Genomic DNA, 56,224 nt, shown 5'->3' with positions numbered 1-56,224 from the left:
GAGGCCGACCGCTCGGTCGAGGAGACGCTGCGCGGCGTGCTGTCCCGCGCCCGGCCGCGCGACGCCGTGATCGGCGAGGAGTACGGCAAGACCGGCGTCAGCCACCGGGTGTGGGTCCTGGACCCCATCGACGGCACCAAGAACTACGTGCGGGGCGTCCCGGTGTGGGCGACCCTGATCGCGCTGCTCGAAGGCGACCGCCCCGTCATGGGCGTGGTCTCGGCGCCCGCGCTGACCCGCCGCTGGTGGGCGTCGCGCGGCGGGGGCACCTGGACCGGCCGCAGCCTGACCAAGGCCACGCGCTGCCGGGTCTCGGGCGTCTCGGCGCTGGAGGACGCCTCCCTGTCGTTCTCGGAGCTGGCGGAGTGGGAGGCCCAGCAGCGGCTGGACACCTTCCTCAACCTCACCCGCTCGGTGTGGCGCACCCGGGCCTACGGCGACTTCTGGTCGCACGTGATGGTCGCCGAGGGCGCGGTGGACATCTCCGCCGAGCCCGAGCTGTCGCTGTGGGACGCCGCTCCCCTGTCGGTGATCCTGGAGGAGGCGGGCGGGCGCGCCACCGACCTGCGCGGGCAGGACTTCGCCGACGGCGGTGCGCTGGTGTGCACCAACGGCGTCCTGCACGACCAGGTCCTGACCTGGCTCAACGGCGGCCCCACCCCCGGCGGCGGGCCGGCTCCGCTGCGCCTGACCTGAGCGCGGGCCGCCGCACCGGTGCGCGGGGCGGCCGGGACCCGCGATACCGGTCCGAACGGGCGCGAACGCGTAGTAGTCTGCCGCTCGTGCCCCAACACCTCCCTCGTGTGCCCCTTCGCCGTGTCCTGCTCCCCTTTGCCCTGGCCGGCTGCCTGGCGCTCAGCGCGTGCGGCTCCGAGCCGGGGCCGACCATGGAGGAGCTGGAGACGATGATCGCCCCCAGCAGCGGCTCCTCGGGTCCGGCCGCCGACCCCTCGGCACTGGCCGAGCTGCGCTTCAACGCCGAGTCCATGGCCTGCGAGCCGCGGCTGAGCGGCAACGCACCCGGCGCGTGGGAGACCTCGGCGCCGCGCGCCAAGGCCGAGCAGGGCGCCGAGATCGGCGTGCGCGACACCGAGGGCGACGGCGAGGTCCCCGTGACCGCCCGGGTGACCGCACCCGACGACCAGGCCTACGAGGCCACCGCCACCGCCTCGGGCACCGAATGGGCGCGGATCACGTTCCCCGGCGACTTCCCCGAACCTCCGGAATCGGCGCCCGGCGGCGTCTACACGGTCGTGTGGACCACCGACGACGGCGCGTTCATCGCCTGCGACGGGTTCCGGCTCAAGTAGCGGCCGGGCCGCCGCGCCGCCCGGTGCGGTGCGGCGGCGCCCGCCGCCTCCGGCGGGCGCGGCCGCCCTCGCGGGCCGCCGCCGCAGCCCGCGCCGCGGGGGAATCCGGACCGGCGCCGAAACGCGGTGAGCCCGCACGGAAAGCGCGGCGGGCACGGAAGGCACGCAAGCGCGAAAAAGGGCGCGGCCGCCGTGCGGCGGTAATCCCGGAAAACGCCGCGGCGGCAGAACCCCGAACCGGCGGAAACGCGAAGTCGCCCGGCGCTCAGATGAGCACCGGGCGTCTTTTCGCTGGTAGCGGGGACAGGATTTGAACCTGCGACCTCTGGGTTATGAGCCCAGCGAGCTACCGAACTGCTCCACCCCGCGTTGGTGTGTCTTTACTTTATCGCCTGCGCGCCGCAACACCAAATCGAATACCAAAGGCCCGGGCAGCGCAACGCGATGCGGCCCGGACCGTGTGATCCGGGCCGCATCGGCGTGGTAGCGGGGACAGGATTTGAACCTGCGACCTCTGGGTTATGAGCCCAGCGAGCTACCGAACTGCTCCACCCCGCGTTGCGATGGCTTCACACTATCGTTTCCGCACGCCAACGCCAAATCGAAAACCCGGCGGCCGAACGGGGAAGGCCCCCCGCCCGGCCGCCGGGCTCGCGCCGGCGCCGGATCACTCCTGGCCGGCGGCCTCCTCGGCGCGCTCCAGGGCCTCGGCGAGGCGGTCGTTGGCCTCGTCGTAGGCGGTGAAGTCGCCGTCCTGCAGCGCCTCCTGGCCCTCCTCGTAGGCCTGCGAGGCGTCCTCGAGGGCCGCGGCGAGGTCGCCGTCGCCGCCTCCGCCGCCGCCCTCGCCGGTGTCGCCCTCGGGCTGGGGCTCCTCCTCCAGCGGGCCGCCCTCCTCGAAGAGGTTGTTCAGCGCCTCCTGGAGGTTGTTGCCGATGGCCACCTGCTCGCCGAAGCCCACCATGACCTTCTGCAGCAGCGGGTAGGAGGTCTGGCTGCCCTCGGCCTGGACGTACAGCGGCTCGACGTAGAGCAGGCCGTCGGCGAAGGGCAGGGTGAGCAGGTTGCCGTAGATGATCCGCGACTGGTCGCTCTGCTGCAGCGGCAGCAGCTCGTCGCGGATCGCGTCGTCGGCGGCGAACTGGGCCTGCACCTGACCCGGACCCATGACCACGGTGTCCTGCGGCAGGCTCAGGATGCGCAGCGACCCGTAGTCGTCGGACGTGGCGTCGCTGTTGACCGAGAGGAACCCGGCGAGGTTCTCGCGGCCGCGCGGCACGAACGTCGAGGTGACCGAGAACGTGGGCTCCTCCTGGCCGGGGAACCCGATGGTCTGCCGGTAGGGCGGCTCGGGGCTGGCGCCCTCGCCCTCGGCGGTGGGGTCGGAGGGCACGTTCCAGAAGTCCTGGCCGCCGTAGAAGGCGTCGGGGTCGGTGATGTGGTAGCGGCGCAGCATCTCGCGCTGCACCTTGACGAGGTCGTCGGGGTAGCGCAGGTGCTCCATCAGCTCGTCGTCGATCTCGTCGCGGTCGGTGATGACACCGGGGAACGCGTTGGACCAGGTCTGCAGGACCGGGTCGTCCTCGTCCCAGCCGTAGAGGGTCACCGTGCCGTCGTAGGCGTCGACCGTGGCCTTGACCGAGTTGCGGATGTAGTTCACCTGGTGGCCCGGCAGCGCGTTGACGGTGTCGGTGCTCTGGGTGAACGTGTCCTCGGTGGCGTCGGCGAGGTCGATCCGCTCCGAGTAGGGGTACATGTTGGAGGTCGTGTAGGCGTCCACGATCCACAGCACCCGGCCGTCGACGATCGCCGGGTAGGGCTTGCCGTCGGCGGTCAGGAACGGCGCCACCTGCTCCACGCGGTCGGCGGGGTCGCGCTCGTAGATGATCTGGGAGTCGCCGGTGATCGCGTTGTTCAGCAGGATGTCGGGCTCCTGGTAGCGCAGCGCGTACAGGATCCGGACGAAGAAGTTGCTGAGCTGGACGCCGCCCTCGCCGTCGTAGCGGTTGGTGGCCTGGCTGCTCTCGGGGTCCTGGGAGCCGCCGCCGCCCTCCTGGTCGGCGGCCGGGGACTCCTCGGCGCCCTCGGTGGCGCCGCCCTCGGGCGACTCCTCGGGGGACTCCTCCGCGCCGCCCTGGTCGCCCTGCGCGTCGGCCTGGGCCGGGGCGTTGGCGTTGTCGGGCGAGGGGTCGCCCTCGGGGGTGCCGGCGTCCTCGGTGGTGGGGACGTCCTCACCGCCGCCGCCGAGCGGGTAGTCGTACTCGGGCTCGGCGTTGACGATGACGTACTCGGCGCCCTCGCGCCCGAAGTAGATGCGCGGCTCGTACTCGCCCACGACGTCGGACAGCTCGCCCTCGGGCGGGATGTTGTACTCGGTGAAGACCGGGCGGCCCTGGTCGTCGACCTGGTTGCCGGCGGCGGCCACGATCCCGAACCCGTGGGTGTAGACGGTGTGGCGGGTCAGCCAGTTGTCCTGGTCGGAGGGCGGGCCCTCCAGCTCGCGGGCGGCGATGATGGTGTCGACGCTGTTGCCCTCGGAGTCGGTGTAGCGGTCGACGTCGAGGACCTCGGGGAACCGGTAGAAGCCGCGGACCTGCTGCATCTGCTGGAAGGTCTGGGAGACCACCGAGGGGTCGATCAGCCGCACACTGGGGATGGTCGCCGCCTCGGCCGACAGCTCCTCGGGGGTCAGCTCGGTCTGCGCGTCGTAGTCGATGACCTCGGCGTCGTCGATGCCGTAGGCGGCGCGGGTGGCGTCGATGGTGCGCTCGATGAACGGGCGCTCGGCGCGCTGCTCGTTGGGGCTGACCTGGAACTGCTGGACGATGGCGGGGTAGATGCCGCCGATGAGGATGGCCGACAGCACCAGCAGGCCGAGGCTGGCCACCGGCATCATCACGTTGCGCACGTAGATGTTGGCGAAGAACAGCAGGGCGCAGACCACCGAGATCACCGACAGGATGATCACGGCGTAGAGCACCGCGTTGACGTCGGTGTAGGAGGCGCCGAAGGTGTAGCCGCGGTCGGAGAACACCAGGCCGTACTGGTCCAGCCAGTAGGCCGCGGCCCGCAGCAGCACGAAGACGCCCAGCAGCACCGACAGGTGCACCCGCGCGGCCGGGGTGGCCCGCTGGCCCTGGCTCTGCAGCCGCACGCCGCCGTAGAGGTAGTGCACCACCACCGCGGCGATGAACGCCAGCACCACGGCGGCGAAGGCGTAGGCCAGCAGCACCCGCAGGAACGGGTAGACGAAGGTGTAGAACGAGATGTCGCGGTCGAACTGGGGGTCGGTGACCCCGAAGCTCTGGCTGTTGGCGAACTGCAGGTAGGTGCCCCACTCACCGCTGGCCGAGGCCCCGGTCAGCAGCGCCAGGCCCGCCACGATCACCCAGAAGAACACCCGCCGGCGCGGGTCCACGGACATCCGGTAGCGGGCCAGGCCCTGCTGCTCGGGGCTCAGCGGCGGCGCCAGGGGGCGCGTGCGGTAGGCGACGTACATGCTCACGCCCACCGCCACGCCCATCAGCACCGCCCCGGCGGCGAACAGCAGCGCGCGGGTGCGGAGTTCGGTGAGGTAGACGGACGTGTACCCGACGGAGTCGAACCACAGGTAGTCGGTCCAGAAGTTCGCGGCGGTCAGCAGTCCCGCGGCGATGACGACCACGGCCACCGCGACAGGCGCGAGCAACCGAGATCGTCGAGGCATACGCGCAGACGGTGCGCCGGGCGATCGGAAGGTCACGCCTCCCCCTCTTGATTGGCACGTTGAGTGGCACTGCGTTCGGACGCGGAACGGACGTCCCTCGGTATCGGCAACTTAGTGGGCGGGTCCGGGGTTCCCGAAGCCGCCCGCCGAAGCGATGACAACATGACATCAACCGGGATTCGGCCCCGCATCGGACGCGCTGGTGTCCGACTTTACTCCTGGGGAACCGCTGGTTCCGGTCGGTTCCGCTTCGGCGCTGCGCCACCATGGAGAGGTGCCTTTCAACATTCGCGACGCCGTCATGGAGCTGGAGCGCCACGCCGCCGGGCAGGGCTGGGACCAGCCGATCCGCGTCTACGCGCTGGTGGCCACCACCGTCCTGCTGGAGCGCGAGCCCGCGCTGGCCGAGATGCTGGGCCTGAGCGGGGCGGTCGACGCCGACGACCTCACCCCGGTGGAGCAGGAGCCGCTGCCGCCCGACATCCCGCTGGAGGAGGCGCTGGGCCGCATGGCCTGGCCCGAGGCGGTCACCGGGTGCGCGCTGGTGATGGAGCGCCTGGTGCTCAAGGGCTCCGACGTCACGCTGGAGCCGCCGCGCGGCGCCGACGCCGCGCAGTGGGCCGGCGCCCAGGAGGGCGCCGAGGAGATCCGCATGGTCGCGGGCGTGCTGCGCGACGGCAGCCGCCACTCCGCGCTGCGCATGCGCAGCCACGACTCCGACGACCAGGTGCTCAACGGCCAGGACCTGGTGCCGGCGCTGACCTCGGCGCTGGCGCTGACGCTGGAGGACGACGACTAGCAGACCGGGCGCCGGGCCCTGCCGCAAAGCCGCGGGTGCCTACCGCGGGGCGCAGCGCGGCAGGTCGTCCAGGTTCTCGCCGGAGCGGATGGTCTCCAGGGCGTCGACCGCGTCCTGCAGGTCGGCCACCCGCACCACCTCGATCTCGCCGGCGGCGGCGGAGTCGAAGGTCTGCGGGCAGCTGTCCTCGGCCACCAGGAAGTACTCCGCGCCCAGCCGCTCGGCGCTGACCATCTTCTGCGCCACGCCGCTGACACCGCCCACCTCGCCCTCGGGGGTGATGGTGCCGGTGCCGGCGATGTCGTGCCCGCCGGTCAGGCCCTCCTGGCTGAGGCGGTCCATGATCCCCAGGGCGAACATCATGCCGGCGCTGGGCCCGCCGATCTCGCCCACGCTGATGTCGACCTCGATGGGGAAGTCCATCCGGTCGGCGATGAGCACCCCGACCACGGGGTCGCCCTCCTCGTTGCGGGTGGTCTCCAGCTCGGTGCGCACGGTCCGGCCGTCGCGCCGCAGGGTCAGCCGCACCGGGTCGCCGGGCTCGCGGTCGCCGACCAGCTCCACCGCCTCGTCCTTGTCGCCGACCGCCTCGCCGTCGACCTCGGTGATGACGTCGCCCTCGCGCAGCTCGCCGTGGGCCGGCATGTCCTCGACCACCCGGGCCACGTAGGCGCGGGTCTCGTAGTCGATGTTCAGCTGGTTGAGCGCCGCCGCCGTGGCGTTCATCTGGGAGTCGTTCATCTCCAGGGTCTGGGACTCGGTGATCTCCTCGATGGTCTGGTCCGGCGGGAACAGCGCCTCCTCGGGCAGCACCGCCTGGCTGGGCGACAGCCACGCGCCCAGCACCGTGAACAGGTCCATGCGCGTGCCCGGCCCGCCGGCGTACTGCACCGTGACCATGGACAGCTCGCCGTCGTGCTCGTAGCTGCGGGTGCCGTCGATCCGGATGACCGGCTCGCCGTCGGCCTCGCCCAGGGTGTCCAGCGCCACACCCGGCGAGGCCACGAGGTAGGGCACGGGGAGGAAGGCCCCCGCCACACCGAAGCCGGTCAACAGCACGACCGCGGCGATCAGGGTCATAGCGCGACGGAACATGCTGCACAGCCTAAAGGTGCCCGGTGGGGCCGGTCTCACCGCCCGCCCGCGGGCCGCGGCGGCCGCACGGGGGCTACTCGGCGCCCACCCACTCGGCGCCGCCGTCGGAGAACTCCTGGTGCTTCCAGATCGGGACCTCGGCCTTGATGTCGTCGATGAGGCGGCGGCAGGCCGCGAACGCCTCGTCGCGGTGGCCGGCGGCGGCCGCGACCACCACGGCGGTGTCGCCGATGCGGAGTTCGCCGACGCGGTGCAGCGCCGCCACCCGGCAGACCGGGCGGCTGTGGCCGGCGGTGTCGGCGACGACCTTCTCCATCACGCGCCGCATCTCCGACTCGGCGCTGGGATGGGCGGAGTAGGACAGCCGCACCACGTCGCGGCCGTGGTCGTGGTCGCGGACGGTCCCGACGAAGAACGCCGTGCCGCCCGCGCGGGGGTCGCCCACCGCCGAGACGACCTCGTCGATGGAGAGGGGGGTTTCGCGCAGTCCTACCAGGGTGATTGCATCCACGGTTTCGACCGTATCAACCCGGCTCGTCCCCGCGCCGGTCCCGCGGGGCCGGTGTCGGCCGCGCCCGCCGCGCGGGCCGCGGGGCCCGGCCGCCCGCCGCGCCCGGCGGCGGGGCCCGGGCGGGGTCACCGGGAGCGGCGTTTGCGCAGGTGGTGGACTGCCGCGGCGGTGCCGATGGCGGCCGCCGCGGCACCGGCCGCGCTCGCCGCGGTAATGGTGACCTCCTTGCGGCCCACGTGGCGCCCCACGAGTGCCGCCCTGCCGTCGCGCGCCTCCAGAAGCGCCCGCAGCGCCGCCTCGTTGTCGTAGGAGGGCCGCCAGCCGGCCTCGCGCAGAGTGGTGCAGTCGACCACACAGGGGTAGACCAGGAACTTGACCTCCTGCGCCGAGGCCGGGGTGAACCCGACCTGGTGCAGCCGGTGGGTGGCGCCGAAGACCACGTTGGCGGGGAGTTCGAACCGGCGCAGCCCGGCGGTCTCCTCGGCCGCGCGCTGGGGCAGGGCGCCCTCGCAGCCCACCGCCAGCGCGCCGCCCTTGCCCTCCACGCCGTGCGCGACCACGAAGGCCAGCGCGTCGGCGAGGTCCTCGACGTGGCAGAACTGCCAGCTCTGCTCGTGGCCGCGCACCGTGAGCAGGCGCGGCGCCGCGAAGTGCCGGGTGAGCGCGGTGTCGAGGCCCGGGCCGACCAGGGGCGCGGGGCGCACCACGGTCACCGACAGGCCCGGGTGGGCCCGGCGCGCGCGCTGGGCGAGGTCCTCGATCTCGACGAGGTCGCCCACCAGCCCGGCGCCGGTCTCGGTGCCGACCTCGCTGTCCTCGGGCATGGGCACCGGGTTGGCGGGGTCGGCGCCGTGCACCATGGTGCCGGTGACCAGCACCGCCCGGGGCACCCGCAGCGCCGCCGCGGCGGTGAGCACGGTCTGGGCGGCGCGGATGTTGCCGGCCCGCCGCTTCTTCCCGGGGGTCTCCAGGGAGCGGTCCACGTCGGTGTGCACCAGGACGTCGACGCCGGCCAGGCACTCGGCGAGCGCGGGGCTGCGGACGTCGGCGGTGCGCCAGGTGAGGCCGGGGACGGCCGGTGCGGCGCCGCCGTCCTCGACCGCCGATCGGGCGGTGATGGCGACGATTTCCCGGACCTGCCCGGAACCCATTGCCGTGACCAGGCGTTCCACCAGCAAGCGGCCGACGCCCCAGTCAGCGCCGGTGACCGCCACCACGGGAGCGCCGTGACTGGTGGTGTGCTGTGGGCGAACCTGGCTGTTTTCGGTATTCACTCCGGGCGGCTCCCAGCTAACGTGACAGTGGAGACAAACCTAATCCTGCCTGAGGTCTAATCGTGAGCGACCTTCCCTTTGGTTTCAGCATGCCGAACGACCCCGACGACGAGTCCGGGCGCCGGTCGGGCGACTCCGGCTCGGGTGCCGGCAGCGGCGGCCCAGGCGGTGGCGTCCCGGGTGGCGGCGACCCCGGAATGCCAGGGGGCTTTCCCTTCGGCGACCCCCAGCAGATGGCGCAGATGCTGCGCCAGTTCGCCGACATGATGGCCGCCCAGTCCTCCCCCTCGGGGCAGCAGGCCGAGTCCGGCTCGGTCAACTGGGACACGGCCAAGAACATCGCCCGGCACACCGTCTCCCAGAAGGGCGATGCCAGTGTCGGGGCGCACGACTACGCCAAGGTGCAGGAGGCCCTGCAGCTGGCCGACCTGTGGACCAACGAGGCCACGGTGCTGCCCTCGGGCGTGCACACCACGCAGGCGTGGAGCCGCGCGGAGTGGGTCGAGAAGACCATGCCCACCTGGTCGCGGCTGTGCGCTCCGCTGACCGCGCGGCTGGTGGAGTCCATGGGCCAGAACCTCCCCGGCGAGGTCCAGTCCATGGCCGGGCCGCTGGTGGGCATGGTCCGCCAGATGGGCGGCATGCTGGTGGGCCAGCAGGCGGGCCAGGCCATCGGCGAACTCGCCGGCGAGGTCGTGGGCTCCACCGACGTCGGGGTGCCGCTGGCCGGCGAGGGCACGGCGGCGCTGCTGCCCGACGGCGTGCGCGCCTTCGGCGAGGGCCTGGGCATCCCCCAGGACGAGATCCGGCTCTACCTGGCGGCGCGCGAGGTCGCGCTGCACCGCCTCTTCGGGCACGTGCCGTGGCTGCGCGCGCACGTCTTCAGCCTCGTCGAGGAGTACGCCAACGGCATGTCCTTCGACATGAGCGCGCTGGAGGAGCGGCTGGGCTCGGTCGACCTCGGCAACCCCGAGGCGCTGCAGGAGGCGCTGTCCGGCGCCGACGGCGAGGGCCTGTTCCAGCCGCAGGACACCCCGCAGCAGAAGGCGTCGCTGGCGCGGCTGGAGACCACGCTGGCGCTGGTCGAGGGCTGGCTGTCGGTGGTCGTCGACGACTCCGTCAACGGCCGGCTGCCGCACGCGGCGGCGCTGGGCGAGGCCATCCGGCGGCGCCGCGCCACGGGCGGCCCGGCCGAGCACACCTTCGCCACGCTGGTGGGCCTGGAGCTGCGGCCCCGGCGGTTGCGCGAGGCCGCGGCGCTGTGGCGGGCGCTGACCGACGCGCGCGGGGCCCAGGGCCGCGACGCCGTGTGGGAGCACCCCGACCTCATGCCCGGCAGCGACGACCTCGACAACCCCGAGCCGTTCGTCCAGGGCCGCTCCGACTCCGATGTCGGCGAACTCGACATCAGCCGCTTCACCGAGTCCGCCGAGGCCGATGAGGCCGCCGAGGCCGGGGAGCGGGCCGAGGACACCGGTCCCGAGGGCGGCGCCGGGCCCGACGGCGAGGACGGCGGCGAGGGCCCCGACCCCCGTGGCAAGGGCACCGGCCCCGACGGCGAGGGCGCCGCGTGAGCCTGGCGGCGCTGCACGGCGACGCCCGCTCCGTCCTGACCGCCTGGCGGGCGCCCGATCCCGCCCAGGAGCGGCTGCGCCTGGCCTACCTGGACCACCTCGGCCGCCACCCCGACGCCATGTCGCGCGACTGCCTGGCCGGGCACCTCACCGCCAGCGCCGCCATCGTCGACCCCGAGGGCACGCGGGCGGTGCTGACCCTGCACCGCAAGATCGGCAAGTGGCTGCAGACCGGCGGGCACTGCGAGGACGGCGACCCCTCGCTGAGCGCCGCCGCGCTGCGCGAGGCCGCCGAGGAGTCCGGTATCACCGGGCTGCGCCTGCTGCCGGGTCCGGTGCGGCTGGACCGGCACTGGGTGGGCTGCGGCGGCGGGACCTGGCACCTGGACGTGCAGTACGCGGTGGTGGCCGAGGCGGGCGACGCCCCGCTGGCGCTCGACGCCGAGGAGTCCGCCGACCTCGGCTGGTTCCCCGTGGACGCCGTGCCCGAGCCCAGCGACGACGCCTGCCGCAGCCTGGTGCGGGCGGCGGCGCGCGCGGTGCGCGCCGCGCGGGCCTGACCCGCCGCGACCTGGGGTCGGCTCAGGTGCCGCCCATGCCGACCCCGTCGACCGGGCGGGCGTCGGCGCCGCCGGGGCCGAGGTCGGCGCTGTCGTCGGGGTGCAGGTCCTCGACGTCGTCGTCCATCTCGCCGCCCTCGGCGCCGCCGGCCTCGGTGCGCGCGGCGGCGCTCACACCTTCGAGGTAGCCCCGGGCGCGCTCGGCCTTGGGGTAGCGGTGCACGAGTTCCCAGAACTCCGCGCCGTGGTGCGGGATGAGCAGGTGCACGAGTTCGTGCACGAGGACGTAGTCGACCACCCACGCGGGCATGCCGGCCAGGCGCTTGGACAGCCGGATGGACCGGTTCTCGGGGGTGCAGGAGCCCCATCGGGCCCGCTGGTTGTCGACCCAGCGCACGCTGTCGGGGCGGGCGCGGCCGTCGAGGTAGCGGTCGGCGAGGTCGCGGGCGCGGGCGTGCAGGGCGTCGTCGTCGGGGCGGCGGCGCTCCTCGCGTGCCTCCAGCCGCTCCAGCATGCGGTCCACCCAGCGCTGCTCCTCAGCGCGGGAGAACGTCGCGGGAACGAGGACCACCGTTTTGTCGCCGTCGCGGTAGGCGGACACGGTCCGCCTGCGGCGGGAGCTTCGGCGTACCTCGACCTTGGTGTTCGGAGGCACGAATTCACGTTAGCCCAAGGTTGACAACCGTCACAGGGCGGCGGCGCCGCTTTTTAATGCGAACGCACGGTTTTCCGCCATTCCGCGGCCACCGGAAGACCCGGCCGTTTAGCGCAATCCGCATTGACCTGGGGCGCGCTTCAGCCAAACCGCATGGCCGGATCCGGCCATGCCGAAACGGCGGCGGGGCCGCCTCCGAAGAGCCCGCGCGCCACCCGGGCGGGGGTGCCGCGCAGAAGCGGCCCCCGCGCACCAGGTGGGTCAGCTGAGGCAGTCAACACAGGCGTGACCGCGCGAGTTCCATGAGGGCGCGTTCGGCGCGCTCGCGCTCGCGGCGCTCGGCGCGGATCTGCCGCGCGGTGAGGCGGTGGCGCTGGCGGTCGCGGTCGTGGTCGACGGTCCGCTGCAAACGGACGAGTTCGTAGAGCAGCATGGTTGGCGGTGTCCTTTTCGAATCGTGCGGTGAGTGGGTTCCGGCGGTGGGGGCGAGGCGTGGCCCGAGGTCAGGCCGCGACGGGCTCGGCGTCCTTGCGCGGCCGGCCGCGGGGCCGCTTGCGGGGCACGATCTTGCCGGCGACGAGCAGCTGGCCGCCCCAGACGCCCCAGGGCTCCCGGCGCTCCAGCGCCTCGGCCAGGCACTGCTCGCGGACCGGGCAGTCCTGGCAGATGGCCTTGGCGGCCTCGACGTCCGCCGGGGCCTCGGCGAAGAAGAGGTCGGGCTCGGAACGGCACAGGATCTCGACGTCCCCGAAGGTCGAAGTCTCCAGGACCGACGCAAGCATCGGTGTCCTCCCTGATCAAAGATGGTCTCGAACGCGGTTGGCGACTACATCTGCCGGACCTTTCGATCCGGCGGTGGGGCCAAGACCTGCGAAGCGATCCCAAGAGCACCGCCCCTGGAGGGGGTTCTCCGGTGAGATCAAAATGGCCGCGGCCCCGATGTGGGGTCCGCGGCCACGGGAAGACACCCGGCCGTTTCGTTAAGCCGGAATGCCCCGTGGACACTCCCCCACGACGCCCTTGGGGCGCGGGGTTCCTGCTGCTGCGAACTGGGATTCCAGTCGGCTGTGATCCGCCGTGCGGGCGAAGTGGGCGTACTCCACCCCTTGTCCGCCGCCTGCCTGGGTCTGGATGAGGCTCCGCAGAGCACCTCCCAGCACGCCGACCTGCCGCGACTCACCGCACATGGCGCCCGTGCGCATGGCGGTGCCCCAGCGCATGCCAGAGAACTCGCCGGACACGGCGATCAAACCGAGCTTGGAGTTAACGATCATTTGATGAGACACCTCCTTCACAATCGGGTCCCGAACTCTCGTCCGAGACCGGCGCGGGCGCTGATGGGTCAAGAGTAGAGGGGCTTCCGAAGAACGGGCAACTTATTTTTGACCTGCGATTACGGCGTCGGGCGGCCGGATCCGGCCGGAACCCGGGCGGTGCGCGGGCCGTCGGGCGGCCGGGGTCAGGAGCCGGCCGGGCGGTCCTCGACGACCCGCAGCAGGCCCTCCTGCACGACCGAGCACACGAGTTCGCCCTGGCGGGTGAACACCAGTCCGCGCGCGAGCCCCCGGGCGCCGCCGGCGCTGGGGGTCTCCTGGGCGTAGAGCAGCCACTCGTCGGCGCGGAAGGGCCGGTGGAACCACATGGCGTGGTCGAGGCTGGCCATGGACAGCCCCGCGAAGGAGCGGCCGTGGCGCAGCAGCACGGTGTCGAGCAGGGTCATGTCCGAGGCGTAGGTCATCAGGCACACGTGCAGCATGGGGTCGTCGGGCAGGGTGCCCTTGACCTTGAGCCACACCAGGTTGCGCGTGGTGCGCAGGCTGGGGTCGCGTTCGGCCTCGAAGGACAGCGGCCCCACCGGCCGCAGCTCGATGGGGTGCCAGCTGGCGAAGCGCGGGACCCTGCCGAAGGCGGTGTAGAGGCGGTCGCGCATGGAGGGGAGGTCGTCGGGCGCGGGGGCCTCGGGCATGGCGACCTGGTGTTCGAGGCCGGGCTCGCTCTTGTGGAAGGACGCCGACAGGGTGAAGATCGCCTTGCCGTGCTGGATGGCGGTGACCCGGCGGGTGGTGAACGAGCGGCCGTCGCGCACGCGGTCGACGTCGTAGACGATCGGCACGGCGGGGTCGCCGGGCCGGATGAAGTAGGCGTGCAGGGAGTGCACGGAGCGGTCCTCGGGCACGGTGCGCCCGGCCGCGACCAGTGCCTGGCCGGCGACCTGCCCGCCGAAGACCCGCTGAGGGCCGCCGTCGGGGCTGCGCCCGCGGAAGATGTTGTCCTCGATGCGTTCGAGGTCGAGGATGCCCAGCAGGCCCTCGACGGTCTGGGCCCGCACGGGCTGGTCGGCGCCGGCGGGCGCGGTGCCGGCGCCCGCGGCCGGGTCAGTCGGTCTGCCGCTGTGCTGCTCGCCCATCGGGGTCTTCCTCTCCGTCGTCGGCCGGCTCCCTGCCCGCGCACAGGGCCAGCACCGCCTCACCGTAGCGTTCGAGCTTGACGGCCCCGACCCCGGATATGCGGGAGAGTTGCGCGAGGTCGTCGGGCACGTGTTCGGCGATGGCCTGCAGCGTGGAGTCGGTGAAGATCACGTAGGCGGGGACCTTCTGCTTCTCGGCGGAGGCGCGCCGCCAGGTCTTGAGCCGCTCCAGCAGGGCTTCGTCGTAGTCGGCGGGGCAGTCCCCGCAGCGGGCGAGCTTGCGTTCGGCGGCGTCGGTCAGGGTGGTGCCGCAGATGCGGCAGCGCACGACCTTGGCCTGCCGGCGGGAGTCGCGCCGGGAGGACGCCAGCGAGGGCGAGGCCGGGCGCAGGCCGTCGAGGAAGCGGGAGGGCTTGCGGGACCTGCGGCCCCCGGGCGAGCGGGCCAGCGCCCACGACAGCGACAGGTGCTCGCGGGCGCGGGTGACGCCGACGTAGAACAGCCGCCGCTCCTCCTCGATCTGCTCGGGGGTCTCGGCGAAGACGATCGGCATCAGGCCCTCGGTGAGGCCGACGAGGAAGACGGCGTCCCATTCCAGGCCCTTGGCCGAGTGCAGCGAGGCCAGGGTGACGCCCTCGTACTCGGGGGCGTGCTCGGTGGCGACCCGGGCGTCGAGTTCGTCGACGAAGTCGGCCATGGTGGCGCCGGGGCGGGCGGCGGCGACGTCCTCGGCCAGCTGGGCGAGCGCGGCCAGGGACTCCCAGCGCTCGCGCGCCTGGCGGCCCTCGGGCGGCTGGGGGGTGAGGCCGAGGGGGCCGAGGATGTGGTGGACCGTGCGGGCCAGGGGTTCGTCGTCGGAGCCCTGGCGGGCGCCGCGCAGGGTGTGCACGGCCTGCTTGATCTCCTGGCGCTCGAAGAACCGGGTGGCGCCGCGCACGGTGTAGGCCACGCCGGCGTCGGACAGCGCCTGCTCGTAGGCGGCGGACTGGGCGTTGGTGCGGAACAGCACGGCGACCTCGCGGGCGGGCACGCCGGAGTCGATGAGGGCGGCGATCCGGCGCGCGACCGAGGTGGCCTCGGCGGGTTCGTCGTCGTACTCGGTGTAGACGGGGTCGGGGCCGTCGGGGCGCTGGGCGACGAGTTCGAGGCGGTGCTCGGCCGCGGGGCCGCGAACGTGCCGGAGCGCGCCGTTGGCCACGCGCACGACCTGGGGGGTGGACCGGTAGTCGCGGACCAGGCGCACCACGGTGGCGTGGGGGTAGGCGGCGGAGAACCCGGTGAGGTAGCTGGGGGTGGCGCCGGCGAAGGAGTAGATGGTCTGGTTGGGGTCGCCGACGACGCAGAGGTCGTCGCGGTCGCCCAGCCAGGCGTCGAGCAGCAGCTTCTGCAGCGGGTTGACGTCCTGGAACTCGTCGACGACGAAGTAGCGGTACTGGTCGCGGACGCGGTCGGCGATCTGGGGGTGCTCGATGATGATGCCGGCGGTGAGTTCGAGCAGGGACTCGAAGTCGAGCAGGTTGCGGTCGCGGCACTGCTCCTCGTAGGCCTCGTAGACGCGCGCGACGTCGTGCGCGGGCATGGGCGCGGTGCGGCCGGCCTTGCCGATGGCGGCCTCGTAGTCGGCGGGGCGGACCTGGGTGGCCTTGGACCACTCGATCTCGCCGGCGAGGTCGCGCAGGCCGGCGCGGTCGAGCTGCAGGCCGCAGGAGTGCGCGGCGCGGGCGACCTCCTGGATCTTGCTCTCGATGAGGGTGGGCATGGGCCCGCCGATGGCCTGGGGCCAGAAGTAGGAGAGCTGGCGCACGGCGGCGGAGTGGAAGGTGCGGGCCTGGACCCGGGGGGCGCCCAGCGCGCGCAGGCGGCCGCGCATCTCGCCGGCGGCGCGGACGGTGAAGGTGACGGCCAGCACCTGCTGCTCGGCGACGACGCCGCTGTGCACGGCGTGGGCGATGCGGTGGGTGATGGCGCGGGTCTTGCCGGTGCCGGCGCCGGCCAGGATGCACACGGGGCCGCGCAGGGCGCGGGCGGCCTCCAACTGCTCGGGGTCGAGCCCGTCGAGGATGCGGTCCGGGTCCATGCTGGTCGCTCCCTTCCGCCGTGGGCCCCGCGCGCGGGGGCGGCTGGGTGTTCGTGGGTGTCCTGCCGGCTCCGTGCACCACCGGGCTCGCCGGTATCGTCAGGCTGCGCCGATCTCAGCCGACCGCTCAAGTCTCTCAAGTATCGGGCGGCGGCCGTGCCGGACCGAAGTGGACAGGGCCGACTGTGGACAACGTGTCTCGGAGGTTCCGACCGGCCTAAACTGGGCCTTTCCGGGTAAATTCCGGCACACCCGCCGTGCTCGTCCGGTTTTTTCCCGGAACCGGGATTGCGTTCGGCACGTCCCACAGGCTGACATGAAGCGGTACCAGGGGAAGCACCCTCCCCTTGGCCGTGTTGGACTAGGGCAGTGTTGTCAGTTCCCACGTCGAGGATGCGGGGTGCCCGGCACCCGGTCCCCCTGCGGTCGAAGGAGAGAGCTGCCATGACCACCCAGGCCAACGGGCAGATCACCATGTACACCACTCCCTGGTGCGGCTTCTGCAAGCGGTTGAAGAGTCAGCTCGCGCGTGAGGGCATCGCCGTCAACGAGGTCGACATCGAACAGGACCCCGCTGCGGCCGACTACGTCATGCGGGTGAACGGCGGCAACCAGACCGTACCGACCGTCCTGTTCGCCGACGGTACGGCCATGACCAACCCGTCGCTGGCTCAGGTCAAGGAGAAGTTGGTGGCGTCGTCCTCGTGACCGGGTGGCACGGCGCCACCCAGAGTCACACCGAGTGACACCGCCGCCGCCCGCCGGGCGGCGCGGCGCCCTGAGCGGGGGAGTATGGAAGTGGGGAATGACGTGACGTCGAAGAGCACGGCGAACGACACCGAGACCGCGTTCGGCGTTATCGAGCGCACCTCCACAGGCTGGCGCGTGCGCAGCGGCGAGGAGCTTCCGGACCTGCTCAACGCCATGGTGCTGGCCGACCTGCTGGCCGCCGAGGAGCGGCCGCGCGCGTCCACCCCGCCCGCTCCCCCGCGCGCCGAGGCCGACTCCTCCGAGGAGGAGCGGCTGCGCCTGACCGTGGCCCAGCTCCAGCACGCGCTGCACACCCGCGTGGTGGTCGAGCAGGCCATCGGCGTGCTGGCCGAGCGCCGCCGGCTCACCCCGCGCAAGGCGTTCGAGCTGCTGCGGTCGGCCTCGCGCTCGCGCGGGCGCAAGGTCGCCGACATGGCGCGCGAGGTCGTGGCGAGCTGCACCAACCCGCTGACCGTCCTGCCCGGCGAACTCGCCGGCGACGGCGCGGTGGCGCAGGCCGCACCGCCCCGGCGCCGCTGAGGCCGCGGCCGGACCCGGAGCCCCGTGCCCGGCCGCGGCGGTCGGCGCCCGGCCGCCGCGTGTGCGCGTCGGCGGCGCCTCCCGGGCGGGCGCTAGAACCCGCCGGGCAGCGGGCCGCCGTACCAGTGCTCGATCAGCCGGCGCGCGATCGACACCGGCCCCGGCAGCAGCACCTCGCCCGACTCCGCCGCCGCGCGCAGCGCCGGGCGGCTCAGCCAGCGCACCTCGGAGATCTCCTCGGCGTCGGTGCGCCGCGCCGGGCCCGTGGCGCGCGCGAAGAACCCCAGCATCAGGCTGCGCGGGAACGGCCAGGGCTGCGACGTCAGGTAGCGCGGCTCGGCCACGGCGATCCCGACCTCCTCGGCGACCTCCCGCACCACGGCCTGCTCCAGCGACTCCCCCGGCTCCACGAACCCCGCCAGCACGGAGTAGCGGTGCTCGGGCCAGCGCGGGTTGTGGCCCAGCAGGCACTCCTCGACCCCGTCGGCCTCGCGGTGCACCAGCATGATCACCGCGGGGTCCGTGCGGGGGAAGTTCTCGCGCCCCTCCCGGACGCACACGCGCACGTGCCCGGCCGCCGAGGGCTCGGTGGGGCCGCCGCAGGCGGGGCAGAAGCGGTGGGTGGCGTTCCAGTTGGCCACGGCGACGGCGTGGGTGAACAGTCCGGCGTCGCGGTCGTCCAGCAGCGCGCCGACCTCGCGCAGCGACACCGGACGCGCGCCGGGCACGCGCGGGAAGGGGTCCTCGGCCGCGGAGACCACCGCGAAGTAGGCCGTGCCGTCGCGCTCGTCCGCGCCCAGCAGGAACCGCTCGCCCTCGGGGGCCTCGGCGGGCGAGACGAACACCAGGCGGGGCCCGCCCTCGGCGCCGTCGGCCACCAGGGCGCGGGACTGGCGCGCCAGCAGCGCCTGCCAGCCGTAGGAGGCGGGGTCGCCGCCCTCCAGGACCAGCACCCGGGTGCCGGGGTCGGCCCAGGACTTGTCCAGCCAGGCGTCGTCGGTGCGGCGGTGCCCGGCGAGGTCGACCGCGCCGCGGGAGAGGGCGGGGATCTCTTCTGGTGGCAGCATGGGTCCTTCTCGGCGTTGGAGGCGGGTCGGTGCGCGGCGCGGCGGTGTGCGGGGCGGCGCGCCGCGGCGGGAGGGCCGGCGCGGGCGGCGTGACTCAGCCGGCGTGGGGCGCCCCGACGGCCAGATGCTCCCACAGATAGGCGGCGCTCTCAGCGCCTTTCAGCAGGAGCGGGATCTCGACCTTCTCGTTGGGCGCGTGGATGCGATCGTCGTTGAGGCCCACGGCCACGAACACCAGCGGCGCCCGGAGGATATCGGCGATGTCGGCCTCGGGGCCGCTGCCGCCCTCGCGGGTGAACAGCACCTCGGTGCCGAACGCCCGCTCCATGGCGGAACGCGCCGCGCGCAGCGCCGCGGAGTCCAGGTCGGAGGCGCAGGGACGCACGCCCGGGCCGTTGAAGACGACCTCGGCGCGCAGCCCGGCCGGCACCCGCTCGGCCACGAACGCGCGCACCGCCTCCTGCACACGGGCGGGCTCCTGGTCGGGGACCAGCCGGAAGCTGACCTTGGCGTGGGCCGAGCGCGGCACGATGGTCTTGGTGCCGGCGCCGGTGTGGCCGCCCCACAGGCCGTTGACCTCGGCGGTGGGCCGCACCCACACGCGCTCCAGCGTGCTGTAGCCGGCCTCGCCGGCCGCCGCGCCGGCGCCGGCGGTGCGCAGCCACTCGGCCTCGTCGAAGGGCAGCCGGGCGATCAGGGCGCGCTCGGTGTCGCTGATCTCCACGACGTCGTCGTAGAACCCGGGCACGGCGACCCGGCCGTCGGCGTCGTGCAGGTCGGCCAGGAGCGCGGCCAGCGCGCGGGCGGGGTTGGGGACCGCGCCGCCGAAGGAGCCGCTGTGCACGTCGGCGCGCGGGCCGGTGAGGGAGATCTCGCAGTCGGTCAGGCCGCGCATGCCCACGCACATCGAGGGGGTGTCGGCGCCCCACATGGTGGTGTCGGAGATGACGACGACGTCGCAGGCCAGCCGGTCGCGGTTGGCGCGCAGCAGCTCGGCGAAGTGCGGCGAGCCCGACTCCTCCTCGCCCTCCACCAGCAGCCGCACGGTCACCGGCGGCGCGGAGCCGCCCGAGGCCGCGATGGCGGCCTTGACGCCGAGGGTGTGGAACAGCACCTGGCCCTTGTCGTCGGAGGTGCCGCGCCCCACGAGCCGGTCGCCGCGCTCCTCGGCCACGAAGGGGTCGGTGTCCCAGCCGTCGGCCACGCGGGCGGGCTGGACGTCGTGGTGGCCGTAGACGAGCACGGTGGGCGCGGCGGGGTCCGCGGCGGGCCACTCGGCGAAGACGGCGGGCAGGCCGCCGGTCTCCCACACCTCGGCCGTGGGGAACCCGGCCGCCCGCAGGTGGTCGCGCAGCCACTCGGCGGAGCGGCGGACGTCGCCGTGGCGGGTGGGGTCGGCCGACACCGAGGGGATGGCGACCCACTCCTTCAGGGCGGCGACGAAGTCGTTCCGGTGCCCCTCCACGAACTCCCGCACGTCCATCGACCGCTTCCCTTCGGCTCGTCGTCCTCGGCGCCACCACGGGCCGTCCGGTCATCGAGCCTATGACCCGGCGCGCCGTGCGCCGTCCACCCCCTACCTGCGGGGGAGGCGCGTGTGGCCCTGCGGGGGTATGCCCCGCCGAGGGGACTGCGGCCTAGGGTGATCCCGTGGCGCGCGCACGCGCCGCGGCCGCGCGGGGCGCGCGCGGCGGGGACGACGGCGGGGGCGGCGAGGGCGAGATGACCACCGAGGATCCGCGGGGGCGCGGCCGGCCGGAGCCGCGTCCGCCCGAGGGCGGCGCGGGGCCCGGCGGCGCCGCGCGCGCCCTGGGCGACGCGCTGTGGCGGCGGCCCGGCGCGGTCCCCCGGTGGCTCCCGGCGGACCCCCCGGGCACCGGTCCGGCCGTGGTCGGCGGGGTGCACGCCGCGTGGGCGGCCCGGCGCGGGCGCGACGCCCGGTCGCTGCGCCGCCGGTCCGCGCTGCTCGTACTACCCGTGCTGGCCTATCCGCTGCCGTGGCTGGCGCGGCTGGCGGGGCGCCCGGGGGCCCGCGGGCGCGAGCAGGCCAACGGCGCGCTGCTGCTGACGGCGACGGCGCTGGCCGTGAGCGTCTTCAGCGCCCTGCAGCTGGTGGCGTTCGGCGTGCCGGCGCCCGTTCCGCTCCTGCTGGGCGCCGCGCTGGGCCTGCCCGTTCTGGCCCTGGGCCGCTCGGTGCTGGTGGCGTGGCGGTGGCTGACGGCGGCGCTGCCCGCCGCCCCGCTCCTGGCGGCGGTCGCCGCCGGACCCGCCCCGCCCGGCCCGGGGGTGCCCGACGTCCCGTTCCCCGTCGCGCCCGCGCTGCTGTACCTGCTGGTCTGCTACCTGCTGGCCACCCAGTACGACCGCGCGGTGGTGGCGGCGGCCGGTGCGTGCTCCTCGGTGATGGCGGTCGCGGCCACGGCCGCCGCCTCCTCACCGCCGGCGGCCGTGGCCTGGTCGGCGCTGCTGGTGCTGGGCGCGCTGGTGCTGGGCGACAACGTCCGGCTGCGCCGCGCGCACGGCGGGCGGCTGCGCCGCGCGGGCGGCACCGGCGGAGGGCTGGGCGGGACGCGGGCCTCGGTGCCCGCCGGAGCGGATCAAGCGCCCGGCGCGCGGAAGGGCGCCTTGCCCGGCGGCGCGGGGGCGCGGCGCGGCGGCGTGCCGCTGCTGGAGGCGGTGCTGGACGCGCTGTGGCGGTGGCCCGCCCGGCGGCCCGGCGGCCCGCTGCGGCTGCTGGGCGGCCCGCGCCGGCCGGCGCGGGGCCGGGTGGTCGCGGGCGTGTGCGGGGCCCTGGCGCGCGGCTCCCAGCCGGTCACCCTCACCCTGCGGGTGGTGTTCCCGCTGGTCGGCCTGCCGCTCGGGCTGGTCGCCTACCTGCTGCTGTGGCTGGTGCTGCCCGCCGAGGACGACCCCCCGGCCGAGCCGGAGGACGCCGACTCCGAAGCGCCGCCCGCCGCGCCGCTCCCGCTGCCCCGCGAGCTGACGGCGTGGGCGCTGCTGCTGGGAGTGAGCGCCGGCCTGGCCTCGCTGACCGCCGTGCAGCTCACGCAGTTCCACCAGGTGCCCGCGCTCGCGGCCGTCGTGCTGGGGTTCGCCCTGGGCCTGCCGTTCGCGCTGCTGCCCACCGCGCCGCTGCTGACCTGGCGCGTCATGGCGGCGGGCCTCTTCGCGACCCTGCTGGCGGTGGGCGCGGTCGGCACGGTGGGCGCGCCGCCGCAGAACCTGTGGCCCTGGCCGGTGGCCGCGCTGCTGGCCCTGCCCGTCGTGCTCTACGCGGTGGCGGTGTCCTACCCGGGCTGGATCTCGGCGGGGGTGGGGATTTTGACGGTCGCCTTCGACGTGCTCGCCGCCTATCCCCTCACCGGCACCCATCCCGCCCAGACCGGCTGGATCGCGGCCGTCGCGGCGGCGGTGCTGCTGCTGGGCTACAACGTGCGCGGCCGGCGCACCGCCCAGCGGCGCCTGGCCGAGGAGAGCCGGCTGCGCCGCCGCGACCGCGCCCGCCAGGCGGTCCTGGAGGAGCGCTCCCGCATCGCGCGCGAACTGCACGACGTGGTGTCGCACCACATGTCGATGATCGCCATCCAGGCCGACGCCGCACCCTACAAGTTCGCCGGGCTGGAGCCGGGCCCCACCGAGACCTTCCACGCCATCCGCGACGCCGCGCGCGACGCGCTGGCCGAGATGCGCCGGGTGGTGGGGCTGCTGCGCGAGGAGGACGAGGGCGGCCCCGAGCGCGCGCCGCAGCCGGGGCTGGCGCTGGTGCCCGAACTGGTGGCCCAGGCGCGCCAGGCCGGCATGGACATCGCCCTGGACGCGCCCCCGCCGGAGGAGGCGCCGCCGGGCGGGACCGGGGCCCCGGGCCTGCCCGACGCGGTCGACCTGTCGGCCTACCGGATCGTGCAGGAGTCCATCAGCAACGCGGGCCGGCACGCGCCCGGAGCGGCCGTCTCGGTCGCGCTGCGGCGGACGCCGTCGCAGGTCACCGTGCGCGTGGTCAACGGGCCCCCCGACCCGGCCGCGGCGGGCGGCGGCCGGGGCGCGGTGGACTCCGGCGGGCACGGCCTGGTGGGCATGCGCGAGCGGGTGGCCATGCTCGGGGGCAGGCTGCGGGCCGGGCCCACCGCCGAGGGCGGGTTCGAGGTCGTCGCCGAACTGCCGCCGGCGGCGCCGCCGGACTAGTCTGTGGCCCGTGCCCATCACCGTGATTGTCGCCGACGACCAGGCCATGGTGCGCGACGGGATCGCCACCCTGCTCGACGCCGCCGACGACATCGAGGTGGTGGCGCAGGCCGCCGACGGCGCCGAGGCGGTGGACCTGGCCCGCCGGCACGCGCCCGACGTGGTCGTGATGGACGTCCGCATGCCCGTCATGGACGGCCTGGCCGCCACCCGCCGCATCGTCGACGGCGCGGGCGAGGGCGGTCCGCGCGTGCTCGTGCTCACCACCTTCGACCTCGACGAGTACGTGTACGAGGCGCTGGGCGCCGGGGCCAGCGGGTTCCTGCTCAAGGACGCCCCCGTGGCCGACCTGCGCGCCGCCGTGCGCGTGGTGGCCGAGGGCGACGCCCTCCTCGCCCCCTCGGTGACCCGCCGGCTCATCGCCGACATCGCCCGGCGCCGCCGCGACCGCGTCCGCGCCCGCCCCGAGGCCCTCGACGGGCTCACCCCGCGCGAGGCCGACGTGCTGCGGCAGATGGCGCGCGGGCTGTCCAACGCCGAGATCGCGGCCGAGCTGTTCCTGGCCGAGCAGACGGTGAAGACCCACGTGGGCCGGATCCTGGCCAAGCTGGAGCTGCGCGACCGCACGCAGGCGGTCGTGTTCGCCTACGAGAACGGCCTGGTGTAGACCGGCGCGGCGGACCCGGCGGAGCCCCGGTCCGGCGCACCGGCGCGCACCGGGCGGCCCCCTCCCCGCTTCGCCCTCCCCCCGAAGGGCTATCCCCTGATTCGCCCTGGAAGGTGACGCGCTCTCGGGGGCCGGATTCCTAGCGTCGTGACCCATGGCACGACGTATCTCCCGGGCGCTGCTCGGCGCGCTGCTGGCCGCCGCGGTCCTGGCCTGCTGCGGCGGCGCGGCCGGGGCCGCCGACCGCGCGCGGCCCGCGCCGCTAGGCTACCGGGACGCGCCCGCCGGCGGCGTGCTCGCCCACGACCCGGCGGGCTCGGGGCGGGTGGTCGAGGTGGTCGGCGACCTGCGCCGGGCCGACCACATCGCGGTGGTCGTGCCCGGATCGGGGCAGAACGCGGAGAACTTCCGCGGCGCCCACAACGGCGCGGGCACCGCGCGGCGCCCCGGCACCGTTCCGCTGGCGAACGGGCGGGCCCTCTACGCCGAGATGCGCGAGCGCGCGCCGCACGGCCGCGTCGCCGTCGTGGTGTGGCTGGGCTACCTGCCGCCGCAGGAGGTCGGGATCGACCTGGCCGGGATCGCCGCCGCCCGCCACGGCGCGCGGGAGCTGGCGCGCTTCGCCCGCGAGGTGCTGCCCCGCGACCGGCACACCACCCTGGTCTGCCACAGCTACGGCACGGCCGTGTGCGGCCTGGCCGCGCGCGAGCCCGGGGTGGCCGACGACGTGGTGGCGCTGGCCAGCCCGGGGATGGGGGTGGCGCACGCGGGTCAGATGAGCGCGCGGGTGTGGGCCACGCGCGCCGAGGGCGACTGGATCCGGTTCGTGCCCAGCGTGCGCCTGGGGCCGCTGGGGCTGGGCGGCGACCCGATGTCCCCGCGCTTCGGCGCGCGGACGTTCCCGGCCGGGGACGCCACCGGGCACACCGACTACTACCGGCCGGGCGGCGCGTGCCTGGCCGTGATGGCGGGGATCGCCGTGGGCGCGGCCCCGGCCGCCGGCGGGCCCGCCGGCGGCCGGGCCCTGCTGGCGGTCGATGCGCCGTAGGCGCGGGGCGGCGCTAGAACGCGAACCGGCAGAGCCGGTAGAAGCCGCGGAACCCGGGGACCGCGTTCAGCAGCCGGTAGGTGGTGCGGGGGCCGCGCTCGGAGACCCGCACCAGGCCGTCGAGCAGGGGGTCGGCGGCCAGCCGCCGGAACCGGGGGTTCCACCGGGTCAGGACGCTCCCGTCGGCCGTCGCCGTGCGGTAGTGCGGCAGGCCCCGGCGGTCGAGCACGGGCGCCAGCCGCCGGGTCAGCCCGACCACCCACGGGGCGAAGCCGTCGAACAGCAGCTCGCCGGAGGGGAAGCGGTCGGCGAGCGCGTCCAGCAGGCGCCGGATGTCGGACTCGGTGAGGTACATCAGCAGCCCTTCGGCGACCACCAGGGCCGGCCGGCCCGCGGGGACCTCCGCGAGCCAGTCGGGGTCGGTCACCGAGGCGCCGACGGTGGTGTAGCCCTCGGGCCGCCGGTCGTAGAGGCGCCGGCGCAGGGCGATCACGTCGGGCAGGTCCACGTCGTACCAGGCCGCCCCGGGCGGGGGCCCCAGCCGGAACGCCCGGCTGTCCAGGCCGCAGCCCAGGTGCAGCACGACGGCGTCGGGGTGGCGGCGCAGGAAGTCGGCGGCCCAGTCGTCGAGCCGGCGGCCGCGGACCGCGACCGTGTACCGGTTCCCGGAGGCGCCGCGCGGCAGCAGCCGGGCGAAGTCGACGTCGAGCCGCTCCACCAGGTCGACCGCGTAGGGGTCGTTGAGGACGGGCCGGGCGGAGCGGGTCTCCAGCGCGCGCAGGTACAGCGTTATGAGCATGGTGGACTCCACACCCGTGAAGTCCGCGCCGATCCGGTCGCTCATCGTGTGCTCCTCCTGTGGGCGCGGTACTCGTCCCAGCGCCGCATGAAGTCCTCGTTGACCACGGTCGCGCAGAACTCGCAGAAGTCCCGCAGGTCGGCGAGGCGGTCCCGCTGCTCGGGGCGGTCCTCGCCGACGACCGACAGGCCGAACTCGGCCGCCTCGGCGCCCAGGCGCATGCGGGCCAACTGCCCCCCGAGCACCTGGGTGAACCCGCCGGGGGTGATCCGGTAGCGGTGGCGGCGGCCCGGCGTGGGCAGCCGCTCCACCAGACCGCCCTCCTGCATGGGGCGGACGGCGGTGCTGATGGACGCCTTGCTCATGTCCAGCGCCTCGGCGAGTTCGGTCAGGGACTGCTCGGGCGGGTCGCACACCATCAGCCGGCCGTAGATCCGGCCCATGGTGCGGGGCGCGCCCACCATCTCGAAGAACAGGCCGATGCGGTTGACGAGTTCGGCTTCTTCGGGGGGCATTCCGCTCATGTCCACCAACGTTCCGTTCGTTCAGTCCATACTAAACGAACTGACCGTACACCGCCATGGCCGGGCCGCCGCCCGGGGGCGGCCGGAGGAGGGCGGGGCGGGGTGGGTGCGGTCAGCCGCCCTCGGCGGCCAGGGCGGCCAGCCCGGCGCGGACGGCGGCGGCGCCGGTGTCCAGCTCGCCCCGCTCCGGCGCGCCCCAGCGGGCCTCGACGCGGAACCCGTCGTCGGCGAAGCGCGGCAGCACGTGCAGGTGCGCGTGGAAGACCTCCTGGGAGGCGGCCCGGCCGTCGGCCAGGAACAGGTTCACACCCGCGCAGCGCAGCTCCGAGCGCCGCAGCGCGCGGGCGATCCGGTGCGCGGCCGCCCACATCCGGGCGCCCAGCTCCTCGTCCAGCAACTCCAGGCCCGACACGTGCTCGCGGGGCACGACCAGTACGTGGCCGGGCACGGCCGGACGCGCGGCCATGAAGGCGATGACCGCGTCGTCGGCGTGGACGACGCTGGCCTACCCGTCGCCGCGCGCGATGGCGCAGAACGGGCACTCGCTGACGATCACGCACGTCTCCTTTGTCGCGGATGCTGTTGTGCCGTGGCGGCAGCCCGGATCACTACCCTCCTGGGGCGGCTCAACCCCCGGGGCCGCGCGGCGGGGCGGCGGGGCGGTGCGCAAGGCCCGGCACCGCCGGGGCCGGGGAGGCGCGAAGGCGCCGCCGCCGGGGCCGCCGGGGCGAACGCCGCCGGGCGCGCCGGCGCCTGCTACTCCACCACCGGCAGGTCGGCGAGCAGCGCGGCCAGGCCCTCGGCGTCGAGCAGGTCGGCCGGGCGGACCGTCTCGTCGGCGCGGACGTAGTGGAACGCGGCCCGCACCTGCTCCAGGGGCACCCCGGCGAGGTCGGCCCAGGCGATCCGGTAGGCGGCCAGCTGCACGGCCACGGCGCGGCGCTCGCGCTCGGTGGCCGGCGGGCGGCCGGTCTTCCAGTCGACCACGTCGTAGCGGCCGGTCCGGGGGTCGTGGAACACCGCGTCCATGCGACCGCGCACCAGGCGGTCGCCGATGACCGTCTCGAAGGGGATCTCGACGTCGAGGGGCACCCGCCCGCCCCACTCCCCCGCCTCGAAGCGGCGCTGCAGCTCGGCGAGGTCGTCGTCGGCCCCGGCGCCGTCGTCGGCCGCGCCGGGCAGCTCGTCGGGCACCAGCAGGGTCTCCTGGCCGAAGCGCTGCTCCAGCCAGGTGTGGAACGCGGTGCCGCGCCGGGTGTGCGGCGCGGGCGGACGCGGCAGGGGGCGGCGGATCTGGCGGGCGAGCAGGGCGGGGTCGCGGGCCAGCGACACCAGCGAGGACACCGACAGGTGCGCGGGGAGTTCGACCCGCACCGCGCCGTCGCCGTCGGCGGAGGGCAGGTCGCGGTGGGCCAGCAGCAGGGTGGTGTCGCGGTCCCAGCCGTCGAGGCGGCGCCGCAGGGAGGCGGGCATGGCCGCCCGGTCGAGCAGGGCCAGCCAGCGCTCACCGACCGTCTCGACCGGGGCGGCCTGACCGGCGCGTTCGGCGCTTCTCGGGTCGTGCCCCCCGTCGGCACCGCCACCGCCGTCAGCGCTGTCCGCACTCGCGGCCTCACCGGCACCGCCACCGGCGCCGTCCTCGGCCGGCGCGCGCGCCAGCTCCACCAGGCGGGCGCCCTCGGCGATCTCGCGGTAGCGGCGGGCCGCCGCGTCGTCGTAGTCCTCCGGCGCCTGCGGCCAGGCCACCGGCGCGACCGTGGCCGTCTGCGGGTTCTCCTCGCCCTCCTCGGGGGGGCCGGCCCAGCGCACCACCCGGCCGGCGCCCGCCGCGCACGCCTCGCGCACCTCCTCCAGGAACTGCGAGGGTCCGCGCAGGCTCGCGGAGGCGTGCCCCCACCAGTGGCCGGTGCACACCAGCGCGTAGGAGGCGCGGGTGACCGCGACGTAGGCCAGGCGCCGCTCCTCCATGAGGTGGCGCTCGCGGTCGGCGGCCTCGAACTCCTTGATGCTGTCCTTGTCGACGTCGACCAGGCGCGGCAGCCCGGCGGCGTCGCCGCGCAGCGGGAACGGCAGCCGCTGCTCCTGGCGGACCCACGCGCCGGCGTCGCGCGCGCGCGTTGGGAACACCGGCGAGCCGGTGCCGCCCGCCAGGCCCGGCACCACCACCACCGGCCACTGCAGCCCCTTGGCCGCGTGCACGGTCATCAGCTTGACGGTGTCGCTGCCGCCCACGCGCTCGCCCGGCTCCAGGCCCTTCTCGGCGTCCTCGGCCGAGCGCAGGTAGTTGAGGAACGCGCCGAGCGTGGGGTCCTCGCTGTTGCCGACGAACCGCACCGCCGCGTCGAGGAAGGCGTCCAGGTCGGCGCGGGCGGCGACGGGGTCGCGGCCGGGCCGGGCGCCGACTTCGATGTCCAGGCCCAGCATCCGCTCGACCTCGCCGACCAGGTCGGGCAGCGGCTGGGCGGCCAGGCGGCGCAGGGCGCGCATCTCGGCGCCCAGGGCGGCCAGCCGCTCGTAGCCGGTGGCGGAGTAGCGCTCGGCCCCACCGGGGTCGTCCAGGGCGTCGACCAGGCTGCCGCTCTCGGCGGTCAGGTCGAGCACGGTGCGCCGCAGCAGGTCCTCGTCGCCGGGTTCGGGCTCGGGTTCGGGGGCCGACGAGGCGAGGTCGCGCCGGGTCTCCTTGGCGAGTTCGGCGGCGCGCTCGCCCAGGGCGACCAGGTCGCGCGGGCCCAGCCGCCAGCGCGGCCCGGTGAGCAGCCGCGCCAGCTCGTTGCCGGCGGTGGGGTCGTGCAGCACCCGCAGGGTGGCCACGATGTCGCGGACCTCGGGCACGGTCATCAGCCCGCCCAGGCCCACGACCTCGACGGGGATCCCGCGCTCCTCCAGCGCCTCGCGCAGCAGCGGGAACTGGGAGCGCTTGCGGCACAGCACCGCGATGTCGCCGGGGGTGATGGCACCGCCGGGGCCGTCGCCGCCCTCGCCGGGCGGCCAGGGCGCGCCGTCAGGGGCGAGGTGGCCGGGCTGGTCGAGGGCGGCGGCGAGCGTCTGGGCGATCCAGTGCGCCTCCTCGGTCTCGGTGGTGAACAGCCCGGCGGCCACCGCGCCCCGGCCGCGCCGCGCGGCCGAGGGGTAGAGCACGGGCACGTAGTCGGACTCCTCGCGCAGCGGCTCGGCGATCCGGCGGGCGACCGCGAGCACCCGCTCGCCGTTGCGGAAGCTGGTGGCCAGCTTGCGCACGGGGGCCGGGCGGCCGGGCGACTCCGGGAAGTCGGTGGGGAAGCTGGTGAGGTTGCCCGCGCTGGCGCCGCGCCAGCCGTAGATCGACTGGCAGGGGTCGCCCACGGCCGTGACGGGATGGCCGCCGCCGAACAGCGCGCGCAGCAGCAGCAGCTGGGCGTGGCTGGTGTCCTGGTACTCGTCCAGCAGCACGACCCCGTAGCGGCTGCGCTCGATCATGCCGACCTCGGGGTGGCGCAGGGCGATCCGCGCGGCCAGCGCCACCTGGTCGCCGTAGTCCATGACCTCGCGGTCGCGCTTGGCCGCGATGTAGCGCTCGACCAGCGGCAGCAACTGCTCGCGGCGGCGCTGCGCGGCCACCAGCCGGCGGGTGTCGGCGCCGACCTTGGGCAGCGCGGCGACGCGGTCGGCGATCCAGGCGCCCACGCCGCGCACGTCGTCGGGGGTGCGCAGGTGGTCGGCGAGTTCGCCGGCCAGCTCCAGCACGCGGTCGGTGACCGTGCGGGGGCCGACCGTGATGGCGTCCATGGGGCCGTCGTAGTCGGCCACGATGCGCGAGGCCAGCTGGTAGGACTGGCCCTGGCTGAGGAGCCGGGTCGTGGGCTCGATGGCCTCGCGCAGGGCGTGGTCGCCGACCAGGCGCGCGGCGTAGGAGTTGTAGGTCGAGACCGTGGGGTCGCCGTCGAGGACCTCCTCGGGCACCTGCTCGGTGGCGCGCAGCTGGTCCAGGCGGCGGCGCACGCGCTCGGCCAGTTCGGCGGCCGCCTTGCGGGTGAAGGTCAGGCCCAGGACGTGCTCGGGGCGCACCAGGCCGTTGGCCACCAGCCACACCACGCGCCCGGCCATGGTCTCGCTCTTGCCCGAGCCCGCGCCGGCCACCACCACGGCCGGGCCCAGCGGCGCGGAGATGACCGCGGCCTGCTCGGCGGTGGGCTCGGGCTGGCCGAGCAGGCGGGCCAGCTCGGCGGGGTTGAACGCGGGCGCGCGCCGGCCGGCCGACGGGGCGCCGTAGTGCTCCGTGGCGGTCACACGCGCTTCCCCTCGTCGTGGACCGGGCAGCTGGAGCGCACGGCGCAGGAGTCGCAGAAGCTGTTGCGCACGGCCTGGAAGCGGGAACCCGACATGCCCTCGGCCACGTCGCGCACCAGCCGCTCCGACCACTGGGGGTCGGGGTCCTCGCCCAGGGCGCCCTGGCCCTGGACGCGCGCCCGGTGGGTGAACGCGGCCTTGCCGACCTGCACGAGTTCGGCGCCGCCGGGCTCGGTCATGCCGAACTGGGCGAAGGCCGACCGCAGCACGGCGAGCTGGTAGACGCCCAGCTGAGGGTGGCGGCCCAGCTCCTCGTCCTTGGGGCGCCCGCCGCCGGTCTTGATGTCGACCACGACCGCGCGGCCCTGGGCGTCCCGCTCCAGCCGGTCCACGCGCCCGGTGATCTCGATCCCGCCGATGTAGACCTTGAACCCCTCCTCGGTGACGACCAGTTCGCGGTCGCCGGCCTCGTGCCAGTCGACCAGTCTGCGGACCATATCGTCGGCGCGCTCGCGCTCCTTGCCGGCGAACCACCGCCCGCCGAAGTCCAGTTCGGACCAGATCTCGTCCATGCGCAGACGGATCTCGGCCATGTCGGCGCCCTCGGCGACGAGGACGGCGACCGCGTGCACGATACTGCCCAGGGCCGAGGAGATCTCCGTCGAGGACGCCCCGGCGGCGTTCTCCAGCAGCCAGCGCAGCTCGCAGGTGGTGAAGCGCTCCACCTGGGAGGGCGAGACCCGGATGGCGCCGTCGTCGGGGCCCTCCACCAGGGGGCGGTCGTCGGAGACGCGGGTGAGGGCGTACCACTCGGCGGGGTCGGCGCCGCGCACGCCCTCGTCGGCGAGGCGGGCCAGGTGGGCGGCCGCCGCGCGGCGCAGCGGGTCGGGGCGCTGGGGGTCGGTGACGACGGAGCGCAGGTCGGCCACCAGGGCGGGCAGGGAGAGCCAGCGGCGGCCGGTGGTGACGCGCTCGGGCTCGCCGGTGCCGAGTTCGGCCAGGAAGCGGGAGGGGCGCTCCTCGGTGTCCTCGCCGCCGACCGCCGTGACGACGAGGCGGCGGCGGGCGCGGGTGACGGCCACGTAGAACAGCCGGCGCTCCTCGTCCAGCAGCTTGGAGGCGACGGCGGCGCCGGGGGTAGCGCCGTCGGCGAACCCGGTGGCGGTGTCGATGAGCTGCTCGACGCCGAGCAGGGATCCGCGCAGGCGGAGGTCGGGCCAGTCGCCCTCCTGGACCCCGGCGACCACGGTGAGGTCCCATTCCAGGCCCTTGGACCGGTGCGCGGTGAGGATGCGCACGGCCTCGCCCTCGGGGGCGCGCTCGGCGAGGCTGTCGCCGGGGATCTCCTGGGCCTCCAGGTCGTCGAGGAAGCCCTCGGGCACGCCGGGCGGCAGCCGGTCGGTGTAGCGGGCGGCGCTCTCGAACAGCGCGACGACGGCGTCGAGGTCTCGGTCGGCGGCGGCGCCGCGCCGCCCGCCGGCCTGGCTGGCGCGCAGCAGCCGGTCGGCCAGGCCGCTGGCCCGCCAGACCTCCCACAGCACGTCCTCGGCGGAGCCGCCGGAGGCCGCGCGGTCGCGGATCAGCCGCAGGTAGGAGGCCACGCGGCGGGCGGGGGCGGCGACCTCGGGGTCGACCAGGGTCAGCTCGCGGGGGTCGCGCAGCGCGTCGGCGAGGAGCGCGGAGGCGGGGCGGTTGCCGCGCCGGTGGCCGTGGGGCGGCTCGCCGAGGGGCGCGGGGTCGGGCGGTGCGGCCGGCCCGGTGGGATCGGCGGGCTCGGCGGCCGGGGCGCCGGTGGCGGCGCTGCCTTCGGACGTGGTGTCGTCGGGAGCGGTGCCGCCGGTGCCGCCGGAGTCGTCGGTGCGGCCGGACGAGGCGTCAGCGGGGCCGCCGCCCGCGTTCTTCCCGGCCTTCCCGGCGCGCTTGTCGGCGGCCTTGCGCTCGGCCGCGCGGTGGTCGAGGTCCAGCCGGCGCAGCGCGCGGGCCAGCCGCCGCAGCCGGACGGTGTCGGCGTCGCCGAACGGGCTGGTCAGCAGCTCGTGCGCCGCGGCCTCGTCGATCGTGTGGGGGCGCAGGGCGCAGCGGATGAGCAGCAGCATCGCCCGCACCAGCGGCTCGACGGCCAGCGGGAGTTCGTCGCCGCCCACGGCCACCGGCACCCCGGCGGCGAGCAGGGCGCGGCGCAGGGTCGGCAGCTGCCGCACGGCCGAGCGCACCAGCACGGCCATGCGCGACCACGGGACGCCGTCGACCAGGTGCGCGCGGCGCAGGGTGTCGGCGATGACGGCGGCCTCCTGCGCCGGGCTCTCGGCCAGCAGCACGCTCACCTCGCCCTCGGGGACGGTGTCGGCGGGCACCAGCGCGCGGTGGGAGTTGACCGGGCCGCCGCCGGGCGCGGGGGCCGCCGGGAGGCGGCGGGCCACCCCCCGCGAGGCGGCGAGCAGGGCGGCGCCGCTGCGGCGGCAGGTGCGCAGCGCCACGACCGGGGCGGGCGTGCCGTCCAGGGCGGGGAAGCGCCGCGGGAACTCCAGGATGCCGCGCACGTCGGCGCCCCGGAAGCCGTAGATGGACTGGTCGGGGTCGCCCACCGCGACGAGGTCGCGGCCGTCGCCGGCGAGCGCGCGCAGCAGTTCCTCCTGCGCGGGGTCGGTGTCCTGGTACTCGTCCACGAACACGACCTCGCGGTTGGCCCGCTCGCGCGCCTGGATCTCGGGGTCGGTGAGGAGGTTGGCGGCGACGCGCACCAGTTCGGCGTAGTTGAAGGTGGAGACGGGCGCGACGTCGAAGCGGCCGGTGTAGCGGTCCATGAAGTCGCCCACGGCCACCCAGTCGTCGCGCCGGTGCTCGCGGCCGAGGCGGTCGAGGTCGGCGGGGTCGATGCCGCGCTCCTGGGCGCGCATCAGGAAGTCGCGCAGCTCCTCGGCGAACCCGCGGGTGGTGAGGGCGGGCCGCAGCCGCTCGGGCCACATCTCGGCGCCGTCGGCGGCCTCGCCGGCGAGCAGTTCGCGGATCTCCATCAGCTGCTCGGGGCCGGACAGCAGGCGCGGCGGCCGCTCGTCGATGCGGCCGAACTCGCGCCGGATGAGCGCGTAGGCGTAGCTGTGGAAGGTCAGGGCGAGGGGTTCGCGGGTGGTGCGGCGGAGGCGGGCGGTGATGCGTTCGCGCAGCTCCTGGGCTGCCTTGCGGCTGAACGTCAGGACGAGCACGCGGGCGGGGTCGACCCCGCGGTTCTCGATGCGGTCGACCACCGCCTCGACGATGGTGGTGGTCTTGCCGGTCCCCGGCCCGGCGAGGACCAGCATCGGCCCGCCCGCGTGCGCGACGACCCGCTGCTGGTTCTCATCCAGGGTCGGCGGCGGCGCCTCGGCAAGCACACGCCGCACAAGACGGTACGGGGATGAGTTCACCCCCCCTAGTTCACCAGATCCCCACGACACTCCGGCGCCGTCCGCGGTATCAGCCGCGTCGCACACCGGTGTGACGCGATCCCGAACGCACCACGCCGGTGCCGTATCGCCGCAGGTCAGACAATGAGAGGGGGCACCGTCCCGCCCACCGGCCGCCCGCGTCCTCTGGCGGCCGGACGCCGCCGAGCCCGGCGAGGGGCGTGCGCCGCGCCGGGCGCCGCCCCTCGGATCATTAGGGATTCTTCATAAAACCGGTACCGCCTGCGGACACTTGGCTTCCAGGATTGAGGGCGACCGCGACCCGGTCGCCATTTCCCTTGCCATGACAGAGGTGCCGATGGACCACTCCCTCACCCCCCGAGGCGACGCCGCCGGAACGGCCGGACCCGCCGACCTCAGCCGCCGCAGAGCCGTGCTCCTCGGCGGCGCCCTCGCCGCGGGGGCCGTCCTCGGGGCGGCCGGCCTGGGTGTCTCGCCCGCGTTCGCGGCCGAGAAGCCCACCGTCTACAGCCGCGCGTCGTGGAACGCCCGAAAGCCCGTCCTCTACGCCAAGGTCCTCGACCGCGCGCCGACCTACATCATCGTCCACCACACCGCCACCCCCAACAGCACCGACTACTCGCGCGAGCACGCCTTCGCCCTGTCGCGGTCCATCCAGAACCACCACATGGACAACAACGGGTGGGACGACATCGGCCAGCAGCTCACCATCAGCCGCGGCGGCTACATCATGGAGGGCCGCAACCGCTCCCTGGTGGCCATCCGAGACGGCAACCACGTGGTGGGCGCGCACTCGGAGAGCTACAACGACGTCGCGATCGGCATTGAGAACGAGGGCACCTACATCTCGGCCTCACCCACCGGGGCGCTGTGGGAGTCCCTGGTGGCCACGTGCGCCTGGCTGTGCTCGGCCTACGGGCGCCCGGTGTCGGCGATCCGGGGCCACCGGGACTTCAACGCCACGGTGTGCCCGGGGGACCGCCTCTACTCGATGCTGCCGCGCCTGCGCGAGGAGGCCGGCGCCCGACTCGCGGCCGCCGGGTTCCAGACCCTGTCCACCCAGGAGCTGCCGGCCCGCCAGCGCCCGCCGTTCCCCGAGGTCCCCACCTCCCGCGCCACCCCGGAGCCGTTCGACCACGGTCCCGCCGTCGGCGCCGGAGACTCCAACCGCCACGAGCGCTGACACGCGCCTTCCACCATCCCCGGTTCCCCGCGCCCCGGAGCGGCCGTCCCGCTCCGGGGTCCCCGGGCGCGCGGACGCCCGCGGTGGGCGGCGGCACACACAGCGGCACCCTCCTCACCGATCGCACACATCCGTCCGCCACCATGGGGTGGCCGGGCCGCACCCGGCACCCGCCTTTCCCCGATCCGGCAGAGGAACCGATGGACCACCCCCGCACCCCCACACCCCCCGCAGCGCGCCGGAGCACCGCACCCCCGCGGCGACCAGCCGGCGCGGTGCCCTCCTGCTCGGCGGCGCGCTCGCCGCCGGGGCGCTGCTCGGCACCACCGGCGGCGCCACGGCGGCCGCGGCAGCCGCGCAGCCCTGGGTCTACACGCGGCAGCACTGGCTGGCCCGCCCGCCCGTCCAGCCGGCGCAGATCCTGGACCACGCGCCGACCTACATCGTCGTGCACCACACCGCCTCGGACAACGTCACCGACTACACCCGCGCGCACGCCTTCGACCTGTCCCGCACCATCCAGGACCTGCACATGGACACCAACGGGTGGGACGACACCGGCCAGCAGCTCACCATCAGCCGCGGCGGGCACATCATGGAGGGCCGCAACGAGTCGCTGAACGCCATCGGCCACGGCATGCACGTGATGGGCGCCCACACGGCGAGCTACAACGACGTCGCGGTCGGCATCGAGAACGAGGGCACCTACATCACCGAGGAGCCCACCGCCGCCCTGTGGGCGTCGCTGGTGGAGACCTGCGCGTGGCTGTGCGCCGTCTACGGCCTCCCGGTCTCGGCCATCATGGGGCACCGCGACTTCAACGCCACGATCTGCCCGGGGGACCGCCTCTACGCCATGCTGCCCCGGCTGCGCGAGGAGGTCGGCGCCCGCCTCACCTCCTCGGGCCGCGGGCGGCTGGCCACCGGCGACCTGCCGCCCCGGCTGCGGCCGCCCCGCCCCGAGGTCCCCGCCCTCCGCTCCGCCCCGGCCCCGTTCCACCACGGCCCGGCCCTCAGCCCCGACGAGCGCTGACCGCCGGGCGGACCGCACCCGGGGCGCCCGCGCGATCGGCGCGGGCGCCCCGCGCCGCCTAGTCGCGGGCCGGGGCCGCCGCGCCCAGGGGCCGCGGCGGCGTCCAGCCCACCAGCGGCGACACCGCGCGGACCAGCGTCTGGGCGGGGACGAGGCGGACCGCGGCGTTGCGCACCGCCTGGCGCCATCCCCCGCCCAGGTCCGCGCCGACGCGCGCGACGAACCGGGCCTGCCGCGCCATGGCCCGGCACCGGGGGCGGCGCAGGGCGTCGAAGGCCGCCAGCGCCCGGCCCAGGTCGTGACCGCTCGCGACCGACTCGCCGACCAGGCGGCCAAGGACGGCGCCGTCCTCCAGCGCCGTCGCGGCGCCCTGGCCCATCGTGGGCAGCGCGGCGTGGGCGGCGTCGCCGACCATCACGACCCGCCCCCGGACGTAGGCCGGCAGGCCGTCCGGCAGGTGGTGGACGTCGTGCCGCATGAGCCGCTCCGGGTCGGTGGCGCCGATGAGGTCGCCGATCTCGGGCGCCCACCCGGCGAACCGGGCGCGCACGGCCGCGTACTCGTCGTCGAAGACCGCGCCCTCGGGGCTGCGGATGTAGCCGTACCAGTACACCTCTGACGCGCTCACGCGCATCGACCCGAACTCCGCGCCCGGCCCCCAGTACTCCACGAGCGCGCCGTCGAGGGTGTCGTCGGACACGAGCGCGCGCCAACTGGTGCTCCCGCTGTAGCGGGGGCGCGCGCCGGGGAACACCGCGCCGCGGACGGCGCTCCACATGCCGTCGGCGCCCACGACCAGGTCCGCCTCCGCGGCGTGCTCGGTCGCGTCCGCCCGCCATCTCACGGTGGCGCGCGGCCCGCCGGGCGATCCGGGTACCACGCCGGTGACCCGCGCACCCAGGGCCGGCTCCACGCCGGCGTCCTCGGCCGCGCGGCGCAGCGCCGCGTGCAGCCGCCGGCGCTCGAAGCCCCAGACCGCCACGGCCGCGCGCACGGCGGGCGAGTCGGCCCGGATGTGCAGGAGCCGGCGGCCGCGGGTGTCGCGGAAGCCCGTGGCGAGGGTGGCGTACCCGAACTCGGCGATGCTCTCGTCGCCGAATCCGAGGGCGCGCAGCGCCGCCTGGCCGTTGCGCGGAACGGCGACGCCCGCCCCGACCTCGGGCGTACCGGTGCGGCGCTCCAGCACGGTGGTCCGCCAGCCCGCGCGGGCGAGTCCCAGCGCCGACGCCAGCCCCGCGATCCCGCCGCCGACCACGGTGGCCGTCAGCTCTCCCATGACCTCTCCCCTCACTCGCCCAGAGTTCAATACGTCCGTAGTGGTTCGCATTCAATACGATCGTAGTGGAAGGGTGCGCGCACCTATAATCGCCCCATGCCTCCCGCCAACCTGCGCCGACGCCGAGCTCTGGCGGACGCGGCGATCGCGCTCCTGGCGCAGGAGGGGGCGCACGGGCTGACCCACCGCGCCGTCGAGACCCGCGCGGGGGTGCCGGCCGGGACGGCCACCAACTACTTCCGCAGGCGCGAGGCGATCCTCATCGCGGCCGCCGATCGGATCGCCGAACTCCACCTGGCGGAGATGGCCGACGTCGCCCACCGCGTCGCGGCCTCGGCCCAGGGACCGGCGGCACCGCACCCGCGCGCGACCGGGCCCGAGGCCCTGGTGGACATGCTCACCGAGTCGCTGTGGACCGCGGCGACCACCCTGCGCGACCGCTACGTCGCCGTCTTCGAACTCCAACTGGAGGCCCGGCGCCACCCCGCGCTGGCCACCGCGCTGGCCCGGCTGAGCGGCACCGCCCTCGCCGACACCACCGGCCTGCACGGCGACCTCGGCACATCACTGCCGCAGTCGGCGATCCGCACCCTGATCACCCTCTACGCCGGCACCCTCTTCACCCTCGTGGTCCCACCCGCCTCCGCGCCCGACAAGGCCGCCGTCCACACCCTCGCCCAGGCCATGGTCCGCGGCGCCCTCGCCGTCGGCGACCAGGAGGAAACCGCCTAGCCGCCGTGCAACGGCGGCTCGTCCCGCCGCGCAGCGGGAGCGCACGGCGGCTTGGGTGCCGGCGGGTCCGGGGTGTGGCGGTTGCACCGGCGGGGCATGGCGGCTCTCTGACCGGGGGCTACCAGTCCTCGGGCCGGCCCATGTGGCGGGGGGTGTCGCCCTCCCAGCGGGCGGCGCGCATGTCGACGCGGGTCGTGCCGGGGCGCATGGGGGTGGCCTCGGCGGCGTAGTGGGCGGCGGCCTCGGTCTCGTGGCCGGGGGGCGGGGTGCCGTCGGCGCGGATGACCCGCCACCACGGCACTCCCCCGCCCCAGGCCGACATCACCGCGCCGACCTGGCGGGGGCCGCCCTCGCCCAGGTACTCGGCGATGTCGCCGTAGCTCATCACCTTGCCGGGCGGGATCCGCTCCACGACCTCCAACACGCGCTCGACGTACTCGCTGGGGCGGCTGAACGCCGGGGAAGGGGACATGGGGCGACGATAGCGGGATCGCGCGCCGGTGCGCGGCGGCACGCGGACGGCCCCGCGGTCGCGGACCGGGGGCCGCCGGTGCTGCGGGCCGGCCCGGGGGCGGGCCGGCGGGAGGCTAGGGCTTGGCCTGGCGCACCTGGCCCGCGCCGGCCTGGGGTGGGACCACCCGGCGGTACAGGGCCAGCGCCGGGCCGACGTTGACGGCGCCGACGACGACCGCCACGGCACCGGCGATCCAGGACGTCCACGCCGCCGAGGGGGTGTCGACGAAGCCGAAGACCCACGGCAGGGCGATCAGCCCGAGCCCGGTCAGCACGGTGACCGCCTCGGTGACGTACAGCTGGGGGTGGATGACCGACAGCGTGCCCAGGAACACCAGCAGGGTGCCCAGCAGGAACAGCGTCACCATGCCCATCCCGATCATCTGGTGCCAGAACTGGCTGATCGCCACCACGCACCCGGCCACCAGGACCACCCAGTCGCCGGCACGCCGCATGAATCCCATCGTGTACCCCACCTCGCCTCCGCTCGGAAAACCCTGCCGTCGCCCCTTTTCCGTACCCACGCCCGGCCGGTTCCAACGGCGGGCGCCTTCAGACGGCGAAGGCCGCCGCGGCGGCAGCCGCGACGGCCTCGCGAAGACCCGACCCCGATGCCCGACCGGTGCCCGGTAGGGGGTTCCTAGTACTCCGGCAGGCTGGGGTCGACCTGCTTGATCCAGGAGAGCACGCCCCCGCCCACGTGGACGGCGTCGCTGAACCCGGCGCCCTTGAGCGCCGCCAGCGCCTCGGCCGAGCGGCCACCGGACTTGCAGTGCAGCACGATGCGCTTGTCCTGGGGCAGCTTGGCGAACGCCTCGCCGTTGAGGAACTCCCCCTTGGGGATGAGGACCGAGCCCGGGATGCTGACGATCTCGTACTCGTTCTTCTCGCGGACGTCGACGAGGTAGAAGTCCTCGCCCTTGTCCATCATCTCCTTGAGCTCGGTGGCGGTGATGGTGGAGCCGGCGGCGGCGTCCTGGGCCTCCTGGGAGACCGCGCCGCAGAACGCCTCGTAGTCGATCAGTTCGGTGATGGGCTCGCCCTCGGGGTCCTTGCGGACCTTGACGGTCTTCCAGCTCATCTCCAGGGCGTCGAAGATGAGCAGCCGGCCCACCAGCGGCTCGCCGATGCCCGTGATCAGCTTGATCGCCTCGTTGACCATGACCGAGCCGATGGACGCGCACAGCACGCCCAGCACGCCGCCCTCGGCGCACGAGGGCACCATGCCGGGCGGCGGGGGCTCGGGGTAGAGGTCGCGGTACTGCGGCCCGTACTCGTTCCAGAAGACGCTTACCTGGCCGTCGAACCGGAAGATCGAGCCCCACACGTAGGGCTTGTTCAGCAGCACGCAGGCGTCGTTCACCAGGTAGCGGGTGGCGAAGTTGTCCGTGCCGTCGAGGATGAGGTCGTAGCCGGAGAAGATCTCCAGCGCGTTGTCGGAGTCGAGGCGCTCCTTGTGCAGGATGACCTTGACGTAGGGGTTGATCTCCTCGATGCTCTCGCGCGCGGACTCGGCCTTGGGCTTGCCGACGTCGCTCTGCCCGTGGATGACCTGGCGCTGCAGGTTGGACTCGTCGACGACGTCGAAGTCGATGATGCCCAGGGTGCCCACCCCGGCCGCGGCCAGGTAGAGCAGTGCGGGCGAGCCGAGCCCGCCGGCGCCCACCACCAGCACCTTGGCGTTCTTCAGGCGCTTCTGCCCGTCCATGCCCACGTCGGGGATGATCAGGTGGCGGGAGTAGCGGCGAACCTCGTCGACGGTCAGCTCGTCGGCTGGTTCGACCAGCGGCGGCAACGACACAGCAGCTCCTCAGCATTCCTCGTTGGTGTCACGTCCCCGGAGCGTCGCCGGCGGACGCTGGGGCGAACGGGCACGTGACGAGCTTGCACTCATACCCAACCTACGGGGTGGGGTTTGGCATTCCCGGGGCGGGCCGAGGTTTGGCCGACACGGGTCTGGCGTGCGCGCTGAGGATGAACGGCCGGACCTCGCGGGCCACGCGGTCGGGGCACTCCATCATGGCCACGTGGCCGGTGCGGGGCATGACGACCATGCGGCTGCCCCGGAACGCGCGGGCCGCGCGCGTGGCCGTGCGCGGGTTCACGAAGCGGTCGCCGGTGCCGTAGAGCAGCAGGGTGGGGCACCGCACCAGGCGCGCCTGCGACCACAGCGAGCCCGCGCCCCGGCGCAGGTATTCGGCGACGAGCCCGCGCAGGGACTCCAGCACGGCGGTGTGCGCGTAGGGCAGGGTGTCGCGCAGGCGCTGGGCCTCAAGCGCCTCCATGACCCGCTGCGGCGGCGCCGACGCGGGGTCGAAGAAGGTGGTGTCGTACATGTCCTGGACCCGGACCTCGGGCGGACGGCGCTGCACCATGGTGAACACCGCGCGCCCCACCCCCGGGATCAGCGCCCCCGCCATCTGGTAGGGCACCAGGCGGGGCCAGAGGTCGGGCAGCGCCGGGGAGATCAGGGTGAGCGAGCGCACCAGGGCCGGGCGCTGGGCGGCCACCCGCACCGCGACCGCTCCGCCCAGGGAGTTGCCCACAAGGTGGACCGGGCGGTCGCCGGAGGCGATGAGTGCGGCGACGGTGCGGGCGTGGGAGTCGAGGGTGTAGTCGTCGTCGGGCGGGGGCGGCGACTGGCCGAACCCGGGGAGGTCGACCGCCTCGCCGGCGCAGTCGCGGCACAGGGCGCCCATGAGGTCGGTCCAGTCGGCGGAGGATCCGCCCAGGCCGTGCACGTAGACGGTGCGGCGGCGTTCGGCGGGCGCGCCGGGGTCGAGGCCGAGGGCGGGCGCGGGCGGGCTGTCGCGGCGCACGAAGACCCGGCGGCCGGCCACCGTGACGTGCTCGCCCGGCCACTGCGCGATCGGCTCCGGCATGGCGGTGCTCCTCCCGTTCAAGCGGTGACGGCGGCGGCGCGGGCCGGCGCAGGCGCGCGCGCCGGTCCCCGCACGACCATGCTCGTGGCGGCGAACCCCCCGCGCAACCGCCCGCGTACTCCTGTGGACAACCGGGTAGGGGCAGGGTCGGCCGCACGGCGGCACGGCCGCACCGCCGCCCGCCCGGGTAGCGTGGGCGGTGGAGGGTACCGTCAGGAGCACTCGATCCGCAGAGGGGGAATGGTGACCGAACCGCAGGACACCGCACCGAAGGACGACGACGAGCGCTCCCTGGAGACCACCGACGCCGACTTCTCCGAGCAGCACGCCGAGATCGCCCCCGGCGAGGACGACTGGACCCGCCGCGCCGCCCTCGCCTCCGACCCCGAGGTCTCCGAGGCCGACGCCGTCGAGCAGCTCCGCGAGGTGGAGTTGGACGAGGACGAGTACCGCTGATCCGCACCCCCGCCCCCGTGCGCGCCCGCGCGGGCGCGGCCCGCTCCGGTCGGCGCGGGACCGCCCGGATCGGCGCAGACCACTTCAGGACGGCTTAAGCCGGGCTGTGCCGACGCAGGCCAGCGGACCCGCGGCGCCGCGGCGCCCGCCACCGCTAAGCGCCCCGGCGCCGCCCGCAAGCGCCAGGCTACGTGCGGGTAAGTAGGATGGGGGTGACGCGCCGGGCCGCGGTCCCTACCGCCGCGGCGCGTTCCAGTGCAGGATCATCGAGCGCGGCACGCTGCACGCCGCGAGGAGTTCGGAGGGTGTGGGTGTGACAGCTCCTTCAGACGCCCGCCCGCGGGGAACCCGGCTGCCCCGGCTGGCGCGCCGCCGCCAGCTGCTGGCCGCCGCCCAGGAGGTCTTCGTCGCGCGCGGCTACCACGCCGCCGCCATGGACGAGATCGCCGAGCGCGCCGGAGTCAGCAAGCCGGTCCTCTACCAGCACTTCCCGGGCAAGCAGGAGCTGTACCTCGCGCTGCTGGAGCAGCACTCCCAGGCCCTGGTCGAGAAGCAGCGCGAGGCGCTGGAGAGCACCGACGACAACCGCCAGCGCGTCACCGCCAGCTTCCGCGCCTACTTCGACTTCGTCGCCGGCGAGGGCGAGGCGTTCCGCCTGGTCTTCGAGTCCGACCTGCGCAACGTCCCGGCGGTCCGCGAGAAGACCGAGCAGACCCTCCAGGCCTGCGCCGAGCTGATCAGCGACGTCATCCGCCAGGACACCAGCATCTCCGACGAGGAGGCGCACCTGCTCAGCATCGGCCTGGTGGGCATGGCCGAGACCAGCGCCCGCTACTGGCTGAGCAACTTCGGCACCATCCCGCAGGAGGCCGCCGAGCAGCTGATCGCCCGGCTGGCCTGGCGCGGTATCAGCGGCTGGGACCTCACCCGGGGCGGCTGACCCCGGCCGCCCCCTCGCGGCGACCGCTCCCCCTCCCGCGCTCCCCTCCCCCGGCCGCCTCCGGCCGGGGACGCGTCGGGTGCTCGGTGCGCCTTCGAGCGGCGCGCCGGCTCCGCGCCCGCCCCGACGCCCGGGGGCCGCCGCCGGTTTACCAAGGAACGGCAACGGCACCGCCAATTCTCACTTTGCGTAGCCGGTGGTCACTCTGCGGTGATTTGGTATGCCCCTTTCCGGGTAATCGCCGAGAAGAGAACGAGTCGTCTCGGTTTCGCCGGGCGGACGCGGGCCGGATCCCGGGTACCGGCGGGGCGCCATCGGGGGTGAAGCAGATGAACATACAGCAGGGGCTGTCGGACGCCTGGGGAGCCGTCGCCACGTTCGTGCCGCGGCTCGCGGCCTTCCTGGTCATCCTGATCCTGGGCTGGATCATCGCCAAGTTCATCGGCCGGATGGTCGGCAAGGCGCTGGGCAAGGTGGGCCTGGACCGGGCCCTGGACCGCAGCGGCGTGGGCGAGTACTTCCGGCGCGGCCGCTACAGCGCCAGTGAGCTGTGCGGCAAGATCGTCTACTACGTCGGCCTGCTGATCGTCCTGCAGCTCGCGTTCAGCGTGTTCGGCCCCAACAACCCGATCACCCAGCTCCTCAACAACGTGGTGAGCTGGATCCCGCTCGCGATCGTCGCCCTGGTGATCGTCGTCGTGGCCGCCATGATCGCCAAGGCCGCCCGCGACATCGTCTCCAGCGCCCTCGCGGGCCTGAGCTACGGCCGCTTCCTGGCCAACGCGGTCGGGGTGTTCATCATGGCCCTCGGTGTCATCGCCGCCCTCAACCAGATCGGCGTGGCCACCACGGTCACCCAGCCGGTGCTGATCGCGGTGCTCGCCACCGTCGGCGGCATCCTGGTGGTCGGTGTGGGCGGCGGCCTGGTGCGGCCCATGCAGCAGCGCTGGGCCAGCTGGCTCGACGCCGCCGAGCGCGAGACCGGCAAGATCCAGGACTCCAATTACCGCGCTGGCCGCTCCGACGCCATGGGCGCGCCGCAGCAGGCGTCGCGCGAACCCGCCCAGCACGGGGCCCACGCCGCGGGCGGCGCCCCGGGCGGGCCGGGCGGGCCGGCCATGGGCGGCCGGGGCGGCATGGGCGAGGAGCCGCCGCACCACCCCACGGGGTGACCCGGAGGACCGGCGCGTTCGGCCCCGGCCGGAGCCGGTGCACCGCGGAGGCGCACCACAGGGCACCGGACACCACTGAGGGGGCGGGCCAACGGCCCGCCCCCTTCGTTCTGCGCAGGTGTCCGCTTCGCGCCGGAAGGCGCCGGGCGCGCCCCGGCGCGGGCGCCGGCTCGGCGGGCCCCGCGGCGGAGCTCAGCGGCGCCGGGCGCCCGCGGGCGCCCTCACAGCAGTTCGTCGTCGCCCAGCTCCTCGCGCGAGAGCCGGTTGAGGCGCCGGACGATGAGCGCGACGCTGACCAGGACCAGGATCATGGCGACCCAGAAGGCCACCGACGCCAGGTCGATTCCGATGAGGACCATGACCGCGAGCGCGATCACGATGATCGAGGCGAAAAGCGAGAAGTCGACGCGGTCCTGCTGAATCAGGACGCCGATCGGTGGACGCGCCGCCCCATGCCGGCCGCTCCCCATGCGATCTTCCTTTCTTGCGGCAGCATCTCACCGCGTTTTTCGTCCCGGGGGGTGCTCCTCGCGCCGTGGCGGGCTCCGTTGACCGCCGCCGGGCATCGGTGTGGACCGGTGCGCCGACGCGCCGGTGCTCCGCTGCCGCGAGCGGCGTGGCCACACCCCGGATATGGCTCAGCCTACGCTCAGTCATCACACCCGTGGGGTGACTTCGCGGATCGTCGTCGCCGCGCCGGCACGTGATCCGCCGCCCAAGGGTGAGATCAAACTTAGCGGACGAAACCGTGTTCCTTGGCCAGTCGGCAGACGGCGAGCACGCGCAGGGTCTCCCAGTCGTAGCCGTCGGAGGCCGAGTGCCAGCCGCGCTCGCGGCAGCCGTCGATGAACCCGTGCAGGTACCGGGTGAGGCTGCGGTGGGTGATGCGGCCGCCGTCGGCGGAGAGGGAGTCGCGCACGGCCGCGGCGTGCTGGTCCAGCTCAGCGGTGAGCCAGGGCTCCGTTGTCCCGCTCAGGGGACCGAGCAGTCCGAACTCTCGGGACAGCCGGGCGAGCGGCCCTTCCGCGAAGAACCCAGGACGCATGGATCGATACCTCGGAGCAGGGGACGGGGTAAGAACTGGACCGACTATATACGAAAAATAGAGGGAAAGTAGAGCAAACCGTGACACTGGGCGGGCAGACGCCGCAGGTCGGGGCCCTGCGCGCACGCGGCCGCCCGCGCCGCGCACCGGTTCGCGGCCGTGAGCCGCCGGCTCAGCCGCTGAGCCCCATGGCCTCCAGCCGCGCCGTGTGCGCGTCGGTCAGGTCGGCGAACATCCGGCTCACCATGGCGAGGTCGCCCGGCTGGGCGGTGTCGTCGGCCCCCGCGCCGCCCTTGGCGGACTCGCGCGCGCCGCCGCCCAGCAGCGCCGCGAGGTCGGGACGCCGCGCCGCCACGCTCTGCGCCTGGCTCAGCGCCTCGCCCACCAGGCGGCGGGCCCACAGCGACAGCCGGCCGGCCAGCCGGGGGTCGTCGGCGATGGCCGCGCGCACCTGGGCGGCCACGAACTCCGCCCGCCCGGACTCCACCAGGGTGTCGCGCACCAGCGCCTGGGTCTCAAGGTCGGCCAGCTCGGCGAGCCTGCGGTAGAAGTCGTCGGCGATGCCGTCGCCGACGTAGGCCTTGACCAGGCTCTCCAGCCAGCTCTGCGGCTCGGTGCGGGCGTGCCAGGCGTCCAGCGGGACCACGAACGGGCGCATGGCCTCCTCGGGGTCGGCGCCCAGCTCGCGCAGGCGGTCGTGCAGCCGCCGGTAGTTGGCCTGCTCGGAGACCGCGATCTCGGCCAGCTGGCCCTTGCCGGCCAGGGTGGGCGCCAGTTCGGCGTCGCCGGCCAGCCGGAAGAACGCCACGAGCCGCGCGTAGGCCAGCAGGCCCAGCAGGTCGATGACGCCCGCGCCGGCGGCAGAGGCGGCCGCGGGACCGGCGGCCGCGGAGGTCTGCTGCTCGCTCACCACTGCTCCCTTGCGGACCGGGGGGCGGCGCCCATCCTCATGGCGGTCATGGCCGACAGGTTATCGCCCCCGCGCGGCGGCGGCGCCCTGCGGAGGGGCGGACGGACTATTCCGCGCGGCCGGGGCGTTGCACCGGTGGGACACCGCTGAGACACCGCGCGGCGCGCGAGCGTGACCCCGTTCCTCCGCTGCGTGGCGAAACACGGCATATCCAGCGCAAGGAGCGGCAGGATACACTCTCCCTCAGTGGCCGCCACCAGTCGGCCATCGCGCGGAGCCCTCGCCGCGGACGCGCGCGCCCCCCGGGGCGCGGGCGGCCCTGCCGGCTCGCGCGCGCGGCAGACCCCGCGCGGCTCCTTCGCCGGAGCACCACGCGGCGCTCCGCGGCGCACCACGACAACACCGTCACCGACCGATGGTGACCGAGCGAGCGTCGACGACGACTGCCCGAACGTGCCGGACCCACGGCAGGCGAGGAGCGTGAGCGTGCGGATGATCATCCCACCCGCCCCAACCGCGCCGACCGGCACCCGTAGGGCCGCCGCCCCGCACGCCATGAAAGCGGACAGCCCAGCGCTCCCCACCGCGCCGACCGGACCGCGCCGGGGACGACACCGAACCGGTCCCCGAGCCGCGCCGGCACCGCACCGCCCACGCAGGCGGCCGCGGCGCGCCGAGCAGCAGGCCCCGCCCCGGGCCCTGTCCGCCGCACCAACCCAGGCCACGCACCGACAATCGCGGCCCGCCCAGATGGAGGCATGAGCCCTGACCAGCACAGAAACCACCACCCAAGCACGACAGACCTTCCGCGGACTCGGCGTGAACACCGAGATCGCCGACGCCCTCGAAGCCGAGGGGATCGTCGAGCCGTTCCCCATCCAGACCCTCGCCCTGCCGCTGGCCCTGGCCGGATCCGACATCATCGGCCAGGCCCGCACCGGTACCGGCAAGACCTTCGCCTTCGGCCTGCCCCTGCTGCAGCGGGTGCAGGCCTCCCCCGCCGACCCCAAGCGCCCCCGCGCGCTGGTGGTCGTGCCCACCCGCGAACTCGCCATCCAGGTCGCCGCCGACCTCACCACGGCCGGCAAGCGCACCGGCGCGCGGATCCTCACCGTCTACGGCGGCCGGGCCTACGAGCCCCAGATCGAGGGCCTGCGCAACGGCGTCGACATCGTCGTGGGCACCCCCGGGCGCCTGCTCGACCTGGAGAAGCAGAAGCACCTGAGCCTGGGCGACGTCCAGGCGGTCGTGCTGGACGAGGCCGACAAGATGCTCGACCTCGGCTTCCTGCCCGACATCCAGCGCATCCTCACCAAGACCCCCGAGCAGCGGCAGACCATGCTGTTCTCGGCCACCATGCCCAGCGAGATCGTCTCGCTGTCGCGCAGCTACCTGCGCCGCCCCACCCACGTGCGCGCGGGCGACGACGACGAACCGGGCCAGACCCGCGTCAACGACATCGCCCAGCACGTGTTCCGCACCCACCCGATGGACAAGCCCGAGATGCTGGCGCGGCTGCTCCAGGCCGAGGGTCGCGGGCTGAGCATGGTGTTCTGCCAGACCAAGCGGGCCTGCGACAAGGTCGCCGCCGAACTCAAGGAGCGCGGGTTCGCCGCCGCCGCCGTGCACGGCGACCTCGGCCAGAGCCAGCGCGAGCGGGCGCTGCGGGCGTTCCGCAGCGGCAAGATCGACGTCCTGGTCGCCACCGACGTCGCGGCCCGCGGGCTCGACGTCGACGATGTCACCCACGTCGTCAACTACGAGTGCCCCGAGGACGAGAAGACCTACACCCACCGCATCGGCCGCACCGGCCGGGCCGGGCGCTCGGGCACAGCGGTCACCTTCATCGACTGGCGCGAGGTCGCGCGCTGGAAGCTGATCAACACCGCCTTGGACCTCCCGCACAGCGACCCGCCCGAGACCTACTCCACCTCCGACCACTTCTTCGAGGCGCTGGCGATCCCGCCCGGCACCAAGGGGCGGCTCGCCGTCGAGCGGCGCGAGCGCGCCGGTCTTGAGGCCGAGGAGATCGAGGACATCGGCGACACCGGCCCGCACCGGGGCGAGCGCGGCGGCGAGCGGCGCGAGCCGCGCGGCCAGGGCCGCGGCGGCCGGTCGCGCAACCGGCGCCGGCGCACCGGCGGGCGCGAGCAGGAGGCGGCTCCGGCCGCCGCCGAATCCCCCGCGGCCGCCGATTCCGGCGCGGGCAAGGGCGACGACCCCGCCCCGGCCTCGTCCGGTCCCCGCCGCCGGCGCCGCCGGCGCACCCGCGGCGGGGTGGACCTGCCGCAGAGCAGCCAGGACTAAGAGCAGCCCAGCAGCCGCCGCCCGCGCGGCGGCCCCCGGCCTTCGGGCCGCGGGCGGCGCGGAGCGGCACCGTACACGGCACGCGGCCCACGGCCTTCGCGAGAGGGCCGGCCGCGGTCCCGCCGAACGACCCTCCGGCCCGCGTCCGCGCGGGCCGTACGCGTTTGCCCCGCGAACGGGCGCGGGCGGGGACGCGCACGGGCGCCTCCCGGTGCTCCGGTGGCCGGTACCGGCAGTGGCCGCCACGGGCCGCCTCCCGCCCCTGGCGCCGCGGACCTCGGCGAATATAGTCGCTAATGTGAGCATTCCTCGGTTCCTGGACCTTCCGGCCTGCGTGCGCCCCATGATCATCCAGACCCCGCTGGGCGCCGTCGCCGCGCTCCGGGCCACACCCGCCTCGGGCGGCGCCGAGCACCAGCCAGCGCTGCTGGTGCCCGGATACACCGGGAGCAAAGAGGACTTCATCGCGCTGCTGGAGACCCTGGCCCAGGCGGGGCGGTCGGTGACCGCCATCGACATGCCGGGCCAGTACGAGTCCCCCGGCCTGCCCGACCCCGCGCAGTACACCCCCGACGGGCTGGGCCGCGTGATCGGCGAGGTCGCGCTCACCCTGGACGACGGGCCGGTGCACCTGCTCGGCCACTCCTTCGGCGGGCTGGTCTCCCGCGAGACCGTGATCTCCGGCGCCGTGCCGCTGCTGTCCTTCACCCTGATGAGTTCGGGGCCCTCGGCCATCGGCGGCCCCCGCGCCCGCGACGCCGGCGGCCTGGCGGCCGCGCTGGGCACCGAGCGCACGCGGGCCCGGCTGGAGGAGGTGTGGACCCAGCACCTGGAGGAGCCCACGCGCGCCAGCGGGGTCGATCCCGAGATCCACGCGTTCCTGCGCCGGCGCATGCTCGCCAACCACCCCGAGGGCCTGGTCCGGATGGCCGAGGCCCTGCTGGCCGCACCCGACCGCACGGCCGACCTGGCACGGGCCGAACTGCCCATGCTGGTGCTGTACGGGGAGAACGACGACGCCTGGCCGCCGGAGGCGCAGGCGGCGATGGCCGCGACCCTGGGCGCCGAACGCGTGGTCGTGCCCGGCGCGGCGCACTCCCCCAACGTCGAGGCGCCCGAGACCACGGCCCAGGCCCTCACCGCGTTCTGGAACCGCACGGAGAAGATCCCGGGCCTGCCCGCCTGAGCGGTCCGGCGGTGCTGCGGCCGCACGCGGTCGTGATCTCCCCGGCGCCCCCCTGGGACGCGGGCACGCGCGGGGTTATGATCGGCTCACCCGCCCCGAGCCCTCCGACGTGACAGCGAGGTCACCGTGGACATGGACTCGCGCTCCGGCGCGCCCGCCTTCCCGCCGGCCTGGTCGTCCTTCGCCGACTACAGCGGCCGCGACGCCTACTGCTCCGTCTTCGAGGGCACGAAGTTCGCCCACCTCGAACTGGGCCCCCGGGCGCTGGCGGACCTCAACCGCCTGCCGCCCGCCGCGCGGGCCGAGGCGCTGACCCTGATCACGGACCTGGACCTGCAGGCGGAGGAGTACAACCGCCGCCGCGCCGCCCGGATCAAGTCCGGGGGCCGCGAGTGGCCGTGGGGCCGCGGCTGGACGTACCGCTCGACACCCAGGCGGACGTTCAGCGATCCCGACGCGGGCGTGGGCGAGATCAGGCTCAACCACAGCGTCGGCACCAACGGCGACGGGTTCCAGCGCGTCGCGGTCCACGACGTCGGCTGGAAACGCGGGCTGGACCCCCTCCGCGACTGGCGCTTCGAGGGCGAGCGCGCCCACTGGCTGGACCGCGATGTCTGCGCCACGCACACCACGTTCTACGAGGGCGCCTACTTCAGCAACCTGGAACTGTCGCCGGCCGCGCAGCGGGCACTGGACAAGGCCCCCGAGTCGGTCCGCTCCGGCGCCGTGCGCGCCCTCCACGAACTCGACCAGCGGATCGAACAGGACAACAACCGCCTCCTGGCGCGCAGCGACGGCTTCGTCGACGCCATGCCGCTGTATCCGAGCGGGGTCCGCTGGGCGCAGCCGCCCGCTCTGAAGCGCAACACGCCCGGAAACGGGGGAAGGCCCGGCCACGTCGAGGTCGGGCACCGGGTGGGGACCCACCAGATCGGGCTGCGGCGCGCCGTGGTCGAGCACATCACCTGGCGGCCGCACGACACACCCGCGCTCCGGCGCGGACGGGTCAAGGCGGCGGCCCCGACCGCGCGCCGGGGCGGCGGCCCCGGCGCGCCGACCACGGCCGCCCTCCGCCGGGCCGCCGCGCGGTTCGGGCCCAAGCGGACCGCCTGAGCCGGAGTCCACGGGGGCAACGATGGACCGGACACGTCGAACCGGGGGACGGGGGAATGCGCCGATGGCGGACCACAGCACGGACCCGGACTGGCCGCGACTGCAGGAGTCCCTCGCCGAGGCCCGCGAACTCCCTCCCGGGCCCGAGCGCGACCTCGCCGTCGAGCGTGCGACCCGCGCCTACGCCCGCAAGGGCGTCGTCCGGCTCGGCGTCCTGTTCGGGCTGTTCGGAATCCCCTGGGTGCTGGTCCTGCTGGAGGCGCGGGGCATGCTCCCTCAGCAGGTCCGGGGCGGGGGCCTGTACGGGGTGGGCGCGAGCCTGGGCGGCGTTTTCATCGGCATCCTCGCCTGGATCGAGGGCGCGCGGCAGTTCCTGCGGATGAAGGACCGCCGGGAGGACCGGCGCATCGCCCGGGCGGCCGCGGAAACGGAGCGGACCGCATCCGCCGCGGAGGCCGCCGACGCGGCGGCGGCCTCCCAGCACTCCGACCGGAGCGCGACCGCCGCCGCGCGTGCGGAGTCCGCCGTCCGGCGCCCGGCCGGAGAGAGCACCGCCACGCCCGCCGCGTCGGCGGACCCGCCGTCCCGGCCGGTGCCGGAGACGCCCCGGCCGATCACCGCCGCCGTCCGCACCGGCCGGGTGGACCTCGTCAAGCACCGCAGGCCGAAATCCGGGCAGCCCTCCGATCCCCGCCTCCCTCTGTCCGAGCACCGCAGAAGCGGGCGCCGCGCGGAGCGGGACGGGTCACCGGCGCGGAGGCCGGGACCCTGACACTGCGTTGACCCCGTGCCGCCGGACCACTACGTTGCCGGTCCGAAGCGGCCACCACCGTCCGGCGAACGCGACGAGGAGGGGGGCGGGTGGAGTCCAAACACGTACCCGACGCAACGGAACGGCGGCGCTGGCTGGCGCCCGACAGGTTCGGCACGCACCGGCCGTACTACCTCGATCAGCGGCCCGCGCGCGGCCGCACCGAGGTCTTCGCCCACCTCGAACTGTAGGCGCGCGCCCTCAACGACCTCGACCGGCTGGCCCCGGGGTCGGTGGAGCCGGTGCTGGCCGCCCTGCACCGGATCGACGACCGGTTGGCCCAGGCCAACGCCCGGGTCACCCGGGAGGCTCCCCCGCACCGCGCCGCCGACCCGCTCGCCCACTGGGGCGTGCGCTGGGAGCGGGAGCCCGACGTCACCGGGTGGACGACCGCCAAGGGGCCGGGCGGAGGCGCGTTCTCGATCGTGCACCAGGTGGGGCGCGACCTGGAGGGACGGCGGCGCGCCGTGATCGACGCCGTGGAATTCCGCCTGGGCGGCGACGTCCGGCTCAACCCGGCCCGGCTGAGGCGGGCCGCCGAACCGCTCATGCCCGGCAGCGCCCCGGAGCGGGCCCCGCACCTGGTGGACCGGGACCGGGCGCGCGCGAACGGCGCGCGGCGCCGCCACGGCCGCTGACGGGGCACGGCGGGGCCAAACGCGTGCGCGCGGCCGGACCGTGGCGGTCCGGCCGCGCGCTCACGCGCCCGTGCGGGGTCAGGCGGTCGACACCCAGGAGTCGAAATTGCGGGACTCCGCCTCGACGGTGGTCTCGGGGCCGCTGTCGGGCAGTACCCGGGTGTCGGGCGGCAGCGAGAGGATGACCTCGCCGATGGAGTGCAACTGCTGGGTGTAGTCGATGTAGCCGTCACCGACCGTGCCCAGCTCCCCGGCGCGCAGGGAGTCGCCGGTGAACACGATGCCGCGCTCGGAGATGTAGTAGGCGACGCTGCCGTTGGCGGTGCCGGGGATCGGCAGGACGTCGACCTCCAGGTCGCCGACCTTGAAGGAGCCGCCGCCCTCGACCTCCATGTCGGGGCGGTGCTCGGCGCCGTGCTCGCGGCGCCAGGCGCGCAGCTCGCGGCGGTGCAGGGCGATGGGGGCCTCGTCGCGCTCGGCGACCTCGATCGCCGCGCCGATGTGGGTGTTGTAGCCGTTGGTGCAGGCGACCAGGTAGACCTCGCGGTCGCCGACCGCGTCCAGGATGGCCTTGGCGTCGTGGGCGGGGTCGATGACGATGACGCCCTCGTCGTCGGCGTCGACGATCCAGGTGTTGCTGACGACGTCGTACTCCTCGCCCTCGGCCTTCAGCACGCCGGCGGTGCGCACGCGCCGCACGCCCTCGTCGTCGGGGCCGGTGACACCGGGTTCGCCGGCGCCGGCGTCGGCGAACAGGCCGACCGGGCGGGCGGCCTTCTTGTTGCCGCCGTCGTCCTCGGAGTCGGCGTCTTCGGCGTCGTCCGCGTCGGCGTCGTCGGCGTCGTCGGCGTCGTCGGTCTCGGCGGCCTCGTCCGCGGCGGACCCGCCGTCTTCGGCGTCGGCCTTGCCGTCGGCCTTGTCCGCGGTCGTGTTCTCGGCCTTGTCCTCGGCTTTGTCCCCGGCCGTGCCGCCGGGGGCGGCCTTCGCGCCGGTGTCCTCGGCGGCGTCGGCGGCGTCGTCCGCGGCCTTTGACTTCTCCGCGCCCGCCGCGTCTTCGGCCGCCTCGGCGGCGCCCGCCTTGCCGTCCGCCGCCTCGGCCGCGCCGGTCCCGTCCTCGGCGGTGGGCTCCGCGCGCTCGTCGTCGGTGTCAGCGCTCTCGGTGGTCACCGCCGCGCCCGCCGCACCGGCCTCGTCGCCGTCCTTCTTCTTGCCCTTCCGCTTCCAGAACACGGTCCCGACCCTTCGATATGTGCGTCCGAACTCATCGACAGTGCGGGACCATTGTCACCGCCCCGCGCGGCGCATGGGTACCCGCTCGCGCGTGGCAGAGGATCCCAGAGCAACCCTAAGACGCTGATAAGCCCCCGGACACCGCCCTATCAGCGCCATACGCCCGCGCGCCCGGCCGGATCGCCGCCGCGCCCTCACCCGGTGGTGATCGGCACCGCGCCGGTCGCCGGTTCGATCAGCCGAGCGTACTCCTCCGGTGCCGTCGTGCGGCACCCGAGCCGGTGGCCGGTCAGTTCGCCGTGGTCGTCGCTGGACCCGGTCACCGCGAGGTCCAGCCGCTTGGCCACCCCGCGCCAGTAGGCCGCCTCCTCCGCGTCGTGCGAGGGGTGGTCGGCCTCCAGACCGCCCAGTCCGGCCTCGGCCATCTCCTCGATCAGCGCCGTCGGCGCCGCGCCGTCGCCGCGCTCGCCGCGCGCCGGGTGCGCCACCGCGCAGACCCCGCCCGCCGCCCGGACCAGCCGCACCGCCCGCAGCGCGTCGATGGCGTAGCGGGCGACGAAGCCCGGCCGGCCGGTGCCGATCCACCGGTCGAAGGCGTCGGGGACGTCGGAGGCGCCGCCCGCCTCGACGATCGCCCGGGCGATGTGCGGGCGGCCCACGACGTTGCCCGCCGCCCGGCCCGCGTCGTCGGCGACCCCGGCGATCGCGCGCACCCGGTCCCAGGTGACGTCGAGCCCCAGTTCCCGCAGCCGCTCCACCATGGTCCGCGCGCGCACGGTGCGGTCGTCGCGGACCCGGCGCAACTCGGCCGCGAGTTCGGGGTGGTCGGGGTCGAACAGGTAGGCCAGCAGGTGCACTCCCGCGCCCTCGTGCAGGCAGGACAGCTCCATACCCGGCACCAGGGTGAACCCGGGCGGCACGGCCGCGGCCGCCGCGGCGGTCCCGGCGACGGTGTCGTGGTCGGTGAGGGCGAGGACGTCCAGTCCGGCGGCGGCCGCGCGGGAGACGACCTCGGCGGGGGGCTCCGTACCGTCGGAGACGGAGCTGTGGGCGTGCAAGTCGATGCGCATCCGTCGATGATCGCAGCACCGGGGGTGCGCGGCCGACCGGCCGCCGGCACGCGGGCGGTAGCCGCGCGCCCGGAGCGGGGGCGGGCGCGCGGCTACCCGGCCCGGCCCAGGGCCGAGGCGAGGAACGGCGAGGGCGCCCCGTAGGGCGGCTCCAGTTCGGCGCCGCCGTCGCGGCGGTCGCGGAGGTCGCGCACGGCGTCCAGTTCGGCCATCAGCACCCCGGCGTCGGCGGGGGTGAACACCACCCACAGCCAGCTGGCCATGGCCTCGCCCGCGTAGGCCGCGGCGTGGTCGCCGGTCTCGACCTTCCACAGCGCGATGTCGTGGCCGTCGTGGCGGAGCTTGGCGGCGGGCGGTCCCGCGCCGAAGCCGTCGCCGGGGTCGGGGCCGTCGAGCGCCGCCAGCCGGGCGCCCAGGCCGATCCCGGGGTCCTCGGCGACCAGCGCCATCTCGCCCACGCCGCCCAGCGGGGCCGGGCCCGACAGGGCGACGGCGACGGCCAGTCCGCCGGTGCGGTCGTCGCCGGCGTCGGCGAACCCGGTGACCACCCAGCCCGCGGGCAGCGGCCACGGCAGCCAGACGGGGACCTGGGCGAAGTCGAGCAGCAGGGAGAGCGCCGCCGGACTCGGCGTGCGCATGGGGTTGAGCGGGGCCACCGGACCGTGCGCGTCGCACTGCCACGCGCTCGACCACAAACCCGGCGGGTGGACGGCGCGTCCGCAACGGGGGCAGGACGGGTCCGACTTCATGATTGCGGGGAGGATACCCGTGTGGCCTGTGGGAAAACCCGCCGCCGCGCACGGATCGCCGCCGGCCGCCTTCGCCGTCGGGTGGTACGGCCGCCCCCGCGGACCGCACCGCCCCACGGCGAAGGCGCCGGGGTCAGCGGTAGGTGCCGTCGCCGCCGGGGCTGCTCCAGTGCTGGGTGGGGCCCGGCGCGGGCAACCGCGGGCCGGCGGGCCGCCGGCCGCCCGGCGCGGGCGGGTGCGGGGCCTGGGGCGCGGTCCCGGGGGCGGGCTGCGCCGAGGGCGCCGGCGGCCACGGGCCCTGCGGCGCGGGCAGGCCGGGCCCGGCCGCGGCGGGGTGGTCGTCGGCGGGCACGGTGCGGTCGATCCCCATCCGCTTGGCCAGCCACACCACCACCGCGATGTAGAAGGCGACCTCGGCGGTGGTGCTGATGACGCCCTGCCAGGACCCGCCGCCGGTGGCGGCCTGGTCGAGGGTGCCCTCGTAGGCGCTGATCACGAACGCCGCCATGTTGTGCACCACGTGCAGCCCGATGGCCGCCTCAAGGCCGCCGGTGTACCAGGTCAGCCAGGCCATGGCCATGCCGAAGACCGCGACGTCCAGCAGCCCCCAGCCGAAGTAGTCGTGCAGCAGGGTGAACACGCAGCCGCTGATGACGACGGCCGGCAGCGGCGTGCGCAGGAACCGCGAGACCGCGCTCGCGCCCCGGCGCTCCTGGGGGCCCGCACCCACCGAGCCGACGGACTGCATGAGGAACCCGCGCAGCGCGATCTCCTCGGCCGACGCCTGGAAGGGCACGAGCAGCATAAGCACCACCACGGTCAGCGCGAAGTCGGGGCCGCCGGCGTAGGGCGCGAAGAACGGGGTGCCGGGCGAGGTGGCCAGGGTGATCGCGTACAGCACGCCGAGGGAGACCGCCATCGCCGGGACGGCCACCAGCCCGCAGCACAGCAGCCAGCGCACGCGCAGCCGCCCGGTCACCGAGAACAGGGTGCCCACGGGCCGGCGCTGGACGAGCCAGGCGATGAAGACCACGATCGGCGCCATCGTGGCGATGACGACCAACTGGAACACCAGGTCGGGCAGGGGTGCGCCGAAGACGGAGTCCTCGGTGCTCTCGACCCCGCTGGCCAGCGCGAGGATGACCGCGGCGGTGCCCATGACCAGCTGCACCAGGATGACCACCAGCACGGCGGCGACCACCGCGAGCGGCGGCACCCACCAGCGGTAGCGCCAGGTGCGCGCCATGCGGTGGTAAGGGGCGCCCGCCGGGGGGCGGGCGGCACCGGAGCCGCCGCGGCGCTGGGGGGCCGCCGGGGGCGGCCAGGCCCACGCGGGGGCGGCCTGCCCTCCGCTGGGAGGCCAGGCCCACACCTGCTCGTGCTGGTAGGGTGACCGGTTCGGACCGTTGGGCCCCTGCGGCTCAGACGACCAGGACGAACCAGGTGGCGGCGGCGTATTTCTCATCGTTTGCCGAGATTACCTTCCGGGGTTGTATTGGCCGCGTTAAGAACGCACCGCCATCGCCCGACTACACCTCGATGACCTGCGCAAATCCGCATCAGCAGCAAACGCGTGGGCGCGGCCGGCGGGGCGCCGCGGACGCCTGGGGCGCCGAGGTCCGCCGGGCCGCTCCGCCGCCCGGGCCCGCCGGGACGGGGGTTCCGTTGCCGCCGCCGTCTTTCGGCCCGACCGGGGCCGGTGCGGCACGCCCGCCGAATCCCCCCGGCCGCACCTCGGCACCCCGCCGCGCGTGGTGACATTGGCC

General features: G+C 75.1%; 50 protein-coding genes, 2 tRNA genes and 1 pseudogene (1 of these 53 cut by a window edge). 22 read left to right on the top strand and 31 right to left on the bottom strand.

The window, feature by feature from the left end:
• A protein-coding gene (gene hisN, locus HNR12_RS20965) for a histidinol-phosphatase (RefSeq protein WP_179769185.1) crosses the window boundary here: on the top strand, window positions 1-696 show its 3' portion. It extends 129 nt beyond the left edge of the window; 696 of the gene's 825 nt are visible here — the last part of the coding sequence; its start codon lies off the left edge, out of view; it ends in the stop codon at window positions 694-696.
• A 107-nt stretch (window positions 697-803) separates the two neighbouring features.
• Window positions 804-1,310 (top strand): hypothetical protein, encoded by a 507-nt coding sequence (locus tag HNR12_RS20960; protein WP_179769184.1) that lies wholly within the window; start codon window positions 804-806, stop codon window positions 1,308-1,310.
• Window positions 1,311-1,602: 292 nt separating this feature from the next.
• On the opposite strand, the gene HNR12_RS20955 is transcribed toward HNR12_RS20960, so the two are convergent.
• The 3 genes from HNR12_RS20955 to HNR12_RS20945 all read right to left on the bottom strand — a co-directional run bounded on the left by HNR12_RS20955 (window position 1,603) and on the right by HNR12_RS20945 (window position 5,013).
• Window positions 1,603-1,679 (bottom strand) — tRNA-Met (locus tag HNR12_RS20955).
• A gap of 112 nt (window positions 1,680-1,791) precedes the next feature.
• A tRNA-Met gene (locus HNR12_RS20950) sits at window positions 1,792-1,868 on the bottom strand.
• 109 nt (window positions 1,869-1,977) lie between these two features.
• A complete protein-coding gene (locus tag HNR12_RS20945; RefSeq protein WP_179769183.1) occupies window positions 1,978-5,013 on the bottom strand; it encodes a UPF0182 family protein in 3,036 nt (1,011 codons plus the stop codon).
• A gap of 274 nt (window positions 5,014-5,287) precedes the next feature.
• On the opposite strand from HNR12_RS20945, the gene HNR12_RS20940 reads away from it, so the two are divergent.
• A complete protein-coding gene (locus HNR12_RS20940; RefSeq protein WP_308251221.1) occupies window positions 5,288-5,812 on the top strand; it encodes a PPA1309 family protein in 525 nt (174 codons plus the stop codon).
• A 39-nt stretch (window positions 5,813-5,851) separates the two neighbouring features.
• Here HNR12_RS20940 and HNR12_RS20935 read toward each other — a convergent pair whose 3' ends face one another.
• The 3 genes from HNR12_RS20935 to HNR12_RS20925 all read right to left on the bottom strand — a co-directional run bounded on the left by HNR12_RS20935 (window position 5,852) and on the right by HNR12_RS20925 (window position 8,635).
• Window positions 5,852-6,907 carry a YlbL family protein gene (locus tag HNR12_RS20935; RefSeq protein ID WP_179769182.1) on the bottom strand — a complete coding sequence of 352 codons (1,056 nt, stop codon included), beginning with the start codon at window positions 6,905-6,907 and terminating at the stop codon, window positions 5,852-5,854.
• 73 nt (window positions 6,908-6,980) lie between these two features.
• Window positions 6,981-7,418, bottom strand: a complete 438-nt coding sequence (locus HNR12_RS20930) for a molybdenum cofactor biosynthesis protein MoaE (protein WP_179769181.1) — start codon at window positions 7,416-7,418, stop codon at window positions 6,981-6,983.
• 125 nt (window positions 7,419-7,543) lie between these two features.
• On the bottom strand, window positions 7,544-8,635 hold the full coding sequence (locus HNR12_RS20925) for an NAD-dependent epimerase/dehydratase family protein (protein WP_179769180.1): 1,092 nt from the start codon (window positions 8,633-8,635) through the stop codon (window positions 7,544-7,546).
• 146 nt (window positions 8,636-8,781) lie between these two features.
• On the opposite strand from HNR12_RS20925, the gene HNR12_RS20920 reads away from it, so the two are divergent.
• Both HNR12_RS20920 and HNR12_RS20915 read left to right on the top strand, forming a co-directional pair.
• Window positions 8,782-10,266, top strand: a complete 1,485-nt coding sequence (locus tag HNR12_RS20920) for a zinc-dependent metalloprotease (RefSeq protein WP_179770778.1) — start codon at window positions 8,782-8,784, stop codon at window positions 10,264-10,266.
• Window positions 10,263-10,826 (top strand): NUDIX domain-containing protein, encoded by a 564-nt coding sequence (locus tag HNR12_RS20915; RefSeq protein ID WP_372451061.1) that lies wholly within the window; start codon window positions 10,263-10,265, stop codon window positions 10,824-10,826. The genes HNR12_RS20920 and HNR12_RS20915 overlap by 4 nt, the downstream gene beginning before the upstream one ends.
• Before the next feature lie 22 nt (window positions 10,827-10,848).
• On the opposite strand, the gene HNR12_RS20910 is transcribed toward HNR12_RS20915, so the two are convergent.
• The 6 genes from HNR12_RS20910 to HNR12_RS20885 all read right to left on the bottom strand — a co-directional run bounded on the left by HNR12_RS20910 (window position 10,849) and on the right by HNR12_RS20885 (window position 15,965).
• Entirely contained in the window at window positions 10,849-11,481 is a 633-nt protein-coding gene (locus tag HNR12_RS20910) for a M48 metallopeptidase family protein (protein WP_179769179.1), read from the bottom strand.
• Window positions 11,482-11,755: 274 nt separating this feature from the next.
• Window positions 11,756-11,914: a hypothetical protein gene (locus HNR12_RS20905; RefSeq protein WP_179769178.1), complete on the bottom strand. Its 159-nt coding sequence runs from the start codon at window positions 11,912-11,914 to the stop codon at window positions 11,756-11,758.
• Window positions 11,915-11,984: 70 nt separating this feature from the next.
• Entirely contained in the window at window positions 11,985-12,263 is a 279-nt protein-coding gene (locus tag HNR12_RS20900) for a WhiB family transcriptional regulator (RefSeq protein ID WP_179769177.1), read from the bottom strand.
• A gap of 198 nt (window positions 12,264-12,461) precedes the next feature.
• The gene (locus tag HNR12_RS20895; protein ID WP_179769176.1) at window positions 12,462-12,755 is read right to left on the bottom strand and encodes a hypothetical protein; all 294 of its coding nucleotides are present in this window, start codon (window positions 12,753-12,755) and stop codon (window positions 12,462-12,464) included.
• 185 nt (window positions 12,756-12,940) lie between these two features.
• Window positions 12,941-13,888, bottom strand: coding sequence for an acyl-CoA thioesterase II (gene tesB, locus HNR12_RS20890; RefSeq protein WP_179769175.1), 948 nt, complete (start codon window positions 13,886-13,888; stop codon window positions 12,941-12,943).
• Window positions 13,857-15,965: an ATP-dependent DNA helicase UvrD2 gene (locus tag HNR12_RS20885; RefSeq protein ID WP_179769174.1), complete on the bottom strand. Its 2,109-nt coding sequence runs from the start codon at window positions 15,963-15,965 to the stop codon at window positions 13,857-13,859. Before HNR12_RS20885 ends, tesB begins: the two co-directional genes overlap by 32 nt.
• A 444-nt stretch (window positions 15,966-16,409) precedes the next feature.
• On the opposite strand from HNR12_RS20885, the gene HNR12_RS20880 reads away from it, so the two are divergent.
• Complete coding sequence (locus HNR12_RS20880; protein ID WP_179769173.1) at window positions 16,410-16,673, top strand: mycoredoxin; 264 nt, start codon at window positions 16,410-16,412, stop codon at window positions 16,671-16,673.
• 84 nt (window positions 16,674-16,757) lie between these two features.
• The gene (locus HNR12_RS20875) at window positions 16,758-17,255 is read left to right on the top strand and encodes an ANTAR domain-containing protein (protein WP_179769172.1); all 498 of its coding nucleotides are present in this window, start codon (window positions 16,758-16,760) and stop codon (window positions 17,253-17,255) included.
• A gap of 92 nt (window positions 17,256-17,347) precedes the next feature.
• On the opposite strand, the gene nudC is transcribed toward HNR12_RS20875, so the two are convergent.
• Window positions 17,348-18,319, bottom strand: coding sequence for an NAD(+) diphosphatase (nudC, locus tag HNR12_RS20870; protein ID WP_372451066.1), 972 nt, complete (start codon window positions 18,317-18,319; stop codon window positions 17,348-17,350).
• A 97-nt stretch (window positions 18,320-18,416) separates the two neighbouring features.
• Window positions 18,417-19,805 (bottom strand): dipeptidase, encoded by a 1,389-nt coding sequence (locus tag HNR12_RS20865; RefSeq protein ID WP_179769170.1) that lies wholly within the window; start codon window positions 19,803-19,805, stop codon window positions 18,417-18,419.
• Between the two features lie 167 nt (window positions 19,806-19,972).
• Between HNR12_RS20865 and HNR12_RS20860 the strand changes: the two genes are divergently transcribed.
• From HNR12_RS20860 to HNR12_RS20850, 3 genes are all read left to right on the top strand, one after another.
• Window positions 19,973-22,504 carry a sensor histidine kinase gene (locus HNR12_RS20860; protein WP_308251222.1) on the top strand — a complete coding sequence of 844 codons (2,532 nt, stop codon included), beginning with the start codon at window positions 19,973-19,975 and terminating at the stop codon, window positions 22,502-22,504.
• A gap of 10 nt (window positions 22,505-22,514) precedes the next feature.
• Window positions 22,515-23,171, top strand: a complete 657-nt coding sequence (locus HNR12_RS20855) for a response regulator (protein ID WP_179769169.1) — start codon at window positions 22,515-22,517, stop codon at window positions 23,169-23,171.
• Window positions 23,172-23,325: 154 nt separating this feature from the next.
• Window positions 23,326-24,219, top strand: a complete 894-nt coding sequence (locus HNR12_RS20850) for an alpha/beta hydrolase (RefSeq protein ID WP_179769168.1) — start codon at window positions 23,326-23,328, stop codon at window positions 24,217-24,219.
• Between the two features lie 13 nt (window positions 24,220-24,232).
• Here the strand turns inward: HNR12_RS20850 and HNR12_RS20845 are convergent, their stop codons facing one another.
• The 5 genes and pseudogenes from HNR12_RS20845 to HNR12_RS20825 all read right to left on the bottom strand — a co-directional run bounded on the left by HNR12_RS20845 (window position 24,233) and on the right by HNR12_RS20825 (window position 33,188).
• A complete protein-coding gene (locus tag HNR12_RS20845) occupies window positions 24,233-25,063 on the bottom strand; it encodes a class I SAM-dependent methyltransferase (RefSeq protein ID WP_179769167.1) in 831 nt (276 codons plus the stop codon).
• Window positions 25,060-25,542 carry a GbsR/MarR family transcriptional regulator gene (locus HNR12_RS20840; RefSeq protein ID WP_217781435.1) on the bottom strand — a complete coding sequence of 161 codons (483 nt, stop codon included), beginning with the start codon at window positions 25,540-25,542 and terminating at the stop codon, window positions 25,060-25,062. Before HNR12_RS20840 ends, HNR12_RS20845 begins: the two co-directional genes overlap by 4 nt.
• Window positions 25,543-25,654: 112 nt before the next feature.
• A pseudogene (locus HNR12_RS20835) lies at window positions 25,655-26,032 on the bottom strand (HIT family protein); the annotation flags it as partial.
• A gap of 266 nt (window positions 26,033-26,298) precedes the next feature.
• Window positions 26,299-29,808 (bottom strand): ATP-dependent DNA helicase, encoded by a 3,510-nt coding sequence (locus tag HNR12_RS20830; RefSeq protein WP_179769166.1) that lies wholly within the window; start codon window positions 29,806-29,808, stop codon window positions 26,299-26,301.
• On the bottom strand, window positions 29,805-33,188 hold the full coding sequence (locus tag HNR12_RS20825; protein ID WP_372454523.1) for an ATP-dependent helicase: 3,384 nt from the start codon (window positions 33,186-33,188) through the stop codon (window positions 29,805-29,807). Before HNR12_RS20825 ends, HNR12_RS20830 begins: the two co-directional genes overlap by 4 nt.
• Before the next feature lie 346 nt (window positions 33,189-33,534).
• Here HNR12_RS20825 and HNR12_RS20820 point away from each other — a divergent pair, with 346 nt between their 5' ends.
• Both HNR12_RS20820 and HNR12_RS20815 read left to right on the top strand, forming a co-directional pair.
• Complete coding sequence (locus HNR12_RS20820) at window positions 33,535-34,395, top strand: peptidoglycan recognition protein family protein (protein WP_246425143.1); 861 nt, start codon at window positions 33,535-33,537, stop codon at window positions 34,393-34,395.
• 148 nt (window positions 34,396-34,543) lie between these two features.
• The gene (locus HNR12_RS20815; protein ID WP_372451063.1) at window positions 34,544-35,428 is read left to right on the top strand and encodes a peptidoglycan recognition protein family protein; all 885 of its coding nucleotides are present in this window, start codon (window positions 34,544-34,546) and stop codon (window positions 35,426-35,428) included.
• A 58-nt stretch (window positions 35,429-35,486) separates the two neighbouring features.
• Here HNR12_RS20815 and HNR12_RS20810 read toward each other — a convergent pair whose 3' ends face one another.
• Complete coding sequence (locus HNR12_RS20810; RefSeq protein ID WP_179769165.1) at window positions 35,487-36,704, bottom strand: FAD-dependent monooxygenase; 1,218 nt, start codon at window positions 36,702-36,704, stop codon at window positions 35,487-35,489.
• A gap of 96 nt (window positions 36,705-36,800) precedes the next feature.
• Here HNR12_RS20810 and HNR12_RS20805 point away from each other — a divergent pair, with 96 nt between their 5' ends.
• Window positions 36,801-37,436, top strand: a complete 636-nt coding sequence (locus HNR12_RS20805; protein ID WP_179769164.1) for a TetR/AcrR family transcriptional regulator — start codon at window positions 36,801-36,803, stop codon at window positions 37,434-37,436.
• A gap of 118 nt (window positions 37,437-37,554) precedes the next feature.
• Here the strand turns inward: HNR12_RS20805 and HNR12_RS20800 are convergent, their stop codons facing one another.
• The 4 genes from HNR12_RS20800 to HNR12_RS20785 form a co-directional block, all read right to left on the bottom strand.
• Window positions 37,555-37,908 (bottom strand): MGMT family protein, encoded by a 354-nt coding sequence (locus HNR12_RS20800; RefSeq protein ID WP_179769163.1) that lies wholly within the window; start codon window positions 37,906-37,908, stop codon window positions 37,555-37,557.
• Window positions 37,909-38,023: 115 nt separating this feature from the next.
• Window positions 38,024-38,404, bottom strand: a complete 381-nt coding sequence (locus tag HNR12_RS20795) for an SPW repeat domain-containing protein (protein ID WP_179769162.1) — start codon at window positions 38,402-38,404, stop codon at window positions 38,024-38,026.
• A gap of 185 nt (window positions 38,405-38,589) precedes the next feature.
• On the bottom strand, window positions 38,590-39,750 hold the full coding sequence (moeZ, locus tag HNR12_RS20790; RefSeq protein ID WP_179769161.1) for an adenylyltransferase/sulfurtransferase MoeZ: 1,161 nt from the start codon (window positions 39,748-39,750) through the stop codon (window positions 38,590-38,592).
• A 100-nt stretch (window positions 39,751-39,850) separates the two neighbouring features.
• Window positions 39,851-40,831, bottom strand: coding sequence for an alpha/beta fold hydrolase (locus tag HNR12_RS20785; protein WP_179769160.1), 981 nt, complete (start codon window positions 40,829-40,831; stop codon window positions 39,851-39,853).
• A 243-nt stretch (window positions 40,832-41,074) separates the two neighbouring features.
• Here HNR12_RS20785 and HNR12_RS20780 point away from each other — a divergent pair, with 243 nt between their 5' ends.
• From HNR12_RS20780 to HNR12_RS20770, 3 genes are all read left to right on the top strand, one after another.
• Window positions 41,075-41,287, top strand: coding sequence for a hypothetical protein (locus HNR12_RS20780; RefSeq protein ID WP_218901995.1), 213 nt, complete (start codon window positions 41,075-41,077; stop codon window positions 41,285-41,287).
• A 313-nt stretch (window positions 41,288-41,600) separates the two neighbouring features.
• Window positions 41,601-42,227, top strand: coding sequence for a TetR/AcrR family transcriptional regulator (locus HNR12_RS20775; RefSeq protein ID WP_179769158.1), 627 nt, complete (start codon window positions 41,601-41,603; stop codon window positions 42,225-42,227).
• A 329-nt stretch (window positions 42,228-42,556) separates the two neighbouring features.
• Window positions 42,557-43,399 carry a mechanosensitive ion channel family protein gene (locus tag HNR12_RS20770; RefSeq protein ID WP_179769157.1) on the top strand — a complete coding sequence of 281 codons (843 nt, stop codon included), beginning with the start codon at window positions 42,557-42,559 and terminating at the stop codon, window positions 43,397-43,399.
• Between the two features lie 221 nt (window positions 43,400-43,620).
• Here the strand turns inward: HNR12_RS20770 and HNR12_RS20765 are convergent, their stop codons facing one another.
• From HNR12_RS20765 to HNR12_RS20755, 3 genes are all read right to left on the bottom strand, one after another.
• Window positions 43,621-43,869 carry a hypothetical protein gene (locus HNR12_RS20765; RefSeq protein ID WP_179769156.1) on the bottom strand — a complete coding sequence of 83 codons (249 nt, stop codon included), beginning with the start codon at window positions 43,867-43,869 and terminating at the stop codon, window positions 43,621-43,623.
• Between the two features lie 263 nt (window positions 43,870-44,132).
• Window positions 44,133-44,444 carry a DUF6401 family natural product biosynthesis protein gene (locus HNR12_RS20760; protein WP_179769155.1) on the bottom strand — a complete coding sequence of 104 codons (312 nt, stop codon included), beginning with the start codon at window positions 44,442-44,444 and terminating at the stop codon, window positions 44,133-44,135.
• 172 nt (window positions 44,445-44,616) lie between these two features.
• Entirely contained in the window at window positions 44,617-45,354 is a 738-nt protein-coding gene (locus HNR12_RS20755) for a ferritin-like fold-containing protein (RefSeq protein ID WP_179769154.1), read from the bottom strand.
• A gap of 819 nt (window positions 45,355-46,173) precedes the next feature.
• Between HNR12_RS20755 and HNR12_RS20750 the strand changes: the two genes are divergently transcribed.
• The 6 genes from HNR12_RS20750 to HNR12_RS20725 all read left to right on the top strand — a co-directional run bounded on the left by HNR12_RS20750 (window position 46,174) and on the right by HNR12_RS20725 (window position 51,409).
• Window positions 46,174-47,661, top strand: coding sequence for a DEAD/DEAH box helicase (locus HNR12_RS20750; RefSeq protein WP_179769153.1), 1,488 nt, complete (start codon window positions 46,174-46,176; stop codon window positions 47,659-47,661).
• A gap of 298 nt (window positions 47,662-47,959) precedes the next feature.
• Window positions 47,960-48,847 carry an alpha/beta fold hydrolase gene (locus HNR12_RS20745; protein ID WP_338119808.1) on the top strand — a complete coding sequence of 296 codons (888 nt, stop codon included), beginning with the start codon at window positions 47,960-47,962 and terminating at the stop codon, window positions 48,845-48,847.
• A gap of 132 nt (window positions 48,848-48,979) precedes the next feature.
• Window positions 48,980-49,960: a hypothetical protein gene (locus HNR12_RS20740; protein WP_179769152.1), complete on the top strand. Its 981-nt coding sequence runs from the start codon at window positions 48,980-48,982 to the stop codon at window positions 49,958-49,960.
• Between the two features lie 64 nt (window positions 49,961-50,024).
• Entirely contained in the window at window positions 50,025-50,732 is a 708-nt protein-coding gene (locus HNR12_RS20735) for a hypothetical protein (protein WP_179769151.1), read from the top strand.
• An 89-nt stretch (window positions 50,733-50,821) separates the two neighbouring features.
• Entirely contained in the window at window positions 50,822-50,962 is a 141-nt protein-coding gene (locus tag HNR12_RS20730) for a hypothetical protein (protein WP_179769150.1), read from the top strand.
• Window positions 50,963-51,013: 51 nt separating this feature from the next.
• Window positions 51,014-51,409, top strand: a complete 396-nt coding sequence (locus HNR12_RS20725; protein ID WP_179769149.1) for a hypothetical protein — start codon at window positions 51,014-51,016, stop codon at window positions 51,407-51,409.
• A gap of 78 nt (window positions 51,410-51,487) precedes the next feature.
• Here HNR12_RS20725 and HNR12_RS28655 read toward each other — a convergent pair whose 3' ends face one another.
• The 4 genes from HNR12_RS28655 to HNR12_RS20705 form a co-directional block, all read right to left on the bottom strand.
• Window positions 51,488-52,639, bottom strand: a complete 1,152-nt coding sequence (locus tag HNR12_RS28655; protein ID WP_179769148.1) for an MBL fold metallo-hydrolase — start codon at window positions 52,637-52,639, stop codon at window positions 51,488-51,490.
• A 194-nt stretch (window positions 52,640-52,833) separates the two neighbouring features.
• Window positions 52,834-53,709 carry a PHP domain-containing protein gene (locus HNR12_RS20715; RefSeq protein ID WP_179769147.1) on the bottom strand — a complete coding sequence of 292 codons (876 nt, stop codon included), beginning with the start codon at window positions 53,707-53,709 and terminating at the stop codon, window positions 52,834-52,836.
• Between the two features lie 92 nt (window positions 53,710-53,801).
• Window positions 53,802-54,458, bottom strand: a complete 657-nt coding sequence (locus HNR12_RS20710; protein WP_179769146.1) for a DUF6758 family protein — start codon at window positions 54,456-54,458, stop codon at window positions 53,802-53,804.
• Between the two features lie 133 nt (window positions 54,459-54,591).
• Window positions 54,592-55,704, bottom strand: coding sequence for a CPBP family intramembrane glutamic endopeptidase (locus HNR12_RS20705; RefSeq protein WP_246425142.1), 1,113 nt, complete (start codon window positions 55,702-55,704; stop codon window positions 54,592-54,594).
• Window positions 55,705-56,224 lie beyond the last annotated feature (520 nt).

The organism is Streptomonospora nanhaiensis (assembly GCF_013410565.1).
GTDB classification, from domain to species: Bacteria; Actinomycetota; Actinomycetes; order Streptosporangiales; family Streptosporangiaceae; genus Streptomonospora; species Streptomonospora nanhaiensis.
This window is presented reverse-complemented; position numbering and strand designations above follow the sequence as displayed.

Coding starts and splice junctions, on each gene's coding strand:
- HNR12_RS20945 (WP_179769183.1), bottom strand. CDS start 5,013: ATGCCTCGACGATCTCGGTTGCTCGCGCCTGTCGCGGTGGCCGTGGTC.
- HNR12_RS20935 (WP_179769182.1), bottom strand. CDS start 6,907: ATGTTCCGTCGCGCTATGACCCTGATCGCCGCGGTCGTGCTGTTGACC.
- HNR12_RS20920 (WP_179770778.1), top strand. CDS start 8,782: ATGCCGAACGACCCCGACGACGAGTCCGGGCGCCGGTCGGGCGACTCC.
- HNR12_RS20905 (WP_179769178.1), bottom strand. CDS start 11,914: ATGCTGCTCTACGAACTCGTCCGTTTGCAGCGGACCGTCGACCACGAC.
- HNR12_RS20900 (WP_179769177.1), bottom strand. CDS start 12,263: ATGCTTGCGTCGGTCCTGGAGACTTCGACCTTCGGGGACGTCGAGATC.
- HNR12_RS20895 (WP_179769176.1), bottom strand. CDS start 12,755: ATGATCGTTAACTCCAAGCTCGGTTTGATCGCCGTGTCCGGCGAGTTC.
- tesB (WP_179769175.1), bottom strand. CDS start 13,888: ATGGGCGAGCAGCACAGCGGCAGACCGACTGACCCGGCCGCGGGCGCC.
- HNR12_RS20885 (WP_179769174.1), bottom strand. CDS start 15,965: ATGGACCCGGACCGCATCCTCGACGGGCTCGACCCCGAGCAGTTGGAG.
- HNR12_RS20880 (WP_179769173.1), top strand. CDS start 16,410: ATGACCACCCAGGCCAACGGGCAGATCACCATGTACACCACTCCCTGG.
- HNR12_RS20875 (WP_179769172.1), top strand. CDS start 16,758: ATGGAAGTGGGGAATGACGTGACGTCGAAGAGCACGGCGAACGACACC.
- HNR12_RS20865 (WP_179769170.1), bottom strand. CDS start 19,805: ATGGACGTGCGGGAGTTCGTGGAGGGGCACCGGAACGACTTCGTCGCC.
- HNR12_RS20850 (WP_179769168.1), top strand. CDS start 23,326: ATGGCACGACGTATCTCCCGGGCGCTGCTCGGCGCGCTGCTGGCCGCC.
- HNR12_RS20845 (WP_179769167.1), bottom strand. CDS start 25,063: ATGAGCGACCGGATCGGCGCGGACTTCACGGGTGTGGAGTCCACCATG.
- HNR12_RS20840 (WP_217781435.1), bottom strand. CDS start 25,542: ATGAGCGGAATGCCCCCCGAAGAAGCCGAACTCGTCAACCGCATCGGC.
- HNR12_RS20820 (WP_246425143.1), top strand. CDS start 33,535: ATGACAGAGGTGCCGATGGACCACTCCCTCACCCCCCGAGGCGACGCC.
- HNR12_RS20810 (WP_179769165.1), bottom strand. CDS start 36,704: ATGGGAGAGCTGACGGCCACCGTGGTCGGCGGCGGGATCGCGGGGCTG.
- HNR12_RS20805 (WP_179769164.1), top strand. CDS start 36,801: ATGCCTCCCGCCAACCTGCGCCGACGCCGAGCTCTGGCGGACGCGGCG.
- HNR12_RS20800 (WP_179769163.1), bottom strand. CDS start 37,908: ATGTCCCCTTCCCCGGCGTTCAGCCGCCCCAGCGAGTACGTCGAGCGC.
- HNR12_RS20795 (WP_179769162.1), bottom strand. CDS start 38,404: ATGCGGCGTGCCGGCGACTGGGTGGTCCTGGTGGCCGGGTGCGTGGTG.
- HNR12_RS20785 (WP_179769160.1), bottom strand. CDS start 40,831: ATGCCGGAGCCGATCGCGCAGTGGCCGGGCGAGCACGTCACGGTGGCC.
- HNR12_RS20770 (WP_179769157.1), top strand. CDS start 42,557: ATGAACATACAGCAGGGGCTGTCGGACGCCTGGGGAGCCGTCGCCACG.
- HNR12_RS20765 (WP_179769156.1), bottom strand. CDS start 43,869: ATGGGGAGCGGCCGGCATGGGGCGGCGCGTCCACCGATCGGCGTCCTG.
- HNR12_RS20760 (WP_179769155.1), bottom strand. CDS start 44,444: ATGCGTCCTGGGTTCTTCGCGGAAGGGCCGCTCGCCCGGCTGTCCCGA.
- HNR12_RS20740 (WP_179769152.1), top strand. CDS start 48,980: ATGGACTCGCGCTCCGGCGCGCCCGCCTTCCCGCCGGCCTGGTCGTCC.
- HNR12_RS20735 (WP_179769151.1), top strand. CDS start 50,025: ATGGCGGACCACAGCACGGACCCGGACTGGCCGCGACTGCAGGAGTCC.
- HNR12_RS20715 (WP_179769147.1), bottom strand. CDS start 53,709: ATGCGCATCGACTTGCACGCCCACAGCTCCGTCTCCGACGGTACGGAG.
- HNR12_RS20710 (WP_179769146.1), bottom strand. CDS start 54,458: ATGAAGTCGGACCCGTCCTGCCCCCGTTGCGGACGCGCCGTCCACCCG.
- HNR12_RS20705 (WP_246425142.1), bottom strand. CDS start 55,704: ATGGCGCGCACCTGGCGCTACCGCTGGTGGGTGCCGCCGCTCGCGGTG.